38 protein-coding genes and 1 riboswitch are annotated in these 41,302 nt (G+C 48.8%); of the genes, 2 read left to right on the forward strand and 36 right to left on the reverse strand.

What is annotated here, in order from left to right:
- Positions 1-587: 587 nt before the first annotated feature.
- The 18 genes from ACFVTB_RS21720 to fliB all read right to left on the reverse strand — a co-directional run bounded on the left by ACFVTB_RS21720 (position 588) and on the right by fliB (position 21,675).
- Positions 588-836: a hypothetical protein gene (locus ACFVTB_RS21720; protein WP_387753901.1), complete on the reverse strand. Its 249-nt coding sequence runs from the start codon at positions 834-836 to the stop codon at positions 588-590.
- Positions 837-877: 41 nt separating this feature from the next.
- On the reverse strand, positions 878-2,011 hold the full coding sequence (locus ACFVTB_RS21725) for a hypothetical protein (RefSeq protein WP_387753903.1): 1,134 nt from the start codon (positions 2,009-2,011) through the stop codon (positions 878-880).
- 106 nt (positions 2,012-2,117) lie between these two features.
- Positions 2,118-3,584: a sensor histidine kinase gene (locus ACFVTB_RS21730; RefSeq protein WP_387753905.1), complete on the reverse strand. Its 1,467-nt coding sequence runs from the start codon at positions 3,582-3,584 to the stop codon at positions 2,118-2,120.
- Complete coding sequence (locus tag ACFVTB_RS21735) at positions 3,581-4,270, reverse strand: response regulator transcription factor (protein WP_387754066.1); 690 nt, start codon at positions 4,268-4,270, stop codon at positions 3,581-3,583. The genes ACFVTB_RS21730 and ACFVTB_RS21735 overlap by 4 nt, the downstream gene beginning before the upstream one ends.
- Before the next feature lie 230 nt (positions 4,271-4,500).
- Positions 4,501-5,916, reverse strand: a complete 1,416-nt coding sequence (argH, locus tag ACFVTB_RS21740; protein ID WP_387753907.1) for an argininosuccinate lyase — start codon at positions 5,914-5,916, stop codon at positions 4,501-4,503.
- A 99-nt stretch (positions 5,917-6,015) separates the two neighbouring features.
- A complete protein-coding gene (locus tag ACFVTB_RS21745) occupies positions 6,016-7,251 on the reverse strand; it encodes an argininosuccinate synthase (RefSeq protein ID WP_387753909.1) in 1,236 nt (411 codons plus the stop codon).
- Positions 7,252-7,321: 70 nt separating this feature from the next.
- A complete protein-coding gene (gene argF, locus ACFVTB_RS21750; RefSeq protein WP_387753911.1) occupies positions 7,322-8,278 on the reverse strand; it encodes an ornithine carbamoyltransferase in 957 nt (318 codons plus the stop codon).
- A gap of 252 nt (positions 8,279-8,530) precedes the next feature.
- Positions 8,531-9,718 carry an acetylornithine transaminase gene (locus ACFVTB_RS21755; protein ID WP_387753914.1) on the reverse strand — a complete coding sequence of 396 codons (1,188 nt, stop codon included), beginning with the start codon at positions 9,716-9,718 and terminating at the stop codon, positions 8,531-8,533.
- 110 nt (positions 9,719-9,828) lie between these two features.
- Entirely contained in the window at positions 9,829-10,617 is a 789-nt protein-coding gene (argB, locus tag ACFVTB_RS21760) for an acetylglutamate kinase (RefSeq protein WP_387753916.1), read from the reverse strand.
- A 91-nt stretch (positions 10,618-10,708) separates the two neighbouring features.
- Positions 10,709-11,953, reverse strand: a complete 1,245-nt coding sequence (argJ, locus tag ACFVTB_RS21765) for a bifunctional ornithine acetyltransferase/N-acetylglutamate synthase (protein WP_387753919.1) — start codon at positions 11,951-11,953, stop codon at positions 10,709-10,711.
- A 101-nt stretch (positions 11,954-12,054) separates the two neighbouring features.
- Entirely contained in the window at positions 12,055-13,104 is a 1,050-nt protein-coding gene (gene argC, locus ACFVTB_RS21770; protein ID WP_387753921.1) for an N-acetyl-gamma-glutamyl-phosphate reductase, read from the reverse strand.
- Positions 13,105-13,259: 155 nt separating this feature from the next.
- Positions 13,260-14,156, reverse strand: a complete 897-nt coding sequence (locus ACFVTB_RS21775) for a YitT family protein (RefSeq protein WP_387753924.1) — start codon at positions 14,154-14,156, stop codon at positions 13,260-13,262.
- 1,029 nt (positions 14,157-15,185) lie between these two features.
- Positions 15,186-16,293 (reverse strand): peptide chain release factor 2 gene (gene prfB, locus ACFVTB_RS21780; RefSeq protein ID WP_387753926.1). Its coding sequence is split into 2 segments (ribosomal slippage): positions 15,186-16,220 and positions 16,222-16,293, totalling 1,107 coding nucleotides; the frame shifts between segments, so codons are not numbered across the junction.
- Positions 16,294-16,308: 15 nt separating this feature from the next.
- Positions 16,309-16,485 (reverse strand): hypothetical protein, encoded by a 177-nt coding sequence (locus ACFVTB_RS21785; protein WP_387753929.1) that lies wholly within the window; start codon positions 16,483-16,485, stop codon positions 16,309-16,311.
- A 66-nt stretch (positions 16,486-16,551) separates the two neighbouring features.
- The gene (secA, locus tag ACFVTB_RS21790; RefSeq protein WP_387753932.1) at positions 16,552-19,062 is read right to left on the reverse strand and encodes a preprotein translocase subunit SecA; all 2,511 of its coding nucleotides are present in this window, start codon (positions 19,060-19,062) and stop codon (positions 16,552-16,554) included.
- 208 nt (positions 19,063-19,270) lie between these two features.
- Positions 19,271-19,816 (reverse strand): ribosome hibernation-promoting factor, HPF/YfiA family, encoded by a 546-nt coding sequence (hpf, locus tag ACFVTB_RS21795; protein WP_387753934.1) that lies wholly within the window; start codon positions 19,814-19,816, stop codon positions 19,271-19,273.
- Between the two features lie 315 nt (positions 19,817-20,131).
- On the reverse strand, positions 20,132-20,329 hold the full coding sequence (locus ACFVTB_RS21800; RefSeq protein WP_042170033.1) for a cold-shock protein: 198 nt from the start codon (positions 20,327-20,329) through the stop codon (positions 20,132-20,134).
- A 125-nt stretch (positions 20,330-20,454) separates the two neighbouring features.
- Positions 20,455-21,675: a flagellin lysine-N-methylase gene (gene fliB / locus ACFVTB_RS21805; RefSeq protein WP_387753938.1), complete on the reverse strand. Its 1,221-nt coding sequence runs from the start codon at positions 21,673-21,675 to the stop codon at positions 20,455-20,457.
- 203 nt (positions 21,676-21,878) lie between these two features.
- Between fliB and ACFVTB_RS21810 the strand changes: the two genes are divergently transcribed.
- Positions 21,879-23,774 carry a glycosyltransferase gene (locus ACFVTB_RS21810; RefSeq protein WP_387753940.1) on the forward strand — a complete coding sequence of 632 codons (1,896 nt, stop codon included), beginning with the start codon at positions 21,879-21,881 and terminating at the stop codon, positions 23,772-23,774.
- 49 nt (positions 23,775-23,823) lie between these two features.
- On the opposite strand, the gene ACFVTB_RS21815 is transcribed toward ACFVTB_RS21810, so the two are convergent.
- The 18 genes from ACFVTB_RS21815 to ACFVTB_RS21900 form a co-directional block, all read right to left on the reverse strand.
- Positions 23,824-26,730, reverse strand: coding sequence for an IPT/TIG domain-containing protein (locus ACFVTB_RS21815; protein ID WP_387753943.1), 2,907 nt, complete (start codon positions 26,728-26,730; stop codon positions 23,824-23,826).
- Positions 26,731-26,796: 66 nt separating this feature from the next.
- Positions 26,797-26,894: riboswitch (cyclic di-GMP riboswitch) on the reverse strand.
- Positions 26,895-26,959: 65 nt separating this feature from the next.
- The gene (locus ACFVTB_RS21820; RefSeq protein ID WP_387753946.1) at positions 26,960-27,370 is read right to left on the reverse strand and encodes a hypothetical protein; all 411 of its coding nucleotides are present in this window, start codon (positions 27,368-27,370) and stop codon (positions 26,960-26,962) included.
- Positions 27,340-27,708, reverse strand: a complete 369-nt coding sequence (fliS, locus tag ACFVTB_RS21825) for a flagellar export chaperone FliS (protein ID WP_387753948.1) — start codon at positions 27,706-27,708, stop codon at positions 27,340-27,342. The genes ACFVTB_RS21820 and fliS overlap by 31 nt, the downstream gene beginning before the upstream one ends.
- Before the next feature lie 6 nt (positions 27,709-27,714).
- Positions 27,715-28,068 carry a flagellar protein FlaG gene (locus ACFVTB_RS21830; protein ID WP_387753950.1) on the reverse strand — a complete coding sequence of 118 codons (354 nt, stop codon included), beginning with the start codon at positions 28,066-28,068 and terminating at the stop codon, positions 27,715-27,717.
- 18 nt (positions 28,069-28,086) lie between these two features.
- Entirely contained in the window at positions 28,087-29,010 is a 924-nt protein-coding gene (fliD, locus tag ACFVTB_RS21835; RefSeq protein WP_387753952.1) for a flagellar filament capping protein FliD, read from the reverse strand.
- A gap of 61 nt (positions 29,011-29,071) precedes the next feature.
- Positions 29,072-30,136, reverse strand: a complete 1,065-nt coding sequence (locus ACFVTB_RS21840; protein ID WP_387753954.1) for a tetratricopeptide repeat-containing glycosyltransferase family 2 protein — start codon at positions 30,134-30,136, stop codon at positions 29,072-29,074.
- A 63-nt stretch (positions 30,137-30,199) separates the two neighbouring features.
- Complete coding sequence (locus ACFVTB_RS21845) at positions 30,200-31,009, reverse strand: flagellin N-terminal helical domain-containing protein (RefSeq protein ID WP_387753956.1); 810 nt, start codon at positions 31,007-31,009, stop codon at positions 30,200-30,202.
- Positions 31,010-31,128: 119 nt separating this feature from the next.
- The gene (locus ACFVTB_RS21850; protein ID WP_387753958.1) at positions 31,129-31,362 is read right to left on the reverse strand and encodes a carbon storage regulator; all 234 of its coding nucleotides are present in this window, start codon (positions 31,360-31,362) and stop codon (positions 31,129-31,131) included.
- On the reverse strand, positions 31,362-31,778 hold the full coding sequence (gene fliW / locus ACFVTB_RS21855) for a flagellar assembly protein FliW (protein WP_387753961.1): 417 nt from the start codon (positions 31,776-31,778) through the stop codon (positions 31,362-31,364). Before fliW ends, ACFVTB_RS21850 begins: the two co-directional genes overlap by 1 nt.
- A 54-nt stretch (positions 31,779-31,832) precedes the next feature.
- Positions 31,833-32,402 (reverse strand): DUF6470 family protein, encoded by a 570-nt coding sequence (locus ACFVTB_RS21860; protein WP_387753964.1) that lies wholly within the window; start codon positions 32,400-32,402, stop codon positions 31,833-31,835.
- Between the two features lie 9 nt (positions 32,403-32,411).
- A complete protein-coding gene (gene flgL / locus ACFVTB_RS21865; protein ID WP_387753967.1) occupies positions 32,412-33,311 on the reverse strand; it encodes a flagellar hook-associated protein FlgL in 900 nt (299 codons plus the stop codon).
- Between the two features lie 49 nt (positions 33,312-33,360).
- A complete protein-coding gene (gene flgK / locus ACFVTB_RS21870) occupies positions 33,361-34,878 on the reverse strand; it encodes a flagellar hook-associated protein FlgK (protein WP_387753970.1) in 1,518 nt (505 codons plus the stop codon).
- An 11-nt stretch (positions 34,879-34,889) separates the two neighbouring features.
- Positions 34,890-35,390: a flagellar protein FlgN gene (locus tag ACFVTB_RS21875; RefSeq protein ID WP_387753973.1), complete on the reverse strand. Its 501-nt coding sequence runs from the start codon at positions 35,388-35,390 to the stop codon at positions 34,890-34,892.
- 15 nt (positions 35,391-35,405) lie between these two features.
- Positions 35,406-35,669, reverse strand: a complete 264-nt coding sequence (flgM, locus tag ACFVTB_RS21880; RefSeq protein WP_387753976.1) for a flagellar biosynthesis anti-sigma factor FlgM — start codon at positions 35,667-35,669, stop codon at positions 35,406-35,408.
- A 108-nt stretch (positions 35,670-35,777) separates the two neighbouring features.
- Complete coding sequence (locus ACFVTB_RS21885; RefSeq protein ID WP_387753979.1) at positions 35,778-36,176, reverse strand: TIGR03826 family flagellar region protein; 399 nt, start codon at positions 36,174-36,176, stop codon at positions 35,778-35,780.
- Positions 36,177-36,267: 91 nt separating this feature from the next.
- On the reverse strand, positions 36,268-37,137 hold the full coding sequence (locus ACFVTB_RS21890) for a ComFC family protein (RefSeq protein ID WP_387753981.1): 870 nt from the start codon (positions 37,135-37,137) through the stop codon (positions 36,268-36,270).
- Between the two features lie 222 nt (positions 37,138-37,359).
- Entirely contained in the window at positions 37,360-39,657 is a 2,298-nt protein-coding gene (locus ACFVTB_RS21895; RefSeq protein WP_387753984.1) for a helicase-related protein, read from the reverse strand.
- Positions 39,658-39,775: 118 nt separating this feature from the next.
- On the reverse strand, positions 39,776-40,237 hold the full coding sequence (locus tag ACFVTB_RS21900) for a hypothetical protein (RefSeq protein ID WP_387753987.1): 462 nt from the start codon (positions 40,235-40,237) through the stop codon (positions 39,776-39,778).
- Between the two features lie 221 nt (positions 40,238-40,458).
- On the opposite strand from ACFVTB_RS21900, the gene ACFVTB_RS21905 reads away from it, so the two are divergent.
- Positions 40,459-41,100: a DNA-binding response regulator gene (locus ACFVTB_RS21905; RefSeq protein ID WP_387753989.1), complete on the forward strand. Its 642-nt coding sequence runs from the start codon at positions 40,459-40,461 to the stop codon at positions 41,098-41,100.
- Positions 41,101-41,302: the final 202 nt, after the last annotated feature.

A 41,302-nucleotide genomic window follows, 5' to 3' on the forward strand; every position in this document is an offset into this window, starting at 1 on the left:
GTACGTCTTGTGTGGACGACTTGTGTGGACGACTTGTGTGGACGACTTGTGTGGACGACTTGTGTGGACGACTTGTGTGGACGACTTGTGTGGACGACTTGTGTGGACGACTTGCAAAGCAAGCCGAAGCGAAATCGCTTCGGCTTGCTTTGCTATAAGTGAACTTTGGTCTCTTGTCCTCTCGCCCGCTTTCGCAGGATGCCGCATATTTGGACGAAAACCTCGACCTCGATGCAAATATGTATGAAATTTCATACATATTCAGCTGAAAAACCGAAAAACGGCCCAATATATACGATTTTTCGTACATATTGGGCCGTTTTTCGTAAAAATCGCAAATTATATATGAAATTTCGTATATAATCGGCAGGCTGTTTACTTGTCTACGTGTTGGTGTGCTTGCATGCTTGCATGCTTGCATGCTTGCATGCTTGCGTGCCTTGTGCATGCTTGTGTGTGGGCGTATTTAGACATCTATACGCGTTTGCATATCGTGCTGTACCCGTGCATGTGCGCACAATGAGTTCTGCGATCTTCCTTTGACCAAGTGCTCCCCACTCTTCGAACACATCATAGTAAACTTACTTCTACACACCAATCGGAGCTAGCTCCGAGCGGAACAGCGTCAGGCATACGGAGGAGGCATGGCGGCGGACCAGTTGTTCTCTCTCCCGCTTCTCGCAGCTAGCGAAAAACCGCTCGTCCTCCCAGATACGAAGCAACGCTTCCTTTGCCGCCTGATGAGCGCCTGCCTCGCTGCCCAGCAGCGCGTAGCAGAATCGATAGCAAAGCACCTCGATTTCCCGCAAACGGCAAATGCGTTCCCCTTTCTCCATGTCCTCTCCTCCTCTTCACCTGATTATGCTCGTTCCTTTATTTATTTCAGTGTAATTACCGACGTTACAAACCGGTTTTCTTTAAAAGCAGACGTCAGCAGCTTCGTGCCGGAAGCGTCCCAGTTCAGCGTGTCCGACGCTTGCTCGACGAGCACCGACGTCGCTTCACCTGTCAAGGCGTCGGCGACAAAAATACCGTTGCCTCCATTCTCTTCGGACGTCAAGCTGTAAGCAAGCTTCGTGCCGTCCGGCGACCATCTCGTGCCAAAGATTTGTGTAGCCGAAGCGAGCTTGAGAAGCTCATTGCCTTTCAAATCGACGACGGACAGCGTTCGAACGGTTTCGGATTTGTGCTTCACCAACGCCAGCTGCTTCCCGTCCGGCGAAGGTACGACCCAGTCGACCCCAGTGCCGATTTTTTCAGGCTTCGCGCCCTCCTGCAGTGCCATGCTGTATAGGTCGCTTGATTCGCCTTTTACATAGTACAAGTTACCGCCCGCAACAACGGCCGAATGGACGTAACCGCCATGTTCGGCGATCGTTTTCATCGTTCCGTTCGTGTCGGCCACGACGATTTTGCCGAAAATCGTACTGAACAGCACATGGTCGTTATCAAGCCATTGACCAGAGTTGAGATCAACCGGCTCGTCACCGAGGGAAATGGACTTTTTCGTCTTCATATCGAGAATGCGTCCGAATCCGGTGCCCTCTTCCGTCATTTTATAAAACAGGTAGCTCCCGTCCGGCGATAGCTCGGAAAAGCCTTGGTTCTCGGACCCCGGCACAAGCGCCTCCTCCGTTTTCTTCTCCATATCGTAGACATAGATGTTGTTCGGCTGAACCTTCTCGCCCTCCCCTTGAATCGGTTCCACGGATAAGTTCGGATGGCTGACAATCAGCTTGCTACCTCCGAAAAAGTTCATCCCCCGAGCGTTGTCGATCGTCACAATGCCGCTCACTTCAATTTTGCTTACCTGCACCGGCTTATCGATAACCGTAATAACCTTCTCCGGCTTCTTAATCGTCTCGCGTCCGCCCTGGTCGGTTTGAGCGGGAGGCAGATCCGCCCCACGGTTCGCCGCACCGCTATTTGTCGCGCATCCTGTCGCCAACATCGCAAAGCAGCTAATCGCCGCCGCTCCCGCAATCATTTTCTTCTTCGTTAATTTCATCATCGTTGTTGCCCCTCTCATCGGTATGTCCTTATCTTATAGAACCGATGTTTCGCCATCGTCTCCGATTGTTTCAAAGCTGTATCCAGTCTGTAAAACAATTTGTATTTCATGAATCAACCTTCGGAAAAAAGATGCGAAATACCGTTCCATTGCCCGGTTCAGAATGCCATTCCAGCCTCCCCCCTTGGGCTTCCACCAGTTGCTTGACGATTGGAAGCCCAAGGCCTGTTCCGCCGGATTGACGGGAACGGTCCTTATTGACTGTGAAGAAGGGCTCGAAAATTTTATCGCCCGCTTCCTCCGGTATGCCGATACCCGTATCTTCCACGCTGACGACGGTATCTCCGCCTGTTTCATGAGAGAGCCGGATGACGATGCTTCCCCCAGGCACATTATATTTAATGGCATTATCGATGAGATTGACGAAAATGGAAATCAAGCTTTCGCGGTCGGCCCATACGACTGCCTGTTCCAGCTCGGTATCGAGACGCAATTCGAACTTCCCGGCCTTGCCTCTCATCCTACCGGCCAAATCAAGCAGCAGTTCGTCGAGCGCAACCGCTTCGGCCTGCTGCTCGAAATCGTATTTTTCCAGCACTGAAAGCCGCAGCACTTTATCGACCATCTCGTAGAGCCGCTCCGACTCTTTACCCATGCTGCCAATCGCCTCTTCGGTCAGTTGTGGATCGTCGCGATACATGGAAAGCAGATCGATATAGGCTCGAATCGCCGTTAGCGGCGTTTTGAATTCATGGCTGATGTTGCCGATAAATTGCTTCTGCTGGCGCTCTAGCGCTTGCAACTTCGTCACTGCCAGCTCCAGCTTGCGCTGCTCTTCTTTCATCCCGGCAATGTGGGCCTCGATAGAACCGCTCATATAAAAAATGTCGTTGCCGAGATCACCCAGCTCATCACGCCGGCGAACCGGAGGCTTCTTCAAGTAGGCGGCTTCCCGAATATCCTTGGACGCCTTCCGCAGCTTGCCGATCACGGCCGCAACCCGGTAAAAGTAACCGTATCCGATCAGAAACCCGCCGCCTAGCGCGAACATTCCCGCCGTCCTAAATAAATTGCGAATTTCTTTAATAAACAAATGGTCTCTAACCATCGAATAGTGGAGCTGCACCGCCCCTAGCAGCTTCTCTCCTTCATAGATCGGCGCAAAATACGTGACGGAATCGCCAGAGGTTTGATAGGCGACCTTCCCTTGCAACGCGTAGGCCAGCGTGTCTTTGTAATCGACTGATCCGGTCGTCTGGAGCGAGCTGCCTGTTTCCTTGCCGGTACTGTCATACAAGGCTGTCGGCATGCCGCTCAGCATCGCCAAATACAACGCCATGCGCCGGCCGCTTTGGCCCATAAAACCTTCAGCAGACAACCGCTCATCGCCGGTCATATAATTTTGCCGGACATACTGGGCGGCCACCTGGCTTTGCTTCTCCAGCTGCTCCTCCATTCGCTGCTGCTGGTTTTGCTCGATGCCGCGCAGAACGAGTTCGCTCAGCACAGCTACGGTCAAGATAAGCAGCACGGCCAGAACAAGGCCCATTTTCCACTTCAGGCTTAGTCTCATGCCTGTCCTCCAGAAGCCTTATAGCCGATGCCGTAGACCGTCTGGAAAAGCTGCTGACCCGTATCGCCGAGCTTTTTGCGCAGACGTTGAATATGAATATCGACGGTTCGCGTGCCGCCCGCGTACTCCATTCCCCATACTAGCTCGAGCAGTTCCTCTCGCGTATATACGCGCTCAGGATGGCCGAGCATCAGCGCCGCCAAATCAAATTCCTTCGGGGTCAATTCGATCGCTTCCCCGTTCGCATGGATTGTGCGCTGCTTGACGCCGATTCGTACCCATGCCAGCTCGATGACCTCTGCCGAACGATCCGCCGAAGCGTTCTCCACCCGGCGCATGAGCGCTTTGACGCGAGCGGTCAGCTCGCGAAGATCGAACGGTTTTGTCATAAAATCGTCCGCTCCAAGCTCCAAGCCCAATACTTTATCGACAATATCGTTTTTAACGGTCAGCAAAATGATGCCAACCCCTTTGCGATTCTCCAGCCGTCTGCATACATCGTAGCCGTTCAATTTCGGCATCATGACGTCCAGCACGATAACGTGAGGCTGGAACGCGGCCGCTTTGGCGAGCGCTTCCTCTCCGTCTCCGGCCGTTTCTACCGTATATCCTTCTCTGCGAAATGCATACGCGATCGCATTTACAATGCTCGCTTCGTCATCCACCACTAACACCCGGCGTTCCAATTCGACCACCACACTTTCTTGTTGCTACCTTAATGGTCATAACCATCTGGATAAAAGTTTAAACCAAGGATGTTCGCTTTCCGTATCCAACTTGTTTCCAACTTGTAAAAATTGCGATACATGTTTTAATACGAAAAAACCGCCTCCCAGGCATCATCGGTTCCATGATCCTGAGAGACGGTCTACTATTCAAATCATTGTAATTGCTGCTATTCGGGTGAGTACTGCTCTTATTGGCTGCGTTCCGTATATTCGGTGATCCAAGCTTCTGCTTCCGCAAGCGACTGCTCGGCGCGTCCGATAGCTGCTTGCACCTGCGTTTTCGCCGTGCCGCCGTATACGTTGCGGGCATCGACAACCTGCTCTGGTTGAAGCACCGCGTAGATCCGGTCGTCGAACAGCTGCGAGAACTGCTTGAATTCTTCCAGCGTCAGATCGAGCAAATATTTGTTGTTTTCGATGCAATAAAGAACCGTTTTGCCAATAACCTCATGCGCTTGACGGAATGGCAGTCCTTTGCCAACGAGGAAGTCGGCGATATCGGTCGCGTTCGAAAAATCTTGATTGACCGCTTGGCGCATCCGGTCCTTGTTGACCTTCATCGTCGCGATCATCGGCGCAAACAGCTGCAACGCGCCCTGCATCGTTTTCACCGTATCGAACATGCCTTCTTTGTCTTCCTGCATATCTTTGTTGTACGCAAGCGGCAGCGACTTCAGCACGGTCAGCAAGCCAACGAGATTGCCGTAAACGCGACCGGTTTTGCCGCGAACAAGCTCGGGCACGTCCGGGTTCTTCTTCTGCGGCATAATGCTGCTGCCTGTGCAGAAGGCATCGTCCAGCTCAACGAAACGGAACTCCGTGCTCGACCATAAAATAAGCTCTTCGCTAAGACGCGACAAGTGCATCATAATGATCGACGCATGGGACAGAAACTCGAGAATGAAGTCACGGTCGCTGACAGCATCGAGGCTGTTCTCGTACACGCGGTCGAATTTGAGCTGGCTCGCCACGAAATGGCGATCAATCGGGAACGTTGTGCCCGCCAGCGCGCCAGCGCCGAGAGGCAGCATGTTGATCCGCTTGTAGCTGTCTTGGAGACGCTCCAAGTCGCGGCCGAACATCGACACGTATGCCATCAAATGATGGGCGAACAGAATCGGCTGCGCCCGCTGCAAATGCGTATAGCCCGGTACGATTGTATCGAGATTCGCTTTCGCCTGCTCGATGAGCGCCGATTGCAGCTTATGCAGCAGATCGACGAACTCGACAACCCGTTTGCGCAGGTAAAGATGCATGTCGGTCGCTACCTGGTCGTTGCGGCTGCGGCCCGTATGCAGTTTGCCGCCGACCGGACCGATGTCTTCGATCAGCGTTTTCTCGATATTCATATGGATGTCTTCGTCGGAGATCGAGAACTCGATATCGCCGCGTTTAATTTTTTGCAATACGCGGTGAAGGCCGTCCTTAATCGTCTCCACGTCTTCGGCCGGCAAAATGCCCTGCTTACCCAGCATCGTTACATGCGCCAGGCTGCCTTGGATATCTTCTTCGGCAAGCTCTTTGTCAAACTGAATCGAAGCTGTATATTCTTCTACCAATTGATCGGTTTTTTTCGTAAACCGTCCGCCCCACAATTTGCTCACTGGTTCGTACACTCCCTTACGGATATGAATGTCTTCGTGCGGACAGGCCGCCGAGCCGCGGCATGCGCGTCCGGTCGGCCTGCGCCAACATCCGACTATTTATTTTTTGCTTTGCTCGACGCCCGAGGACACTTTCAAGCGAAGCGCGTTGAGGCGAATGAAGCCCGTTGCGTCGCCTTGATCGTAAGCTTGCGAAGGATCTGCTTCCATCGTTGCGATGTCCGGGTTGTACAGGCTGACCGGCGACTTCACGCCTGCGCCGATTACGTTGCCTTTGTACAGCTTCAGGCGAACGACGCCCGATACATTTTTTTGCGACTCCGTAACGAGCGTTTGCAGCGCAATGCGCTCAGGCGCAAACCAGAAGCCATTGTAAACCAGTTGGGCATATTTCGAGATCAGCGAATCGCGCAAGCTCATGACTTCGCGGTCCATCGTGATCGATTCCATTTTGCGATGCGCCGTGAACAGGATTGTACCGCCTGGCGTTTCGTACACGCCGCGGCTCTTCATGCCGACGAAGCGGTTCTCAACCATATCAACGCGTCCGATACCGTGCTTGCCGCCCAGTTCATTCAGCTTCTCCATAACGGCCAGCGGGTTCAGCTGCTCGCCGTTGATCGCTGTACAGTTGCCAGCTTCGAACGTAAGCTCAACGTATTCCGCTTGATCCGGCGCACGCTCTGGCGATACGCTCAGCACGTACATTTCTTCATTTTCCTCGGAGCTCGGATCGAACCAAGGATCTTCCAGCACGCCGCTCTCGAAGCTGATATGCAGCAGGTTGCGGTCAGTGGAGTAAGGCTTCGCAGCGGATGCCGTTACCGGAATGCCATGCTTCTCGGCGTAAGCGATCATTTCCGCGCGGCCTGGGAATTCGTTGCGGAATGTTTCATCGCGCCATGGCGCGATAACTTTAATGTCCGGAGCGAGCGCTGCAGCGTTCAGCTCGAAACGCACTTGGTCGTTGCCTTTGCCAGTCGCGCCGTGCGCGATGGCAGTTGCGCCTTCAGCGCGTGCAATCTCAACCATCCGCTTCGCAATCAGCGGACGCGCAATCGACGTGCCCAGCAAATATTGGCCTTCATAAAGAGCGCCCGATTGGAACATCGGGAAAATAAAGTCTTGTGCGAACTCTTCGCGCAGGTCGTCAATGTATACTTTCGACGCGCCCGTCGCCAGCGCTTTCGCCTCCAAGCCGTCCAGTTCATCTTTTTGGCCAATATCAGCCGTGAATGCGATAATCTCCGCATCATAAGTTTCTTTCAGCCATTTCAAGATAACGGACGTATCCAGTCCGCCAGAGTAAGCTAGTACGATTTTTTCTTTTGCCATAATTGTTCTTGCACCCTTTCACGCAAAATTATAAATGATCGGCTATTGCCGTTTAAGACATACTCTATTGTTACATGATTGCGGCCATTATGGCCTTTTGCGCATGCAGACGGTTTTCCGCTTGATCGTAAATGATCGAATGCTTGCCGTCGATGACGCCTTCGGTTACTTCTTCGCCGCGGTGAGCCGGCAGGCAGTGCATGAAGAGATAGTCGTCCTTCGCGTACTTCGCCAGCGCCTCGTTGATTTGATAGTTCGCGAACGCAAGCTCGCGCTCTTTCTGTTCCTCTTCTTGCCCCATGCTCGCCCATACGTCGGAGTAGACGATATCGGCGTCGGCAATAGCTTCCTTCGGATCGCGGCAAATGTGGATCGTTGCGCCAGTCTCGGCGGCATGCTCCTTCGATTGCTGCACCATATCGGCACTCGGCTCGTAGCCTTCCGGAGTCGCAACGGAGATGTTGACGCCCAGCTTAGCCGCGCCCATCATCAGTGAATGGACCACGTTGTTGCCGTCACCGATGTAAGCGACCTTCAGACCTTCCAATGTGCCTTTATGCTCCAAAATCGTTTGGTAGTCGGCAAGCGCCTGGCACGGATGAGACAAGTCGGTCAAACCGTTAATGACAGGCACTCTCGAGCCGCGAGCCAGCTCCACCACTGTACGGTGAGCAAACGTGCGGATCATAATGCCGTCCAAATAACGGGACAGCACTTGCGCCGTATCCAGAATCGGTTCGCCCCGGCCGATCTGCAAATCGTTGCTGCTCAGAAACAGTCCTTGTCCGCCCAGCTGATAAATGCCGGTCTCGAACGATACGCGCGTGCGCGTGGACGATTTCTCGAAAATCATCCCGAGCGTTTTGCCTTTCAAAATATCGTGAGTCTCGCCCGCTTTCAGCTTCCGCTTCAGCTCGATCGCCAATTCGATCAAATACCGAATTTCTTCCGGCGTATAATCCACCAGCATGAGAAAGTCGCGCCCTTTCAGACTGGCCGCCAGCTCTTCCTTTACTACTTCTTGCATCGGTCATTCCTCCTTCGGCTACAACGCCTTATGCTCGCCTGAGCAAAGAAGCCGTTATGCCTTCTTCTCTAGATGGGAAAAGCTCCGAATCGGAGCGCCGTTAACGTTGGGATACAATAATACGCCTCTTCCGAATAGATAACGTATCCGTTTGAATCGTGATGCCGCCCGCCTATTCCGACCAGCTTCTCGCTTGCTTACTGGGAACAAGCGGGCGGCGATTATAATCGCAACTTATCGTTATTGAATCGATTACGCTTGTGCGAGCAGCTCTGCCAAAATAGCGACCGCCGTATCCATTTCTTCATTCGTCACAAGCAGATTGGGCAGCAGCCGAACGACGTTCGGCCCAGCCGTAATGACAAGCAAACCGCGCTCTTGAGCCGCTGTCACGATGTCTGCAACCGGTCCGGCGCAGACGATGCCAACGAGCAGGCCCAGACCGCGCACGCCTTGTACAAACGGCAGATCGGCGAGCTTGCTGCGCAACTCGGCTGTCAGGTATTCGCCTGCTGCCGCCGCGCGTTCCGAAAGCTTCTCTTCGACGATCTGTTCCAGCGTCGCCTTCACTGCCGCCGTCGCAATTGGCGTGCCGCCAAACGTCGAGCCGTGGCTGCCCGGCCCGAACGCCTCGCGAAGCTTTTCCTTCGCGACCGTCGCGCCTACCGGGAAGCCGCTGCCCAATCCTTTCGCCAGCGTGAAGATATCGGGCTCGACACCGTAGTGTTCGTGAGCGAACAGCTTGCCAGTGCGTCCAATCCCCGTCTGAATTTCGTCAATGATCAGCAAAATGCCTTGCGCTTCGCACAACGCCTTGAGATCTTTCACAAACTGCGGATCGGCCGCAATAATGCCGCCCTCAGCCTGCACCAATTCGAGCATGATCGCCGCCGTTTTATCAGAGATTGCCGCTTCCACCGCACGAATATCGTTGAACGGAATGTACTTGAAGCCTTCCGGCAGCGGCGCAAAGCCTTCCTTCACTTTCTCTTGGCCGGTAGCCGTCAAGGTTGCCAGCGTTCTTCCATGGAAGCTTTGCTCGAACGTAATGATTTCGTAACGGCCGTTATTTGCTATTTTTTGTTGATAGCGACGGGCCAGCTTGATCGCCGCTTCGTTCGCCTCAGCGCCGGAGTTACAAAAGAACACTGCATCCCCGCTGCTGTTTTCCGTTATCAGTTGGGCCGCCTCTTCCTGGTTCGGAATGCGGAACAGGTTCGACGTATGCCAAAGCTCGTCAAGCTGCTTGATCAGCGCTTCCTTCACCTTTTGCGGAGCATGGCCCAGATTCGTAACGGCAATGCCGCTCATAAAATCGAGATAACGCTTGCCTTGATCGTCCCATAGGTAGCTGCCTTCCCCTTTGACCAGTGCGATCGGGTATCTTCCGTATGTAGGAAGCAGGGATTGCCCGGCTGTTGCCGTTTTCGTATCGCTCATTCGTATTACCGCCTTTCACCGTTCGCTTCAAAATTCACCATTCCGTCTGACGCTTGCCGCCGCCACCGCCGTCTAGCAGCTTAGCTGCCGCCAAGCAACTCCTTCGGCAACTAGCCTCGCACGATTGTTGTGCCGACTCCGCCTTCGCGTACCGCTTTCGTCAATACGCCAGGCTGTTCGCCGCTCACGATCACAACTTCACGAACTTGGCCTTGAATGCATTGCACCGCTGCGCGCACTTTCGGGATCATGCCGCCGTAAATTTCGCCGCTTGCGATCATTTCTTCGATTTGTTGCACCGTTACGGAAGGCAGCACCTGCTTCTCGCCGTTAACGGTCTTCATAATGCCGGGAACGTCGGTGACTACGATCATCTGCTCGACGCCGAGACGGGACGCTACAGCGCCAGCCGCCGTATCGGCATTAATGTTGTATCGCTGAGCGCCCGCTCCAATGCCGACCGGCGCGATAACCGGAATGTATCCGAGCTCCATGACGCCTTCGATCAGCTCGGCATTTACCTCGGTAACGTCGCCAACCAAGCCGACCTCATGCGCGTTGGCGACCGGCTGCACCTGGATCAACTGGCCGTCGACGCCGGAGAGACCAAGCGCCTGCGCGCCGTTGGACTGGATTTTGCGCACGATTTCTTTATTGATGCGGCCGGCAAGAACCATTTCGACAACGTCCAAAACCGCTTCGTCGGTTTTGCGCAAGCCGTTGACGAATTCGCTTTCGATGCCAAGCTTGTTCAAAGTCTCGGAAATAGCCGGACCGCCACCGTGCACGATTACCGGACGGATACCCGCCTGCTGCAGCTCGCGCAGCTCGTCAAAAAACGAGTTAGGCAGCGCCGCCAGCGTACTGCCGCCGCATTTCATTACAAAACGTTGTGCCATCTGACTTCGTTCCCCTTTATTGCCGCGGATGCCTCATGTGGAAGCGAGCACAGACGCCGCTTTCCGCTTCCGCGTTGCTGGCTCTTCGGCTTTAGGTCCGGTAAGCCGCATTAATGCGTACATAATCATAGGTTAGATCGCAGCCCCATGCCGTAGCAGAACCGCCGCCGTCCATATGCAGATCGACGTGAATGACAACCGTGTCACCCTTCAAGTATTCGAGCGCCGCTTCTTCGTCAAAAGCGACCGGACGGGATTGCTCAAGCGTCAAAATGTCGCCGATGCTGACGTCAACCGTCTCCGGATTCAGCGGCTCGCCCGCGCGGCCCGCCGCCGCAATAATACGGCCCCAGTTGGCGTCGGCGCCGAAAACGGCCGATTTCACGAGCGAAGAGCCGATAATCGTTTTCGCGATTGCTCTCGCCGAATCGTCGCTAGCTGCCCCGCGAACCTGCACTTCAACCAGCTTCGTCGCGCCTTCGCCGTCGCGTGCAATCGCTTTGGCCAGCACCTCGCACACATAGCGAAGCGCTGCCGCGAAATCTGCGTAACCGGCATGCGCAGACGTCAATTCTTCATTGCCCGCAAGTCCGCTCGCCATCGCAACCAGCATATCGTTCGTGCTCGTATCGCCGTCGACGGTAATCATATTAAATGTATAGTTGGTCACTTCACGGAGCAATTGCTGCAGCGCTTCGCTGCCGATATTGGCGTCCGTCGTGACGAATCCAAGCATCGTTGCCATATTCGGATGAATCATGCCCGAGCCTTTGGAGGCGCCGGCGACATGGACGGTACGGCCGTCGATCTCAACCGACACGCATACCATTTTTTGTACCAAGTCGGTCGTCAAAATCGCTTGGCAGAAATCGTCCGCGCCTGCGCGGTCCGAAGCCAGCTTCTCCGGCAAAGCGTCGATGCCCGTGCGAACGCGATCCATTTTCAGCAATTCGCCAATGACGCCTGTCGAAGCGACGGCTACTTCATCAGCAGCCGCGCCAATCTGCTCAGCGAAACGATCGCGCATTTCATACGCGTCCGCTTCCCCCTGTTTGCCAGTCACTGCGTTCGCGTTGCCGCTGTTCACAATAACGGCGCGCAAGCGGCCATCCGAGCCGATGCTCTCGCGCGTTACTTTAAGCGGAGCCGCCTGAAACAAGTTCGTCGTGTAGACGCCTGCCGCCGCAGCGGGCACTTCGCAGACGATAGCGCCAAGATCGTGGCGAGTCGATTTTTTCAAACCGCAATGCAGGCCGCCAGCTGTAAAACCTTTGGGCGTCGTAATCGATCCTTCAGTCAGTATCGAGAACGGCGTCGCCTTCTGCTCCAATCCCATGATTCAATCGTTTCTCCTTCACCTATGTCGAATAAGTTGCATGATGGCGGGTGTCATTCCCCTTGCTTTAAACGGTCACCCTTACTTTTCTTATGCCTCTATTACGGATAAACCGGCACGAACTGCAAGCCGAGCGTCTCATCCCAGCCCATCATCAGGTTCAAGTTCTGTATCGCTTGTCCTGCCGCGCCCTTCACCAGATTGTCGATAACCGAAATAATGGTAACTCGGCCCGTGCGGCTGTCGACGGAGAAGCCGATATCGCAATAATTCGAGCCCCATACCTCTTTCGTCATCGGCCAGTTTCCTTCAGGACGAACGCGCACGAATGAACGGCCCTCATAGTAGCTGCGGTACAGATCAACGAAGTCAGCCGCACTGCGGCTACCGTTGACAGTGGCGTAGGTCGTCGCCATAATACCGCGCGTCATCGGCACGAGATGCGTCGTGAACGTCGTCACTACGTCATGGCCTGCGACATCGCTCAACACCATTTCAATTTCCGGGATATGCTGATGCTTGTTAATTTTATAAGCTTTAAAATTCTCGTTTAATTCGGAGTAGTGCGTACCGAGACTCGCTCCCCGGCCTGCTCCAGAAACGCCCGATTTGGCGTCGATAATGATCGACTTCGTATCGATAAAGCCTTCCTTCACAGCAGGCACAAGCCCAAGCACCGCTGCGGTCACGAAGCAACCGGGATTGGAAATGAACGACGCCCCGGGAACCTTGTCACCGTATACTTCAGCCATGCCGTATACCGCTTGCTCCAAATAACGTTTGTCCGCCGCTTCCTTCTTATACCATTGCTCGTAAACGGCCGTGTCCTGCAGACGGAAGTCGCCCGACAGGTCTATGACCTTCAGTCCCGCTTCCAGAAGCTGAGGAGCAAGCTTCGAAGCTATGCCTGCCGGAGTTGCCGTAAACACAACGTCCGCTTTCTGCGCCAGCAGCTGTGGATCGACTTCGTCCAGCAGCTCCGTCCGGATATTCGTCAGATGCGGAAAACCGTCCGTAATCGGCGTTCCGGCCGTAGTGGACGACGTTACCGCCGTTATTTCCACATGCGGATGGGAAGCCAGCAATCTTATCAACTCAACGCCGCCGTAACCGGTAGAACCGATAATCGCGACTCTTAATTTATCGCCCATCTTCCTTCTCTCCTGTCCCTATGAGATCATCTAACTTTATATTGTACATGATTCGCCTGTTCATGGAAATATCGCCTTGTTCCGTATTATTATACAGCCGCATTCATAATAATACAATGGAAAATTGGCCTTCTCCGCATGCAGTTTGAAGCCTGTCATTCCGCCTTAAAACCTTGTCCCACGACCTCCGCTGTATCGCTAATAATAACGAATGCGTCCGGATCGACTGTGCGCACAAGCCGTTTCAGCTTGGCCACCTCCATCTGATCGACGACGACCATCATGACAACCCGACTCTCGCCGGTATATCCGCCGTGAGCGTCCAGCTTAGTGAGGCCGCGGTCGAGATCATGTAAAATAGCTTCTCCAAGCTGTTCCGGTTCGTCGCTTATAATGAAGGCGACTTTCGATACGGCCAACCCGCTCTGAACGATATCGATCGTCTTGCTTGTGACGAAAAGCGCGATCAACGCATATAGAGCCGCCTCTGGCGAAACGATGACACCTGCAAGAATGATAACCAGCCCATCGAAGCAGGCAACCGCAAGACCAAGCGGCATGCCGGTATAGCGATGCAAAATTTGCGCCGCAAGGGACAGACCTCCAGTAGAGCCCTGTCCCCGGAACACGATGCCGAGACCCAATCCGACGCCGATGCCTCCGTAAATGGCGGCAAGCAGCGGATTATGGGTAGGCGTCGGCCAACTAGCTGACAGCAGCACGAATGTAGGCAATAGCACGGAGCCTAGTATCGTTTTCAGCGCGAACTTACGGCCCAGCATAAACAAGCCGGCGAAGAACAGCGGGATGTTAAGCGCCCACTGCGTATATCCCGGCGAAATGCCGGCCAACTGCTGTACCAGAATCGATAGTCCGGACACGCCTCCCGAGGCGATTCCGTTCGGCACCATGAACAGATTGAAGCTTAGCGCGACGACAAACGTCCCGACAGTAACCTGCGTCACGCTCCAAGCTGTTTGCGCACGCTTGCCCAGCGCCGTGCGCTTCTTTCGTTTTCGTTTGTCTTTGATGTCAGCTTGGCTCGCTGGCATTTGGTACGCCTCCTTATTGATTGGCCCGTCGGGCGCTTTTTCTCCTGGATGTGGCGGATACGTGCCTTTATGGCACGATGGCCACAAATAATGGTTGTTTGGGCCGTTATTGGTGCCCGGGCGGGCGATCATCCCGGCTGCGACGGCCAATTTGGCCGTTATTATTTCTCCTGAAAGTGGCGGGCACGCCGCTTTTATGGCACGTTGGCCACCAATAATGGCCGTTTGGGCCGTTATTGGTGCCCGGGCGGGCGCTCGTCTCAGATGTAACGCTAGTTTGGCCGTTATTTCTTCTGCAAGCGGTGGGTACGTGCCTTTTGCGCACGGCGGCCTTAGCACAATAACGTCCCTTTTGGCCGTTATTGTGCCTAGGTAAGAACTCGTCTCGGTTGTAATGGCCAAAATGGCCATTATCGTCTAGATCCGTCCTGCTGTAGGCCACACTCCCCGCCCAATAACTGCAAAATTGCAGTTATTTTCTGGATCCAAGCTTGAAAGTAGAACAATAACTGCTTTTTTGCAGTTATTTCTCGCACTGTCCCGGCATTTGCATGCTTTCTCCATTCAATAACTGCCATATTGCAGTTATTTCCCGGTACCAGCCTGAAAATGGAACAATAACTGCTTTTTTGCAGTTATTTCTCCAACCTACAACTAATATGTCGCTCCGTGCGGAACGAACATCGCGATAACGGCCAGTTGGCCGTTATTGTGCCCAGGTCGGCGATCATCCCTGTTTTAAACGGCCAGTTGGCCGTTATTGTGCCTAGGTGGGCGATCATCCCTGTTTTAAACGGCCAGTTGGCCGCTATTGTGCCCAGGTGGGCGATCTTCTCTGCTTTAAACAAACCAGTTGGCCGTTATTATGCCCGAGCGCACACCTTGCCCCTGCTGCGGCGAAACTGGCCGCTACAGTCCCCTCACGCATCAGCAGCACCCTTCATGCGCTCAAAAAAAGAAGAGTTCCGCCCTAACCGTTGCCGGAACTCTTCCCCGTTGTCTTTATGCTATTTTCTTCGAATCACTATGCTATTCTTTGCGGATTTGATTGCGCAGATAACCGTCGATGAATCCGTCCAGGTCTCCGTCCATTACGGAGCCGACGTTGCCCGTCTCCACCTGCGTCCGGTGATCTTTCACCATGCTGTACGGATGGAACACATAGGAGCGGATCTGGCTGCCCCACGCAATTTCGGACTGCTCGCCGCGAATTTCAGCCAGTTCCTTCTGCTGCTCCTCGATCTTGCGCTCGTATAGCTTCGAGCGGAGCATGTTCATTGCGCGCTCCCGGTTCTGAATCTGCGAACGTTCCTGCTGGCAGGCTACAACAATGCCTGAGGGAATATGCGTAATCCGAATCGCCGACTCCGTCTTGTTGACGTGCTGGCCGCCCGCGCCGCTCGCCCGGTACGTATCGACCTTCAAGTCCTCGCTGCGAATCTCGATCTCGATATCCTCCGTAATCTCCGGTACCACATCGCACGATACGAAAGACGTATGGCGTCTGCCCGAGGAATCGAACGGCGAAATACGGACGAGCCGGTGAACGCCTTTTTCCGCTTTTAAGTAGCCGTATGCGTTATAGCCCTTGATCGAGATCGTGACGCTCTTAATCCCTGCTTCATCGCCATCCTGATAATCGAGCACTTCGACTTTGAAGCCCTTCTTCTCGGCCCAGCGGGTATACATCCGATACAGCATTTGGCCCCAGTCCTGCGACTCGGTTCCGCCTGCGCCCGGATGAAGCTCCAGTATCGCGTTCAGTTTATCGTATGGCTGGTTAAGCAGCAGCTGCAGCTCGAAGCTGTTGACCTTCTCGACAAGCGCTTGCGTGCCTGCCGCAATGTCGGCCTCCAGCGACTCGTCGTTCTCTTCCTCAGCCAGCTCCAGCATCGTTTGCAGATCGTCCTGTTCGCCGTTCAGCTTCTCATACTGGTCGACGACCGACTTTACTGCGTTCAGCTCGGCAATCAGTTTTTGAGCCCGATCGTTGTCATCCCAAAAATCGGGAACGGTCATTTTCTCCTCAAAGTTAGCGATCATCTCTTGTTTGAGATCTAAGTCAAAGAGACCCCCTGAGTTCTTGGAGTCGCTTCGCCATTTCACGCAGGTCTTGCTTTACCGTTATGTCTATCATAGCGTTTGCTTCACCTCAATCTAAGTATTCAGCGGAGACGGACGAAACGCCCTTCTCCACCGCATAAACGCGCCGTTCCAGCGAGGTGCGGCTTTCCCCTTTTCTAAAAAAGGAGCCTTCCGTTCCGCCCGCATAGACCGACGCGTCCGCTTTTGTATTACCGTATGCGTTCGGCCCGTCCGCCGTTCGCACTGTGACGGTCCGATTTCGCTATCGGGTTAAACTCTCTCTTGCTTGCCTGCCTGCTTAGTGACTTGTTTACTTGTCGCTGCCATGGCATTGCTTATATTTCTTGCCGCTGCCGCAAGGGCAAGGATCGTTGCGTCCGACGCGGTCTTCGCGTTTCACCGGACGCTTCTCTTGCTTCTCGCTCGGCGTATTGGTCGTTGTTTGGCCTTTCGCGACTTCTTGACGCTCCAGGTTGCTTTCAACTCGCGCTTTCATAATATACTTCGCGACTTCTTCCTGAATGCTCGCGATCATTTCCTTGAACATCTCGAAGCCTTCGAATTGATACTCGCGAAGCGGATCGGTGCCGCCGTAAGCGCGGAGATGGATACCTTGGCGCAATTGATCCATGGCGTCGATATGATCCATCCACTTGCTGTCTACGGCACGCAGCACGACAACCTTCTCGAACTCGCGCATCGTCTCGGCGCCAAGCTCGCCCTCGCGCTGATCGTACAAGGAGACGACTTGATTGTAAATCATGTCGATAATTTCCTCTTTCTCCTTGCCCCATAGCTGATCCTTCTTATACGTGTCTTCCGGCAACAGAGTCGCATGCACGTAATCGATGATCGCTTGCAGATCCCATTCTTCAGGAATATCTTCGGTCGTATGGGCTTCAACAATATGATCGACAACCGGCTTGATCATTTCCATTACAATTTCCCGGATGTTATCCGAAGCCAGCACGTCGCGGCGCTGTTTGTAAATCACTTCACGCTGCTGGTTCATCACATCGTCGTACTGGAGGACGACCTTCCGCGTATCGAAGTTGCTGCCCTCGACGCGTTTCTGTGCGGATTCCACTGCGCGCGTAATCATTTTGCTCTCGATTGGCTGGTCCTCTTCAAGACCAAGTCGCTCCATCATACCCATGATGTTCTCCGAACCGAAACGACGCATCAGTTCATCCTGCAGCGACAGGTAGAATTGCGAAGAGCCTGGATCGCCTTGACGTCCGGCACGGCCGCGCAACTGGTTGTCGATACGGCGGCTTTCATGCCGTTCCGTACCAATAATGTGCAGACCGCCCGATTCAGGCACGCCGTCCCCGAGCAAAATGTCGGTACCGCGGCCGGCCATGTTCGTCGCGATCGTTACCGATCCGGATTGACCTGCGCGAGAAATGATTTCCGCTTCCTCCGCGTGGAACTTCGCGTTCAGCACTTTATGGCCGACGCCGCGGCGCTTCAGCATTTCCGACAGCTTCTCAGAGTTCTCGATGGAAATCGTACCGACCAGCACCGGCTGGTTCTTGCTGTGGCGTTCTACGATTTCCTCGACGACCGCCTTGAACTTGCCGAGCTCATTCTTGTATACGACGTCCGGCAAATCTTTCCGAATCATCGAGCGGTTCGTTGGCACTTGGATAACTTCCAGGCCATAAATCCGTTTAAACTCTTCTTCCTCCGTTTTCGCCGTACCGGTCATACCGGCCAGCTTGCGATACATCCGGAAGTAGTTCTGGAACGTAATCGTCGCCAGCGTCATGCTCTCGTTCTGAACCTTCAGCTGTTCTTTCGCTTCGATTGCCTGATGCAAGCCGTCGCTGTAACGGCGACCCGACATAAGACGGCCCGTAAACTCGTCGACGATGACGACTTCTTCTTCCTGCACGACGTAATCGACGTCCCGTTTCATAATGACATGAGCCTTCAACGCTTGTTGAATGTGATGGTTGAGGAGCACGTTGGCATGATCGAATAAGTTCTCGATATGGAATGCTTTTTCCGCTTTCTCGACGCCGCTTTCCGTCATAATGACGTTCTTCAGCTTCACGTCGATCGTATAATCTTCTTCCTCTTTCAGCCTGTTGACGAATCGATCAGCTGCAAAATACAGTTCCGTCGACTTGGCGGCTTGTCCGGAAATAATAAGCGGGGTACGGGCTTCATCGACGAGAATGGAGTCCACTTCGTCAATGATCGCAAAATAAAGCGGACGCTGTACCATCTGCTCTTTATAAAGCACCATATTGTCACGCAAATAGTCAAAGCCGAACTCGTTGTTCGTTCCGTAAGTAATATCGCTAGCATAGGCTTGCTGCTTCTCCTCGTGAGAGAGACCGTGCATGTTGCAGCCGACAGTCAAGCCAAGGAAATTGTAGAGCTGTCCCATGATTTGGCTGTCGCGGGAAGCGAGGTAATCATTGACCGTGATAACATGGACGCCTTTGCCAAGCAAAGCGTTCAAGTATACCGGCAGCGTAGCGACGAGCGTTTTACCTTCGCCTGTACGCATTTCGGCAATCTTGCCTTCATGCAGTACCATGCCGCCCATCAATTGCACATCGAAGTGGCGCATGCCAAGGGTGCGTTTCGACGCTTCGCGGACAACCGCAAATGCTTCGGGCAAAATATCGTCAAGTGTGTCGCCTTTTTCAAGACGAGCTTTAAATTCATCGGTTTTCCCGCGGAGCGCTTCATCCGACAGAGCCGATACGGTGGATTCCAATCCGTTAATTTCTTCTACCGTCCGCGTGAGACGCTTGACCTCGCGCTCGTTCGCGTCGCCGAAAATCTTTTTCACTAATCCGAGCATGGTCTTCCCCTTTCGTATAACGCCTGTTTGCCTTAAATTGTAACAGTTTGAAGAGGCCTCCGCAACGCGTCGGGCTCATTTCCAACAATAGGGCCTCTTCCCAACAAGAAAAGAGCCCTATCCCGCCTGGGAATGGGCTCCTCTCGAAATCTATGTTCCTTACGTTGACTTCATTAATATAGGAAGATTCACATCGCGGCGAGGCCGATTACCCTTGCTCAATCAAGCCGTATTTGCCATCGTTGCGCTTATAGACCACGTTCACTTCCTTGTTGTCGATATTGGAGAAGACGAAGAAATTATGGCCAATCATGTTCATTTGGAGAATGGCTTCTTCGATGTCCATCGGCTTCAGCGTGAAACGCTTCGTCCTTACCAGTTCCAGATCATCCTCTTCGTCCAGTACGCGGACTGCCGTTGCGCCTTCGTCCTCGAACAGCGATCTGACGCCTGCGCCTTGGCGGAATTTACGATTCAGTCTCGTTTTGTGTTTGCGGATTTGACGCTCCAGTTTGTCCACTACGACGTCTATGGAAGCGTACATATCGTCGCTCTTATCCTCTGCTCTCAGCATGACCCCGACAAGCGGTATGGTTACTTCTACGACATGCTGACCTTTGGTGACCGACAAGGTTACAGTTGCTTCGGAGGTAGGTGCTTCAAAATACTTTTCCAAGCGGCTTAGCTTCTTCTCGGCATAATCTCTTAGTGCGTCTGTCACTTGAAAGCGTTGACCTCTAACGATGTATTTCATGGGGCATTCCTCCTTTACATGGTCTTATTATAACATATGCGGAGGCGTATATCAAAATTGATTTTAGTTAATTTCGAATATTCTGATAATTATTTGTCGAAATTATGAAGTCCCGAACGATACATCTGCTAGACGTTCGGAAGCCGTCAGAAGTAGGGCTGGAGGGACCGCATGCAGCCTGGTTTATTGTGGATATGTTGCCTGTCGGCAATACTCTCCTGTTTAGGGCTTACACGCAAAAAAAGGACTCCAGTTGCCTGGAGCCCTTCATAGATAGTTATCACCATCTATAGGTTGGCTAAATTAGCCCGATGATTACAGTTTAATAACGTTTGCAGCTTGTGGACCACGAGCGCCTTCAACGATGTCGAATTCAACCGATTGGCCTTCTTCGAGTGTTTTGAAGCCTTCGGATTGGATAGCGGAGAAATGAACGAATACGTCGCCGCCTTGTTCAGTCTCGATAAATCCGTAACCTTTTTCTGCGTTAAACCATTTAACTTTACCTTGCATTCAGAACAGTCCCTTCATCTTCAAATACTGTGAGGCGTCTTATAGGTATGGCCCACATTTCGAATATACCACCATTGTCACTGGATTGTCAATATTTCCTTGTAAGCGAATTCATTTGGGTAATTTTAGCTTTTGAGCAGGATAACCATTAGGGCTAATGAGTTGAGCCCGGTTTGTTCAAGATTGTCAACTAGTAGGTCGAGAAACCTACCATAATGCTCTGTATTCCTAGAAAACGATTGTATGAGAGTAACACACATTTCCGGAGTTAACTCCTCTCTAGCGAGCCCCACCCCGATAATTTGAAATTTCATTAAAGACAATATAGAGACTAACTGAACATATTGCTTAAATAGCGATGTTTTACTTTCGTACAAAAATATTCTTTCAAAAACATAGTTAACCGCGTAGTTTTCGAAAATATATTCATGTTCTTGAGCGAACGGTTCAAAAATAGTACGCAGACCTTCGATGTAACGCTCCAAAACGATATTGGTGTTATTGGACTCTAGCTTCAAACTTTCTACCGTTTCATTAATAAATTGGGCATAGCGCTGTTGAAAAAAGCCTAGATCATTGCGAATTTGCAGCATTTCGACAAGCAGTTTCACCGATACGTGAGGATTTTCAGCAATCGTCGAAAGGAATTGGTCTATCTTCTTTTGTTCGATCTGCTGTTTAAATTGTCCGATTACGCTTGGAATAAGTTCGAATGTCTTGTTCTGATAAATGGATTCCAGCTTATCGCAAAACATTCCTAAAATAATGAGCCGATCATAAAAACGATAACTCCGGTTTTGCAAAAGCGAAATAACGAAAATTCTTAAATCCCAAAAATACTTTTCTAACGTATTGTTACTTGTATTTATTTTATTATTATAAAGCTTATAGATAGCAGGTTGTTCGACAACGTCGAACTCCATCGGCTGTTTGTTCAATAAAGCCAGCCTTGCCGTCTCCGGGCAAGACAGTTTGCTTCCCATCTCGATCATATCGTCTACATAATTAATCGTACGCGGATAAACCGAGCAAGTCTGGCAAAGCGCTTTCTCACCCAATGTGACTTGAATGCTGCATAAACGTTCTTCTGTTAGAAATGAACAGTAGCCTTCTTCATCCAACTTTAGCACCGCATATCTATGATCGTTCGAATCCTTTTTAATTCGCTTCAGATCTGTTTTAAATTTTTCCTTTAACTCACCGTCGCTTACTTTCTGGTATTGTTTATAAGCCGGTTTATCTACAAATACAGCCCAGCCGGCACAGCAAGTATCCTCGCATTTACTGCCTGTACAACTAAAATGGTTCATATATTGAGGAATCATCGTTTTTACGTTACCAGACATGGTTGTTCTTCTTCTCCCCTCATTACAGCTGAAACCTGCTACTTTAAGTTATTCTTGTACTTATTATCGTCATTCGAGAGAGCAATTGTTAGAATCACTTCAATCGATAGTGTAATTGCTCTTAATTGAATCCGCCCAAAGACCGATAAATGGAATATGTTCTGCGCCAAAGAACACTTCATATGAAATGACGGTGATCCGCTTTGAAGAAACTGCTTTCTTTATGCATGATAGTCAAAAATGAAGAAAAATTATTATCGCGTTGCCTTGATAGTGTGCAAGGGTTAGTCGATGAAATTATTATCGTAGATACCGGTTCGACTGATCGAACAAAAGAAATCGCTAGCTCTTATACCCAACACGTTCACGATTGGGCATGGACAAACGACTTTTCCGCAGCCCGAAACGAATCGTTGCGTTACGCAAGCGGCGAATGGATTCTTATCTTAGACGCGGATGAATATGTACAACAGGAAAAACATGCCGAGCTTAGAGAACAACTAGCTCTAAATCAGGATGTTGAGCTTCAGGGCTACATTCTAACGATTATGAACTTTACAGGTGGCGGACATGACGAGACCATGCGCATGGAATCGACCGGCGCCCGTATTTTTAGAAATCATTCTGCTTTGTCTTATGTCCAGCCTATTCACGAGCAGCTTACGGCGCTTGATAATCAAGAAATTAATTTTAGCCCTTTGCCTTTTACCATTTACCATTCCGGTTATACAAAAGAGGTTGTTCAGGAAAAGAATAAATCCCAGCGAAATCTAACTATACTGGAGCGCATGAAGCCAAACCCTAATAATGAAGCTTATTACTTCTTCACCTTAGGCAATGAGTACTCCAATGCTTCGAGAGAGGAGGAAGCACTTCATGCTTATCGTTATTCACTAACTAAAAGCACTGAGACCGATAGCTGGTTTTTTCATTTGCTTGACCGGCTTATATCGTTAGAGTTGCAACAACAAGAATTCTCTTCTGCTAACAAACATATTGAATTGGGGCTCAGGCTAAGACCAAATAATGTCGATTATCATTGCTTACAGGGGATTTTAATGGATGCGCTAGGCCATTGGCGAGGCGCGGAAGAATCGTTTAAACAATGCATTCGAATCGCCGGCTCCTCTAGCTCAAAAGCACCATATTGGATTATACAGCCTACTTACGGCACTTCAGCGCCATTACGCATGCTAGCTGAAATTTCTAGAAAAAAGGGAGATATTCCTGCAGCCATTTCGTATTGGATTCAAACCTTGCATGTACAACCTAAAAATTACGCCGTTCTCCAGCAACTGCTGGAGCACTTGGTACCGCATGAAACGCCAGAAAAGATTATCGAACTTTTGCGCGTCATCTATCCGCAAAAAGAATCTATAACTACTTTGCTTTTATTTAAAATGTTTCTTTTGAGCGGTTGTAAGCCTTTGGCTATTCCATATAAGCAAGAAATAGATGGATTGAATGTCACCCTTAACGAAGAAGATACTCTTTTATGGCATCTCCTTAATCATGACAAGATAGAGGTTTCCTTATTAGGACAACAGTCGGACGAATCCGTTACTTTGGCAGCTGCGATACTATATGACGGGCCAGTATCAGAGCTGTCGGTCAAACTGTCGACGGCCTGCCTTCAGTTGGCAGGACAAGCAAAACTTGTACTGCTCGACCAACAGTGGGAGATAAGCGTCATTAGAGGACATGAAGCATTACTTGCCAAAACCTTATTTTTCTTGCTCAAATATGGTTATGATGAAATCTATTTAAAACTGCTTCAGCAAATGGCAAATGAAACTGTCTTAAATCAACTTGCGCTTCTTTTAGAACAATCCGGACGCTCTGATCAAGCATTAGAATTATTTTCAGTACTGCTTGATAATGGATTGCTAGAAGGCGAAGGACTACATATTGTTGCGCAATGGCACTTTAATATGAACGAAAGAAGCGATGGAACCCGTTTTCTGGAGGCTGCGCTCCAAAAGACTCCTGCAGTAGATATGCTTGGGAAAATATTGAATTTTTCGAACAATGATTCTCGTCTGCAGTTGCTTCAGATCTACTACAACCATTTTCCTCAAATACAAAAAATCAAATTGTAATAAAAGAAGCGCTCGACCTTAAACTAAAGGCCGAGCGCTTCTTTTATTATTAGGTGTAGGTGTATCCGATGGTGTTGCTTTCTAAACCGTCAGGATTTACCACTTTCACATTAACAGGACCTACTGTGCCGGCAGGTACAGTAAATTTCACACGGGTTGCGCTGACGAAGGTAACGTTCGTCGCTTTTACAGATCCGAAGTAAACGTCCGGTTTATTTCGGAAGTTCTTTCCGTCAATGTAAATAATGTCTCCGCCCTTAGCAAGACCGCTTGTTTGAGAAATGAAGGTAACTTCTGGGGCCGGAAATACCGGACCATTGTTGTAATTGAATGTTGTGCTAACCGATTGTCCATTGCTCAACGTAATGACGAGCGGGAAGTCACCGGCGATTGGGCTTGCCGGAACTGTCACTTTCAAACGCGTAGTGCTGACGAATGTTACCGCAGCGTTCACGCCGTTAATCGTAACTTTAGCCGTACTATCAAAATATTTACCGTCAATCAGTATAATTTCTCCGCCCACTTTATCGGCCGTATTCGGCGACAAGGAAAGAATTTGTGGCGTAGTAATAGTGTATTCATATCCTTGCTGAGCAGTAACTGTACCTCCGTCTAAATTCGTTACTGTCACGTCAACTTTACCAGGAGCCGAAACTGCTGGTACCGTTACTTTCAGACGTGTAGAGCTAACAATCGAGCTTGGAACATCGGTATTGTTAAACTTAACGACTACCCCGCTCTTATAACCAGTACCGTCAATCAATATAATGTCTCCGCCTGTGGTCAAACCATTATTCGGAGAAATAGATGTAATTGTAGGCGGTACGATAACAGGCGCAACATATTCATAGCCTTGGGCACGAACAGCCTCTTTATCTCCATTCGCCACTTTAACATCGACTTTACCTAAAGCATCGCCAGCAGGAATCGTCACTCTAATTCTTCCGCTGTTCACGAATGATACATTTACTTCTTTAGAGCCTATGAAAGCTTTGGTTACATTATTAATGAAGTTCGTTCCATCAATCAGCACAATATCTCCGCCTGCAAGCAGACCGCTATTTGGCGATACAACTGTAATTGTCGGGGCAGGATATACAATTGCTGTATACGTATATCCATTAGCAAAAGTAAAGGCGCTTCCCTCAAGATCAATAACAGCTACATCCACCGGGCCAGGAGCCGATGCCGACGGGATTGTAACTTTCAAGCGAGTGGCGCTAACAAATGTTGTCGTTGCTACTTTACCGCCAACCGTAACTTTCATGCCGTTTTTGAAATTTTTACCATCAACCAGTATAATGTCTCCACCGGTTACAACGCCCGAATTCGGTGAAATCGTTAAAATCTCTGGATCTGTTTTCGGAGGAGCGATATATGTGAAGCCTTCAGTAACAGTTGCGCTCGTTCCATCTGGATTCGTAAATACAACGTCTGCCGGACCTGCCTTCAAACCTTGCGGTGACAATACTTTAATGTAAGTGGGATTATAGTAATCGCTTACGGTAGCTGCCACACCGTCAATCGTCACGCTGACGCCTCTCATCAAGTAATTACCTTGCACGGCAATTACAGTACCGCCAGCGAGCGGACCGCTGTTAGGCGACAACGATGTTATGATAGGATCAGTCTTGTACTGATACTGTCCAGCTGCAGTTTGTCCATCCGGATTTCTAACTTCAACAGCTACGGTTCCTTGGCTGCCTTTTGGCACAGTTACCGTAAGTTTATGCTCGTCTACAAATGTAACATTAGTAGCGTTATTCAGTCCGAATTTAACTGTCGCACCGGATACGAAATAATTACCATTAAGCGTAACCGTTTCCCCGCCATTCGGGTGGCCGAAGGCTTCTACGACAGAAGTTACTTCAGGAGCTGGCAGCTTTACGTTAACATTTACGTTCGGTATCGCCTTTTCACGATTTGCTCCAGCATAATCCTTATACTGAATTTGAGATGCTATTGTGGAAACAGGGAAGCTTCCGGCAGTTGTTTTACTTACAGGACGAATCTTATAAGTAAAAGTCAACGTTTTATTTTTCAACTCGTTAAACGTCCATGTCAATTTATTACCGTCTACTGTCGGTTTTGGAATGTTATTATCGTAGGAACCGGGAACAATTTCAAATGCCGGGCCTACAATATCCGTTACTTTAACGTCATATGCGCTCGCCAAACCGATCTCTTTTACGATAGCTGCATAAATTTCACTCAAACCGGTAGAACCAAGCACAAAGTGATGGTGACTGGCTGTTGTAGCCATGTCCTTCATCAAAATATTTGGACCGCTTGTGTCCGGATTATCGGTTTGTTTCAGTAGTGCAATCGTATAAAAAATAATACCTGCATCTTTGGCTTCTTGTGCTTTTTGTTTCGCAAATCCATAGGGGTCATTTGCTGGTTGCGTAGCGTCGCCATCCGTCATAATAACGATAACCGGTTGGGCTTCCGGGCGATGATCCGCAAGTAGGTTCGCAGCCACCGTAATGGCATCGCCAGTCGCAGTCGAACCATTCGCAGTAATCCCGTTTATATAATTCTTAGCCGTATCTTTTTCTGTTGTAAACGGCAGCGTCCCAATCGTGTTAGAAGAAGAGAAATCGACAACGGCCACACGATGCTTTGTCAGATCCATCAAATCGACGAACCCTTTTGCAGCTTCCTTCGCATTGGTCATTTTGTCCTCGCCATTATTGTAGCCAGGCAGCATACTTCCTGATTTGTCGATAACAAGAACTACATCATTAGGCTGAACGACATTGACAGGCGGGGTGCCTGTAATGTTCAAAATCACTTCTGTTTCGTCCAGCGTAGTAATCGTCGACTTGCTAACCGTTTTTGTTACGCCTACATAATCATTTGGCGCTGCTTGCGCTGCAGGTGGTGTCAAAAAACCGCCTAGTGCGATGCACACTGCAAGTACGAGCAAAAAGCTTTGTTTCAAACGTTTCATCATCTTTGTTCCCTCCCATTATAATAAAAAAAACAACAGCAGGTTGCTATTGTTTTAATTACAAACCAATGTAGCAACCTGGCGATCTTTCTGCCGACCTACTAAAGCGAGCAAAAAGACCCATGGCTTTGCGTCACTACATTGCTGTAGTTTTGCCTTTATTCTATTTTCTAGTTCTATAGTAATAATTTTCATATATATCTTACTATATGATACATTTTTCTACAATCATTTATTTATGATTGTCAATAAAGTATCCTATATGTTGAATCATGTCTTGCTGATATGCATTTCTTGAACGTTTACCTTCAGAAATTTGCTTAAGTTGCTTGCCCGCTTCCTCTTTCAGCAACAGCATTTTCTTCATCAATTCCCGTTCCACAGTCAGGCAGTCCATAAGCAATTGCCTTTCCAGATCATTATAGACATGCGACTCTAGCTCAACTCGATGACGAATCAGTTCTCTTAATTCCGCCTGTCTGTTTTGCAGAGAAAAAAGCAAACCGTGGTTTGCTTCTTCCTCTAGATCCAGAGACAACATGGATACACCCGTTTCTTTCATCTCTTCTAGAATTTGATTGACAGTTAATGTCACAGGAGCACCTGCCTTCATTACTTCAATGTCTTCATCGCTTCCGACCATGTATCTCTCAATTCGGTAAGCAACTGCACACAATTGTCTGCAGCTTCCACATCCAGCTTCGTATTTGCTTTCATCAATAATTCATTCATGTACAAATATAAGCTGCTTAGTTGTTGCGATATTTCATATTCCATATTTAGTGTAGAGTGTAATTCCTCAATGATGTTCTGCGCTTTCACGAAGTTGAGATGCTTTCCTTCAAAATCATGTTTTTCTATACATACCGTCGCTTGTTTTATAAACCGAATACAGCCGCTATACAACATTAAAGTCAGTTCTCCAGGCGAGGATGTTTGGACCTTCGTTATTAAATAGCTGTCTTGCGGTTGAACCATCATCCGCTATCACCTTTTTTCGTCGATTATCGCCCCTACCGTGAGTTCCTTTAACTTTTCAACAAGATCGATAAACTTTTCAGAAGGTATTTCGTGTACGATTTCATGTGTATCTTTATTCATAATCTGTACAATTACCTGCTTAGTAGCTTGATGTATCTTGTAGTTAAATTCGTGCTCGGTACCTTGAACGGCTTTATTTGCTCTTTCCACAGCACTAACGAGCGCTTTCTCACTGACCGACAAGATTTGATTTTTACTTTTTTGTTTTAATACTGTGTATTCCCCTGCTACCCTAATGATAGGAGTAGAGTCAAGCTTCGTTGATGACTGCACTGGCTGGAGTTTGGAATTTATATCCATTTACCTCAAACCCCTTTTTTAACTAAATTGAGATGATAGCCAAGATAATTGGGAGTTGCCATTCGATATGGCTTTCTCCATATTGGCAAACATAGCATAGTAACGATCTTCTTTTTTATCAAGAACTTTATTTCTTTGCTCCACCTTCGAATCGATTTTATCGATCTGCATATTCAAGCTTTCAGCCGTATTCACGCCGCCGTTAATTTTACGAGAAATAGATATAATAGCGTCGTTCGCGATGTCGAAAATTCTTTGGAACAACCCTGTATTTCCACTCGTTTGCGAAGTGAAGGTCTGAACAACAGCATCTGGGTCGGCCTGAATAGCTGCACGAAGCTTGGTTTCATCGATAATCAGTTTGCCGTTATCCGGCGATCCTTTTGAATAAGCGGGAGTCATAATCCCCAGTTCGGTGAGCGTATCATAATTGGGATTGCCGCCGCCTACAGTTGTAGAAGCGATTTTCCTCAAACTGGATAACGCACTGCCTAAAATATTGTCGTTGCGAAGATTACCGCTTTTCGCTTTATCCTCCCAAGCTGCAATATCACGGTCAGACATCGCATCTTTCTCTTCGGACGTTAGAGGCTGATAGTTGCGGTATACCTTTTCCGTCGTTTTTGTATTAAGCGTAGAAACGGTGTCATTGTATTTATTAACGATGTCTTTTATTTTAGCAACCATCTCATCTTCGCTTATACGAACAACATTGCCGCCGGCATCCAGCTTGCTCCAGTTACCGGAAAATCTTGCTTGCGAAACCGATTCTCGCAAGCTCGCTATTTTTAAATTCATATTACTATAGCTTTCAACTTTCCACTCCAATGACTGTTTCTTCTGCAAAAGTTTGTTTATCGGCATCCGTTCAGCCTTCATTAGATCCTTGATCATTTTTTCTGTGTCAAGCCCCGAAGACATACCTGTAATACGCATTGGCATCTCGATCATCTCCTTTGATTAGCGTTGATATAATGTATATCGTAATAAAATAACATTTTATTTAGCTTTTCGTTGAAAGTTCTTTAAGCCGTAGAAGCGATGGCTCGAAGTTCTCTCTTGCAGCAATCTGATAATACTTTTCAGCCTCATGGGCCTTTCCGAAGACTTCATAAAAAACGCCTAAATTATGTGCAGCGCGATAACTTCCACAGCCGACAACAGTCGTGTATCGATTAGTTTCACCAATCGATAGAGCAGCTTTAAAATACAATTCAATTTTTTCGATATCCCCATTGTCCATAGCTAGACTTCCAAGTAAAAACGCCAAGTCGGGAAACTGTGGATATAGTTCTAGCAAGGGCTCCAGAAGATCAAAAGCCTCTCTACTTTGATTTAATTCTTTTAATGTATATCCTAAAGCTATCAGCAACGGCGGATAATACAATCGGTCAAATTGCTGTAACTCGACCGCATTAACTAGCGGGATATAAGCCTCTTTATATTGCTTGGTCGAGTAATAGAGTTTACCTAATTGATAAAGCACATATCCGTCATTCGGATTCTCATTTAACTCTTTCTCATACAATTCCAAATAACGGTTAAACTTTTGTTTTAATTGAAACTGCTCATTGGCATAACCATAGTGATCAATCGTAATATCGCTACGAACTGGTACCGCAAGTTGTCCGTCGACATAAAGCTGTTCGTGAACCCTTCCAACATAGGAATACCGAGAATCATTCGGAAATAATCTTGCCATGTGATGCGCGGTAAGCTCGCCTTCTGTTATATTTCGTATGCAAACTGTAGAAACGCTGTTGGGATAGTTCGTTAAATGACGCTTAACCGAAGCTTCCCAGTCCAACGGCAATTCTTCATCCGCATCCATTACAAAAATATAGTCACCGATTGCATATTGAATTGAAGCATTTCTGGCTTCAGCAAAATGATCACTCCAGTCAAAGTGAAAAATGCGAACGCCTTGCCGCTGTTGTGCAATTTCAACCGTTCGATCATTCGAACCAGTGTCTACTACGACAACGTCATAATCATCCGGAATACTATTTAACGCCCGCATTAATGTCTTCTCTTCATTTTTTACGATGAAACAAACGCTTATCTTCATCTTTCACATTCCCCTTAAACAAAAAAGGAGGTCCACGATTGTGGACCTCCCTCCCTTAAATGATTAACGAAGCAATTGCAATACGCCTTGTGGAGCTTGGTTAGCTTGCGCCAACATAGCAGTAGAAGCTTGTTGCAAGATGTTGAATTTCGTGTATTTCATCATTTCCGAAGCCATATCGGTATCACGAATACGCGATTCAGCAGCTTGCAGGTTTTCAGCGTTTACGCCAACATTATTGAAAACATGCTCCAGTTGGTTTTGGTAAGCACCCAGTTCGGAACGTGCTTTGTTGACCGTATCGATGAAACCGTCGACTTTAGTGCCTTCAGTAACACCGGAAGCGTTATTAGTCAGTGCGCCTGCAGTCAGACCAGCGATTTTCGCTTTTGTGAAGTCGATAACAACGCGATCAGCAGCGCCGCCGCCAGTTTGAATCGTTACGTTAGTAACGCTCGTACCGTCCAGCAACGTGATACCGTTGAACTTGAAGTTCGTAGCGATATCAGCAATCGAAGTGTTCAACTTTTGGTATTCCAAGTCCATTGCTTCGATGTCGCTTGCGCCGTACGTACCGTTGGAAGCTTGAACTGTCAGTTCTTTCATACGAGTCAGCATGTCGGAAACTTCGTTCATTGCGCCCTCAGCCGCTTGTACCATCGAGATACCGTCTTGCGTATTACGCATACCTTGGTTCATCGCTTTGATTTGCGAACGCATTTTCTCGGAGATCGAGAGACCTGCAGCATCGTCAGCAGCACGGTTGATGCGGTAGCCGGAAGAAAGCTTTTCGCTCGATTTACCTTGTTGAATGTTGTTGAAAACCAGGTTGCGGTGCGAGTTCATTGCGTTAAGATTGTGGTTGATAATCATTTGATATTTCCTCCTTGAAATTGTATGCTCCACTTCCATGTGGGCAGGCTGTTTTGCCTTACAATACTTATATCGGAGCCAAACTCCAGAAAGTTAATAGTTTTTAGAACTTTTTTGAATTATTTTTTAGTTCTTTTAGACCATTTTTTAAGGGTACTCAAGTCAAATCCGACAGAAACCGACTCTTTATTCATAGTTCTAACGTCATCCACAATTTCTTTCCGAATGACATTCATCTCTCTCGGGGCTACGATGCCAACTTTCACTTGATCTCCTTCTATTCCCGTGATTATGATCTCTATTTCGTCGTTAATAAGAATCGACTGACCTCTTTTACGGCTCAATATCAGCATTAAGAACCACCTTCCTCAGTGGAAGAAATTAGAGGCGCATTCACTAAATAATTGGTACCATTCAGTACCGCTTGTCTGCCTACTCCAGTTTTTACGTTAATAACGAGCGGAGCAAGCAAATTGATAGTCGATTTTTCAAACGGCTTTTTAATTGTAATAATGGAAAGGACGCAGACATCTTCAGCATGACTGACCCCCAGCTCTGCAATCAATCTGTCATTTAACTGGAACTCATAATCAGCGTATACATCAAAAGGGGAAATAACTACAAACCCAATATTGGGTTCGTCGATGTTTTTAATATGTAAGAAGGGGCTATTCTCCTCGACTTCCTCAACCTTATAACGGTTAAACGCTTCAAAACCATATATGCTGTCGGCAAAATCCAATTCAATCTGTTGAAGTAAAGGTTGCACTGTAATCCCTCCAGATAAAAACTAATGCTATAGCATCATGCTATAGCATTTGGTTTATTTATACCAATCATAAGTTGTAACATCAATAGAAATTGAATTCTTTTGTCTTAGATAGATGTCTACTTTACCTTGTTCCACTTGAATATCAGGTTTTCGCGGAGTATAGTCGTACCGCACTGGGGACGGTATAATCTCCGTTTCGATATCGCCGGAAGAATACGATAGACGAACATTGTCGTACCCCGGAGTTTCCGTTACATATTCAACCGGATTGCCTGCCATTGATCTGCTTTTAGCAATATCGGCAAAGGCATTTCTTTTGTTTGTGATTTGAGCGAGTTGATGGCCTTCCTGCACCTTCTGAGCAAGACCTTGTAGAAAAACAGACTTCATCTGGCTATAAAGCTGTCTATTCCATTCGAGATGAGGCCCTTTAGCAAGCGCCCCCCAAGCTTCGCTCGAATCAATTTGCAGTTGAGATGGCGTTCTTTTGAAATTCATTTCTGCGCTAGGCTGTTCAATTTGCTGATCACCCCGATAGGAGCGAATCGACTGCTGCGACTGGATCGACTCCATTCCAATAGCCGCGTAGGTTTGTCTAATCGATAACCTTAAATTATTCATTGGGCCACATTACCTTAAGTAATCGATTAAAGTAGGCTGAATAATTTTAGCCCCAGTCGATAGGGAAGCTTGGTATACGCTTTGTTCCTGTGTAAACCGCATAATAGTTTCGGCCATATCCGCATCTTCCGTCTTGCCTTGAAGTGCATTCAAGTTTAATGTCAGATCCTGCATTCTTTGGTCTAGCAAATCGACGCGATTCGTTCGTGCACCTATCTCGGAACGTATATTGACAACGCCGTCATAGCGGGAGTCAAGGCGTCGAACAGCGTCTGCTAATGCAACGTTGTCTTTAGCAGGACTTAAAGCATTTTGAATATCCTGCAACACTTTAAACAGATTGTCAGCATCCCCCGATTCGCCAAATATTTCATCACCCGTTAAATTTACTGGAATCGAAATGTCGGTAGACATCTGAATCAAAACTTTTGCTTTATCCGTGTCTTGCGTAGACGCATTGACCGCATCGTATGGTTGTTTGTCAGTAAACTGTCCGTTAAACAAATATTTACCGTTGAATCTCTCATTGCCCGCCACAACAGCTTGCTCGTAGATTTGGTTGATTTCGATCGCAATCGCATCCAGCGCCGACTGCGGATTGGTTCCGTTCAAAGCTTGAACGGAAAGCTCTTTCGCACGTTGCACCAAATCATTTACTTGTCCGAGGACGTTATCGGTGTAATCGAGTTGCGACTTGGCGCTTGTAATATTTTTTTCGAACTGCTCGTTCATAGCCAGTTCGCTGCGGTACCTTAGCGAATAAGTAATCCCGACTGGGTCGTCTGAAGGCTTATTTAATTTACGCCCCGTAGTTAATGTATTTTGCTGATGCTCCATACGCGAAAGATTGTGATGAATATTTCGCATCAATTGATTCTGCATCATTCCCGACGTTACTCGTTGAGCCATACCTATTCCCCCCTATTTCAGATCGAACTTTCACAATACGATTCGTTCATTAACGTCCAACAATACCCATTCCGTTAATAACTTTGTCGAGAATCTGGTCGATCGAAGTCATGAATCTTGCAGCCGCCCCATAAGCATGTTGATATTTAATCAATTCCGACATTTCTTCATCTAATGAAACGCCGCTAACCGATAACCGGCTTGATTCGACCTGATTGACAATATCGCTTTGGTTGGCGGCCTGACGATCCGCTTCCTGGGTTTGTACGCCAAGCTGGCCGAGCATTGATTGATAAAAGGAATCAATCGTGCCATTTGAAATACTGTTCCCACTTGATGTCGGCGAGAATCTGAAAGAGGTATCTTTCAACGATGCCATGAAATTAGCCAATGTATTATTACCTTTTACGGTCTCATTTGCTCCATTAATTATTTCCGTACGCATGGAAGTAGCAATCGCCATTGGGTCGTCTTTAATTGCTTGAGCCAGATCGATGCTGGCTGCAGTAATTGGTCCGCCTTTAGAAACAAAAATGTCTCCGGCTTGCTGAGGCGGATTTGTGAATAGATAGCCCAGCCTATGCAGACCGTTTATCCCTCTCACAACTTCCACTCGATCGGCAGTAAGCGTCGTTCCGTTATACGTAGAACCTGCAGGGATTGTAACGCTAAATTCACCGTTAACGAGCGTATCTGCCATCGCATCGAGCTGCTCTTGATAATCGCGAACATACTTGTCTCTGGACGTGAACATACCGGCCACTTCACCGCCAAGACGTCCTGCGTCGAACTCAGTCTCCAATTGTCCCGAGGTTATCGGCGTTAATACATCATAGGTCACCAAGTTCACAGATCCGATCGAAATCTCGTAACCATCAGCCGTTTTGCCTACAGTTACATTGCCGATTAACGACAACTGATCCACGAGATAGTCGCGTTGATCGTACAAATCGTTCGGATTGTCACCATAAAGCTCTAGCCGTTTGATTTCTCGATTCAAATCTGCAATGGATGCGCCGATCGAATTGATTTGAGACACCTTAACTTCAATATTGCTTGTAATATCGTTACTCAGGTCCGTTAAATGTTTGCTAGTTTCATTAAAAGCATCAACGAGCGCCAATGCATTTTCGCGAACAATCTTACGACCTGTAATATTCTCAGGATCCTTCGACAGGTCGGTCCACGACTTCCAAAAGTTATCCATAACGGTACGAATGCCGGAATCGGACGGTTCGTTAAAGATGGTTTCCAGCTTACCAAGCGTTTCGGATTGAATCTTCCAGTCGCCAAGCATGCGATTCGCGTTGCGGAATTGGTCATCTAAGTACGATTCGCGAATACGAGTTATCGAAGTGAATTCGACGCCCGTACCGAGCTGTCCCGGAATATTGGAACGCATATAGCCGGGAGCTTCAATCGGACGAGTTGCAACGAGATTGACGCGCTGGCGGGAGAAACCCGGCGTATTGGCGTTCGCGATGTTATGTCCAATCGTATTGATTGTAGCTTGCTGGGTGAACAGACTTCTTTTGGCCGTTTCTATACTATGGAAGGTAGACCTCATGTTGCCGCCTCCTAAGCTTTGTTGTAATAAGAATTCGATTGACCGTGCTGGTTTGCCGACATAGTCGGGTTCTTGTAGGTGTAGCTTTCGTCTTCCGGCATAATCATCAGCTCGAGCGAAAACTGAATAAATTCAAGCGATTGCTGAAGAAGTGTTTGATTCAGGTCATTAAGCTGCTTGAGCTCTCTTAATGTTTTGGACAGACGTTCGTGAGAAGACTGCAGGCGTACACGATCATCGGGATCGAATACGACCCCCATCAGATTTTTATGGGAAGCATAAAGCCTGCTTTTAATACCCATATCAACCATTAGTCTTTTCGTTATCAAAATGCGAGTATTGTCTAATTCTGAAATATCTTTGGCAAGTTTGGCTTCCGACCTCATCACTTGCATAAGCGAATCCATATCCTTCTGAATAACGGCCCGCTTCTTCTCCTGCCCGGAACGCAGCAATTGATCGTGCGCATCGGCCAGTCTTTCCATCGTATCGATTATTTCAGCGACAGCCATTTATTAATCACCCGCCTATTTAATAAAAGGAAACAGTTTTTCTGCAATCTTACCGGCTTCAATATGATAAGTTCCTGATTGAACTTGCTGCTTAAGCTCTTCCACTTTGGCCGCTCGTTCCGCCGTTTGCGCCTGATTGATCGATTGCAGTTCCTTCGCCATCGAAGAGATTTGCACTTGATCGATTTGCTTCTTTTTGTTTGCCGCATCTATTTTCTGTCCACTTTGTTTCTGATACGAATTAACCGCGTTAATTCTGCCGGGTTCGTTAATCTTCATATTGCCACCTCATTCTACTCCAAATAAAAATACCGATAATCAACTAATTGTATTATCGGTATACGAGCTATATTTTGTTAGATACGCTAATAAATATTATCGATTTTCTTACCGACCCTTCGTTTGATAAACGGAGTTGCCCGATCCGGACTCATCATCCCCGTTACCGCGAGCATACGTCGACTTATTCAAATCATTGGATAACCTTTTCCGACAGGCATCACATATGTGGCTTTCCCTAATTAACGTGCCGCACACTTCACACGGATAGGCAAGATTCGGCGCGTTAACAAGCGAGATGCGGCCCTCACGAATAAACTTCGTAATTTGCCTGATCGATACGCCCGTCGCTTCGGAAAGCTCCGTAATAATCGAGCCTTTGTTTTCCCGTAAGTAATTAGAGCAAAGCTCATATTCTTTATCAATTTCCCGTGTGCATGCTTGACATACATCGCGAAAATGTTTGGCAAACAATCTGCCGCAGCGAGGACAATTTTCCAAGTTCACGATCTATCCCCCATTTCTACCCTTCGTCGTTGTTTTAATCTATTCTACCGGATTGTGGGAAATATTTCACTATTAATCTTGTTGGCGGTTTTTAAGATCTCGCCCATGTGAGAGAGTAGATTTCGAGAGGGAGGAGAGCCTGCTGCTGCAGCGCAGAAGAGCAAGCCTGGACCGTGCTGCCCGTCGTATAAATATCATCTATCAGCAACACCCGGATTCGATGCGGTTGAGAAGGTATTACTGAGGGAGGAGTAGACGCTATCAGCAAATTGTTCATTTCTTCTAGAGAAGCTCGGAATAATTGGGCCGTATTGCGAATCCGCTCTGCTCTCGATTTAAAGCTTTGTTTCTCGGTATGCCGTTCCCGAACTAGTAAATGGTGAAGAGGAACTCGCAGTTGTTGCGATAAAAACGAGGCAAACTGCTCTGCTTGGTTGAATCCCCGTTCCTCTGCCCGCTCCGTACTGATCGGAACATAAGTAATAACGTCCCATGGAGGGCGGCGATGTCTGCTAACTGGGAGATTACTAGGCCTCTGTAAGGCTGCCAATTGTGCAGCCGCCGGCAGCATCATCTGAGCGAACAGGGTAGACAATCTCTCATTACCGCGATATTTATACAGCGCCAACCACTCTTTCATCGTTTCGCTGTAGTGGACAGCGCTCCGGTTGGCTATAAATTGAGGCTCGCTTCTGCGTACACAATCTCCGCATACCGATCCTCTTCCGCAAATCGGACAGCGAATGCGCTGAAGCCATGGAATTGAAGAGAGACAGTCGTTGCAAAGTGATCGTCCAATGATTCGAGGTGTATTAGCGGGGATCGAGACATCCGATTGAACGAAACTAACCGATTTTGTGCAAAGCAGACAAGCTTGGGAGCTTGCCCCCAACAGTTCGAAAGTATTGGACAATCCTTTAGCCGACCGTCTGAATAAGTGATGGAGCGAGGACAGAAACATGACGGATGCCTCCTAACGAGTCAGTTTTAAACAAGAAGAGCAGAAATATCGGATGAGAAAGCGAAGGCGAGGATACGCCTCTGATCTTGAACTAGTGTGGATTTCCAAACGCGCATACAGTTGACGCAGGAGACATACGTTATCAACTGTTGAAGATGATCCTTCTGATGGCATTCCCTGCCTTTAATGAGCAATCCGGCAGCTGCAATTGTCTCTTGCGGTTTAGTATCCTGTCGGCGGCGGCTGCCTTTCTTGCAAGTAGCCATTCTTTGCTGCTATTTTATTCATTTTGCGAATATGCCGTATAGCGGCAACCTGAGAACGAGTCCGCTCTTTTGCGCAGAAGCGCACAAGTCCGCGCGGATCCTCGGCTGATCTCCCCGCTCGCCCAGCCATCTGTACCAGCGAAGCTTCGTCAAACAATTTTCCGTCCGCGTCCAATATGTACACGTCACTGCGGGGAATCGTTACTCCACGTTCCAGTATGGTCGTCGTCACTAGCAGCCTGATTTCGCCTGAGCGAAACTTTTGGACGTTTGCGGCACGATGTTCATCTTTAGATGAAGTTCCTGCAACTTCGGATTGCTTTAATCGTTTCTTCAACAGTTGTCGAAGCAGACGTGCAAACGGCTCCACCTGAGCAATTCGCTGTACGAATAGAAACAGTTGCGCTCCTCTATGAATTGAATGTTCTAATGTCGTTAGCAACTTGTGGGGAATCCGGGCTGAGCTAATCATCTGAGAAACGGTAGGTGTGCGCAGTATACTCGGAACCGGCAACGGATGGCGGTGATAACGGACCGGAACGCGTGCATGAGGTAGTATTCCACTTCTAGCCTGGCGCTGTAGTTCGGATGAAGGTGTTGCCGTTAGAAGCAGCCTCGGTGCGCCGGGAGCTCCGCTTTTGGCAGCGGCGTAATGCAGCATTTGATCATCACGGTAAGGGAACGCATCCAGCTCGTCAATTATGACTAAATCGAACAGGTGATGAAATCGCATCAACTGATGGGTAGTGGACAGCGTAATGTCTCCCGCCTCCCACCGCTCCTCGCTCCCTCCATACAAAGTGACGACTGAGCAGCTCGGAAACGCTTTACGGATACGGGGCTGGAGCTCAAGTACGACGTCTCCACGTGGAGTAGCAATCAAAGCTTTGCCTCCCCTCGATAAGACAGATTCGACTAGCGGGAAAAACATCTCGGTCTTTCCCGCACCGGTTACCGCCCATAGCAAAAACCTAGGGGAGGCATCGTCAGGGGGAGGAGACTCGATAAAGCGCAGCGCTTGCGTTGCAGCCGCAGTCTGAGCTGGACTAAGCCCCCAGCGGGAGAGTGAAGCAGAACGAGATAGAGGCTCTTCTGTGGAGGTTGCTCCTAAGAGCTTGGCACTAGGGTGCCGCGGCATGCCGAGTAGCAGCAGCTCGCATTCGCGGCTGCGGCCCATATTGAGACAAGCCGTGCAGTAGGCGCACAAGCGCCCGCAAGCCGCGCAGGGCGTGCGATGCATCTGCGCCTCGCCGCTGCCGCATCGTCGGCAGCGACACTGGCGCTGGCTTCGTCGCCGGCCGGCCGTCTCGGCGGCGACGGAGCCTTCCATGCGTAGCCAGCCCAGCAGTTGCGCGAGCTGTAAAACGCCGCTCCAATGGGCGGCGGTGCCGTCCCCGAGCAGGGCGTGTGCCTCGCCGCGTAGCAGCGCACGGCCCTGCAGGGCGCTCGCCGCCTGCTTTGCGGCAGCAGCAAGCGCCGCGGCCTCCACGGAGCGATCTCGCCCCCGCTCCAGCGCACCCTTATCCTCGCCGCTGCCGCTCGCTCGAATCCATCCCTCACTCGGCTTCACCTCCTTTCTTAAGATTCCTTGCCCGTCTGCCCCCTTTCTATTGCGCACTGTTTCCTTGTCTTTATTTCGCCGCCTTCCCCGCTTCCTTTCCTCGCTACAATCTAACACCTCTCCCGCCGCAATATTCTTCCACGCCCGCTTTCCTAAAGCACCCGTTATTGATCCGATGATCCCATCCCCGCTCTTCGGCCCTTTCCTATTACCCAGCCATATCCCTTCTGCCGATTCACGCTTGGCTTGTCCAATGCAAAATTCCAAAAAGGCTAGCGCCCGCTCCTCGCTCACGGAACCTGCCGCAGGAATTGTCTCTTCCCAAATCGTTATACTCCGCCGCGCATCTCCTAAAGGCAGTGCCTCCCGCCAGAAAAACATCGCTTTGGTTCGATCGCCTTTTAGCCGTAAATCGACCGCAGCTTCCCATCCACTAGGATTGCTGTCAATTTGAACGTTCCCGCCTCGCTCTACATCTTTTCCCTTCCTCTGAACAACTGCCCCTTTGTTTTCTCGCATCCCGGTTAAGCGCGATTCTAGCCGGTTTAACCGTTCTTGTTCCTCGTTTGCTGCCAAAGCTCCGGATATTTCATCTTGCAGCCAAAATCTCTGATCTATGCTCGGCTCAATTGTTATATTGGCATACCAACTTTCGCTATCGATTATCCCTACCAAGTACACATAAGCCTTCATACGTTCCATCCTCTTTCCCATGTAATTAAGCTTCAAAATAAAAAAGCACACCACGGTAGCGCAATTGCGCTCCGGGTGTGCTTCACTCCGAATTTACATCATATAAGGAGAGTATACCTCAAAATGGCATTTTGGACAAATCCGAAGGATTCTTCAAATCAACAAGCACCGCCTGATCCGAAGATGTTATAATCCCCTCCGATCTCAGCCTCCACATGAGACTGGAACTCTCTTCATCCGACTGCAAACGCTTTCTATTATTGATCTTCTCGGCCGCTTCATTTTCTCCGGCATGTAGTGTGATCGGAGTGCCTTTCCTCTCCAGCATAGCGATAATTTGCGCTGATTGACCGGTCGACTCTCCGTCCACTACTGTCAGCTTCACTTCGGTACCCGCCCGCTTCCCAAATGCAAAAAACGATCGGGCGAGCCATTCCATCTTCATATGTTGGTTATGTGCAACGAGCACATAGTGTCTGCTGCCGCGGCGTTCCCGTCTTGTACTCCACCTATGCGCCAAATGAACCAGCAAAGCGGCCAAAGCGTAGCAGCCCACTACGGCAAGCAATATTCCTATCATGAAGGCCACCTCCTCTTTGTGACACTATATGCCGGGAAGCGCCCAGTGGTTACGGACAATTGGGACGAGGCGGACAAATTGTACGCATTTTATCGACAATCGCACCAATCACCTATAAAATAGTAAAAAACAAGATAGGCGCGTGAAGCACACCGCTCTGTTCGATTCTGTAATGGAATACGAAAAGGGCGGTTTTTTATCGTCCCAAAGGAGTGATAGACATGTTCGAACTGCATTTCAAAGAGTGGATGATTCTACAGCTTTCCGCAAGCAGCGGAGAGCGAAAAAGAAGGCTCATGGAGAATAGGCATGCTGAAAACCAATTTCTTAAGGATGTCTGGTGGCCGGTGGCTGGTCAATTCGACTATTTGTCAGCCGAGTATGAAATCCATGATTTTAAGGATGGCAAACGATTTCTCGATTATGCGTACATTCGTCCACCTTATCGCGTTTGCTTCGAAATTGACGGTTATGGTCCGCATTCCCGGGATATTAGCCGCGATCAGTTTGCAGATCAACTTATGCGGCAAAACTATCTTGTATTGGACAATTGGATCGTATTGCGTTTTTCGTACGATGATATCGTGCGCAAGCCTCGTCAATGTCAACAAATCATTTATCAAATGTTCGGCAAGTTATATCACATAAATAATGTTTCTCAACTGTCTCTTCATCAGAAGGAAATTTTGCGTTACATGACACTGATTCAAAGGCCCGTTACCTCAAACGAGATCAGCTGCCATCTGAATGTCGGAATTAAACGCTCTCGCAAGTGGCTGCGGTTGTTACTAGAAAGCCAGCACATCCAGTCTGTCACATCCGAAAGCCTACGAATTCACAAATACAAACTAAAAGAACACTAACAACTCTAGATACTCGCAACCGAGACGTAAACTGACAGATTTAGCTTTAAGTCGGATTACTGTCTCGGTTGCCAATAGCCTTTTTAGTTTAAGATGCCCCTTCCTCTCCTCCAACGGCCATTTTGGCCGCTATTGCGATGCTGCATGCACACTTCTTCCCTGTAACGGCCATTTCGGCCGTTATTTCAGCTAAAAGTTACTT

The sequence above is a fragment of the Paenibacillus sp. NPDC058071 genome (genome assembly GCF_042885235.1).
Taxonomy (GTDB): Bacteria; Bacillota; Bacilli; order Paenibacillales; family Paenibacillaceae; genus Pristimantibacillus.

Coding starts and splice junctions, on each gene's coding strand:
- argC (WP_387753921.1), bottom strand. CDS start 13,104: ATGGGCGATAAATTAAGAGTCGCGATTATCGGTTCTACCGGTTACGGC.
- ACFVTB_RS21725 (WP_387753903.1), bottom strand. CDS start 2,011: ATGATGAAATTAACGAAGAAGAAAATGATTGCGGGAGCGGCGGCGATT.
- ACFVTB_RS21845 (WP_387753956.1), bottom strand. CDS start 31,009: ATGATTATCAACCACAATCTTAACGCAATGAACTCGCACCGCAACCTG.
- ACFVTB_RS21905 (WP_387753989.1), top strand. CDS start 40,459: ATGTTCGAACTGCATTTCAAAGAGTGGATGATTCTACAGCTTTCCGCA.
- ACFVTB_RS21840 (WP_387753954.1), bottom strand. CDS start 30,136: ATGAAGATAAGCGTTTGTTTCATCGTAAAAAATGAAGAGAAGACATTA.
- hpf (WP_387753934.1), bottom strand. CDS start 19,816: ATGAAATACATCGTTAGAGGTCAACGCTTTCAAGTGACAGACGCACTA.
- flgM (WP_387753976.1), bottom strand. CDS start 35,669: ATGAAGATTAACGAACCCGGCAGAATTAACGCGGTTAATTCGTATCAG.
- secA (WP_387753932.1), bottom strand. CDS start 19,062: ATGCTCGGATTAGTGAAAAAGATTTTCGGCGACGCGAACGAGCGCGAG.
- ACFVTB_RS21830 (WP_387753950.1), bottom strand. CDS start 28,068: ATGGATATAAATTCCAAACTCCAGCCAGTGCAGTCATCAACGAAGCTT.
- fliD (WP_387753952.1), bottom strand. CDS start 29,010: ATGCCAATGCGTATTACAGGTATGTCTTCGGGGCTTGACACAGAAAAA.
- ACFVTB_RS21815 (WP_387753943.1), bottom strand. CDS start 26,730: ATGATGAAACGTTTGAAACAAAGCTTTTTGCTCGTACTTGCAGTGTGC.
- fliB (WP_387753938.1), bottom strand. CDS start 21,675: ATGTCTGGTAACGTAAAAACGATGATTCCTCAATATATGAACCATTTT.
- ACFVTB_RS21730 (WP_387753905.1), bottom strand. CDS start 3,584: ATGAGACTAAGCCTGAAGTGGAAAATGGGCCTTGTTCTGGCCGTGCTG.
- fliS (WP_387753948.1), bottom strand. CDS start 27,708: ATGATGGTTCAACCGCAAGACAGCTATTTAATAACGAAGGTCCAAACA.
- ACFVTB_RS21860 (WP_387753964.1), bottom strand. CDS start 32,402: ATGAATAATTTAAGGTTATCGATTAGACAAACCTACGCGGCTATTGGA.
- ACFVTB_RS21850 (WP_387753958.1), bottom strand. CDS start 31,362: ATGCTGATATTGAGCCGTAAAAGAGGTCAGTCGATTCTTATTAACGAC.
- ACFVTB_RS21875 (WP_387753973.1), bottom strand. CDS start 35,390: ATGGCTGTCGCTGAAATAATCGATACGATGGAAAGACTGGCCGATGCG.
- ACFVTB_RS21720 (WP_387753901.1), bottom strand. CDS start 836: ATGGAGAAAGGGGAACGCATTTGCCGTTTGCGGGAAATCGAGGTGCTT.
- ACFVTB_RS21755 (WP_387753914.1), bottom strand. CDS start 9,718: ATGAGCGATACGAAAACGGCAACAGCCGGGCAATCCCTGCTTCCTACA.
- ACFVTB_RS21745 (WP_387753909.1), bottom strand. CDS start 7,251: ATGGCAAAAGAAAAAATCGTACTAGCTTACTCTGGCGGACTGGATACG.
- flgL (WP_387753967.1), bottom strand. CDS start 33,311: ATGGCTCAACGAGTAACGTCGGGAATGATGCAGAATCAATTGATGCGA.
- ACFVTB_RS21890 (WP_387753981.1), bottom strand. CDS start 37,137: ATGTTTCTGTCCTCGCTCCATCACTTATTCAGACGGTCGGCTAAAGGA.
- ACFVTB_RS21895 (WP_387753984.1), bottom strand. CDS start 39,657: ATGAAGGCTTATGTGTACTTGGTAGGGATAATCGATAGCGAAAGTTGG.
- argB (WP_387753916.1), bottom strand. CDS start 10,617: ATGGCACAACGTTTTGTAATGAAATGCGGCGGCAGTACGCTGGCGGCG.
- ACFVTB_RS21820 (WP_387753946.1), bottom strand. CDS start 27,370: ATGGTCGGAAGCGATGAAGACATTGAAGTAATGAAGGCAGGTGCTCCT.
- ACFVTB_RS21800 (WP_042170033.1), bottom strand. CDS start 20,329: ATGCAAGGTAAAGTTAAATGGTTTAACGCAGAAAAAGGTTACGGATTT.
- flgK (WP_387753970.1), bottom strand. CDS start 34,878: ATGAGGTCTACCTTCCATAGTATAGAAACGGCCAAAAGAAGTCTGTTC.
- argJ (WP_387753919.1), bottom strand. CDS start 11,953: ATGGGATTGGAGCAGAAGGCGACGCCGTTCTCGATACTGACTGAAGGA.
- ACFVTB_RS21900 (WP_387753987.1), bottom strand. CDS start 40,237: ATGATAGGAATATTGCTTGCCGTAGTGGGCTGCTACGCTTTGGCCGCT.
- argF (WP_387753911.1), bottom strand. CDS start 8,278: ATGCAAGAAGTAGTAAAGGAAGAGCTGGCGGCCAGTCTGAAAGGGCGC.
- ACFVTB_RS21775 (WP_387753924.1), bottom strand. CDS start 14,156: ATGCCAGCGAGCCAAGCTGACATCAAAGACAAACGAAAACGAAAGAAG.